44 protein-coding genes and 2 pseudogenes (2 of these 46 running past the window's edge) are annotated in these 57671 nt (G+C 70.7%); 14 read left to right on the top strand and 32 right to left on the bottom strand.

All coding sequences use genetic code 11. The annotated features are described in order from the left end of the window. Positions 1–521: the end of an ABC transporter ATP-binding protein gene (locus tag ACH492_RS02025; protein ID WP_398981790.1), read on the top strand. The gene continues 1192 nt to the left of window position 1, outside the view; 521 of the gene's 1713 nt are visible here — the last part of the coding sequence; the start codon falls outside the window, past its left edge; its stop codon occupies positions 519–521. Next, positions 518–2344: an ABC transporter ATP-binding protein gene (locus ACH492_RS02020; protein ID WP_398981788.1), complete on the top strand. Its 1827-nt coding sequence runs from the start codon at positions 518–520 to the stop codon at positions 2342–2344. The genes ACH492_RS02025 and ACH492_RS02020 overlap by 4 nt, the downstream gene beginning before the upstream one ends. A 283-nt stretch (positions 2345–2627) precedes the next feature. Here ACH492_RS02020 and ACH492_RS02015 read toward each other — a convergent pair. The 5 genes and pseudogenes from ACH492_RS02015 to ACH492_RS01995 form a co-directional block, all read right to left on the bottom strand. After that, positions 2628–2912, bottom strand: a pseudogene (locus ACH492_RS02015) (amino acid permease); the annotation flags it as partial. 94 nt (positions 2913–3006) lie between these two features. Beyond that, positions 3007–3216 (bottom strand): MbtH family protein, encoded by a 210-nt coding sequence (locus ACH492_RS02010; protein WP_398981786.1) that lies wholly within the window; start codon positions 3214–3216, stop codon positions 3007–3009. Further along, on the bottom strand, positions 3213–18776 hold the full coding sequence (locus ACH492_RS02005; RefSeq protein WP_398981784.1) for an amino acid adenylation domain-containing protein: 15564 nt from the start codon (positions 18774–18776) through the stop codon (positions 3213–3215). The genes ACH492_RS02010 and ACH492_RS02005 overlap by 4 nt, the downstream gene beginning before the upstream one ends. Positions 18777–19087: 311 nt before the next feature. Next, positions 19088–20125: an iron-siderophore ABC transporter substrate-binding protein gene (locus ACH492_RS02000; RefSeq protein ID WP_398981782.1), complete on the bottom strand. Its 1038-nt coding sequence runs from the start codon at positions 20123–20125 to the stop codon at positions 19088–19090. A gap of 136 nt (positions 20126–20261) precedes the next feature. Then, on the bottom strand, positions 20262–21614 hold the full coding sequence (locus ACH492_RS01995) for a lysine N(6)-hydroxylase/L-ornithine N(5)-oxygenase family protein (protein WP_398981780.1): 1353 nt from the start codon (positions 21612–21614) through the stop codon (positions 20262–20264). A gap of 261 nt (positions 21615–21875) precedes the next feature. On the opposite strand from ACH492_RS01995, the gene ACH492_RS01990 reads away from it, so the two are divergent. The 3 genes from ACH492_RS01990 to ACH492_RS01980 all read left to right on the top strand — a co-directional run bounded on the left by ACH492_RS01990 (position 21876) and on the right by ACH492_RS01980 (position 23448). Then, positions 21876–22823, top strand: coding sequence for a methionyl-tRNA formyltransferase (locus ACH492_RS01990; RefSeq protein WP_398981778.1), 948 nt, complete (start codon positions 21876–21878; stop codon positions 22821–22823). 212 nt (positions 22824–23035) lie between these two features. Continuing rightward, positions 23036–23221 carry a hypothetical protein gene (locus ACH492_RS01985; RefSeq protein ID WP_398981776.1) on the top strand — a complete coding sequence of 62 codons (186 nt, stop codon included), beginning with the start codon at positions 23036–23038 and terminating at the stop codon, positions 23219–23221. Then, the gene (locus ACH492_RS01980) at positions 23218–23448 is read left to right on the top strand and encodes a MarR family winged helix-turn-helix transcriptional regulator (RefSeq protein ID WP_398981774.1); all 231 of its coding nucleotides are present in this window, start codon (positions 23218–23220) and stop codon (positions 23446–23448) included. The genes ACH492_RS01985 and ACH492_RS01980 overlap by 4 nt, the downstream gene beginning before the upstream one ends. A 22-nt stretch (positions 23449–23470) precedes the next feature. Here the strand turns inward: ACH492_RS01980 and ACH492_RS01975 are convergent, their stop codons facing one another. From ACH492_RS01975 to ACH492_RS01945, 7 genes are all read right to left on the bottom strand, one after another. After that, positions 23471–24046 (bottom strand): hypothetical protein, encoded by a 576-nt coding sequence (locus ACH492_RS01975; RefSeq protein ID WP_398981772.1) that lies wholly within the window; start codon positions 24044–24046, stop codon positions 23471–23473. Positions 24047–24048: 2 nt separating this feature from the next. After that, positions 24049–25209: an ROK family glucokinase gene (locus ACH492_RS01970; RefSeq protein WP_398981770.1), complete on the bottom strand. Its 1161-nt coding sequence runs from the start codon at positions 25207–25209 to the stop codon at positions 24049–24051. Positions 25210–25450: 241 nt separating this feature from the next. Next, a complete protein-coding gene (locus ACH492_RS01965; RefSeq protein ID WP_398981768.1) occupies positions 25451–26278 on the bottom strand; it encodes an ATP-binding cassette domain-containing protein in 828 nt (275 codons plus the stop codon). Beyond that, entirely contained in the window at positions 26275–27336 is a 1062-nt protein-coding gene (locus ACH492_RS01960; RefSeq protein ID WP_398981766.1) for an ABC transporter permease, read from the bottom strand. The genes ACH492_RS01965 and ACH492_RS01960 overlap by 4 nt, the downstream gene beginning before the upstream one ends. After that, a complete protein-coding gene (locus ACH492_RS01955; RefSeq protein WP_398981764.1) occupies positions 27333–28307 on the bottom strand; it encodes a sugar ABC transporter substrate-binding protein in 975 nt (324 codons plus the stop codon). The genes ACH492_RS01960 and ACH492_RS01955 overlap by 4 nt, the downstream gene beginning before the upstream one ends. A gap of 167 nt (positions 28308–28474) precedes the next feature. After that, positions 28475–29470 (bottom strand): sugar ABC transporter substrate-binding protein, encoded by a 996-nt coding sequence (locus ACH492_RS01950; protein ID WP_398981762.1) that lies wholly within the window; start codon positions 29468–29470, stop codon positions 28475–28477. A 169-nt stretch (positions 29471–29639) separates the two neighbouring features. Then, the gene (locus tag ACH492_RS01945) at positions 29640–30359 is read right to left on the bottom strand and encodes a GntR family transcriptional regulator (protein WP_398983241.1); all 720 of its coding nucleotides are present in this window, start codon (positions 30357–30359) and stop codon (positions 29640–29642) included. Between the two features lie 154 nt (positions 30360–30513). On the opposite strand from ACH492_RS01945, the gene ACH492_RS01940 reads away from it, so the two are divergent. Further along, on the top strand, positions 30514–31518 hold the full coding sequence (locus tag ACH492_RS01940) for a Gfo/Idh/MocA family oxidoreductase (RefSeq protein ID WP_398981760.1): 1005 nt from the start codon (positions 30514–30516) through the stop codon (positions 31516–31518). A gap of 14 nt (positions 31519–31532) precedes the next feature. Here the strand turns inward: ACH492_RS01940 and ACH492_RS01935 are convergent, their stop codons facing one another. From ACH492_RS01935 to ACH492_RS01900, 8 genes and pseudogenes are all read right to left on the bottom strand, one after another. Beyond that, positions 31533–31949: a PaaI family thioesterase gene (locus tag ACH492_RS01935; protein WP_398983239.1), complete on the bottom strand. Its 417-nt coding sequence runs from the start codon at positions 31947–31949 to the stop codon at positions 31533–31535. Between the two features lie 74 nt (positions 31950–32023). Beyond that, positions 32024–33202: a cytochrome P450 gene (locus ACH492_RS01930; protein WP_398981758.1), complete on the bottom strand. Its 1179-nt coding sequence runs from the start codon at positions 33200–33202 to the stop codon at positions 32024–32026. Next, positions 33202–33882: a response regulator gene (locus tag ACH492_RS01925; RefSeq protein ID WP_398981756.1), complete on the bottom strand. Its 681-nt coding sequence runs from the start codon at positions 33880–33882 to the stop codon at positions 33202–33204. The genes ACH492_RS01930 and ACH492_RS01925 overlap by 1 nt, the downstream gene beginning before the upstream one ends. Then, positions 33879–34070, bottom strand: a pseudogene (locus ACH492_RS01920) (sensor histidine kinase); the annotation flags it as partial. The gene ACH492_RS01925 and the pseudogene ACH492_RS01920, both read right to left, overlap by 4 nt. A 63-nt stretch (positions 34071–34133) precedes the next feature. After that, positions 34134–34757: an NAD(P)-dependent oxidoreductase gene (locus ACH492_RS01915; RefSeq protein ID WP_398981754.1), complete on the bottom strand. Its 624-nt coding sequence runs from the start codon at positions 34755–34757 to the stop codon at positions 34134–34136. A 24-nt stretch (positions 34758–34781) separates the two neighbouring features. Beyond that, the gene (locus ACH492_RS01910) at positions 34782–35147 is read right to left on the bottom strand and encodes a hypothetical protein (protein WP_398981752.1); all 366 of its coding nucleotides are present in this window, start codon (positions 35145–35147) and stop codon (positions 34782–34784) included. Between the two features lie 137 nt (positions 35148–35284). Then, positions 35285–35671: a hypothetical protein gene (locus ACH492_RS01905; RefSeq protein ID WP_398981750.1), complete on the bottom strand. Its 387-nt coding sequence runs from the start codon at positions 35669–35671 to the stop codon at positions 35285–35287. 64 nt (positions 35672–35735) lie between these two features. Continuing rightward, on the bottom strand, positions 35736–36362 hold the full coding sequence (locus tag ACH492_RS01900; RefSeq protein WP_398981748.1) for a dihydrofolate reductase family protein: 627 nt from the start codon (positions 36360–36362) through the stop codon (positions 35736–35738). Between the two features lie 208 nt (positions 36363–36570). Here ACH492_RS01900 and ACH492_RS01895 point away from each other — a divergent pair, with 208 nt between their 5' ends. Then, positions 36571–37299, top strand: a complete 729-nt coding sequence (locus tag ACH492_RS01895) for a 3-oxoacyl-ACP reductase family protein (protein WP_398981746.1) — start codon at positions 36571–36573, stop codon at positions 37297–37299. 520 nt (positions 37300–37819) lie between these two features. Here ACH492_RS01895 and alc read toward each other — a convergent pair. Together alc and allB are read right to left on the bottom strand one after the other, a co-directional pair. Further along, on the bottom strand, positions 37820–38935 hold the full coding sequence (gene alc / locus ACH492_RS01890) for an allantoicase (protein WP_398983236.1): 1116 nt from the start codon (positions 38933–38935) through the stop codon (positions 37820–37822). Then, the gene (gene allB / locus ACH492_RS01885; RefSeq protein WP_398981744.1) at positions 38935–40278 is read right to left on the bottom strand and encodes an allantoinase AllB; all 1344 of its coding nucleotides are present in this window, start codon (positions 40276–40278) and stop codon (positions 38935–38937) included. The genes alc and allB overlap by 1 nt, the downstream gene beginning before the upstream one ends. A gap of 337 nt (positions 40279–40615) precedes the next feature. Here allB and ACH492_RS01880 point away from each other — a divergent pair, with 337 nt between their 5' ends. Next, on the top strand, positions 40616–41416 hold the full coding sequence (locus ACH492_RS01880; protein ID WP_398981742.1) for an IclR family transcriptional regulator: 801 nt from the start codon (positions 40616–40618) through the stop codon (positions 41414–41416). Between the two features lie 62 nt (positions 41417–41478). Here the strand turns inward: ACH492_RS01880 and ACH492_RS01875 are convergent, their stop codons facing one another. Further along, positions 41479–42069 (bottom strand): TetR/AcrR family transcriptional regulator, encoded by a 591-nt coding sequence (locus tag ACH492_RS01875; RefSeq protein ID WP_398981740.1) that lies wholly within the window; start codon positions 42067–42069, stop codon positions 41479–41481. Positions 42070–42160: 91 nt separating this feature from the next. Here ACH492_RS01875 and ACH492_RS01870 point away from each other — a divergent pair, with 91 nt between their 5' ends. Next, positions 42161–42580, top strand: a complete 420-nt coding sequence (locus tag ACH492_RS01870; RefSeq protein WP_398981738.1) for a DUF1348 family protein — start codon at positions 42161–42163, stop codon at positions 42578–42580. Between the two features lie 244 nt (positions 42581–42824). Here ACH492_RS01870 and ACH492_RS01865 read toward each other — a convergent pair whose 3' ends face one another. Both ACH492_RS01865 and ACH492_RS01860 read right to left on the bottom strand, forming a co-directional pair. Beyond that, positions 42825–43148: a DUF5955 family protein gene (locus ACH492_RS01865; protein WP_398981736.1), complete on the bottom strand. Its 324-nt coding sequence runs from the start codon at positions 43146–43148 to the stop codon at positions 42825–42827. A 121-nt stretch (positions 43149–43269) separates the two neighbouring features. Further along, positions 43270–45168: a protein kinase gene (locus ACH492_RS01860; RefSeq protein ID WP_398981734.1), complete on the bottom strand. Its 1899-nt coding sequence runs from the start codon at positions 45166–45168 to the stop codon at positions 43270–43272. A 165-nt stretch (positions 45169–45333) separates the two neighbouring features. Here ACH492_RS01860 and ACH492_RS01855 point away from each other — a divergent pair, with 165 nt between their 5' ends. Both ACH492_RS01855 and aceB read left to right on the top strand, forming a co-directional pair. Next, entirely contained in the window at positions 45334–45951 is a 618-nt protein-coding gene (locus ACH492_RS01855) for an NTP transferase domain-containing protein (RefSeq protein WP_398981732.1), read from the top strand. Positions 45952–46165: 214 nt separating this feature from the next. Continuing rightward, positions 46166–47788: a malate synthase A gene (aceB, locus tag ACH492_RS01850; protein ID WP_398981730.1), complete on the top strand. Its 1623-nt coding sequence runs from the start codon at positions 46166–46168 to the stop codon at positions 47786–47788. 392 nt (positions 47789–48180) lie between these two features. Here aceB and ACH492_RS01845 read toward each other — a convergent pair whose 3' ends face one another. The 4 genes from ACH492_RS01845 to ACH492_RS01830 all read right to left on the bottom strand — a co-directional run bounded on the left by ACH492_RS01845 (position 48181) and on the right by ACH492_RS01830 (position 52586). Further along, positions 48181–49368 (bottom strand): hypothetical protein, encoded by a 1188-nt coding sequence (locus ACH492_RS01845; protein ID WP_398981728.1) that lies wholly within the window; start codon positions 49366–49368, stop codon positions 48181–48183. A gap of 296 nt (positions 49369–49664) precedes the next feature. Continuing rightward, on the bottom strand, positions 49665–50909 hold the full coding sequence (locus ACH492_RS01840; RefSeq protein WP_398981726.1) for a hypothetical protein: 1245 nt from the start codon (positions 50907–50909) through the stop codon (positions 49665–49667). Between the two features lie 207 nt (positions 50910–51116). After that, complete coding sequence (locus tag ACH492_RS01835; RefSeq protein WP_398981725.1) at positions 51117–51854, bottom strand: hypothetical protein; 738 nt, start codon at positions 51852–51854, stop codon at positions 51117–51119. 156 nt (positions 51855–52010) lie between these two features. Then, entirely contained in the window at positions 52011–52586 is a 576-nt protein-coding gene (locus tag ACH492_RS01830; RefSeq protein ID WP_398983234.1) for a helix-turn-helix domain-containing protein, read from the bottom strand. A gap of 84 nt (positions 52587–52670) precedes the next feature. Between ACH492_RS01830 and ACH492_RS01825 the strand changes: the two genes are divergently transcribed. Further along, on the top strand, positions 52671–53528 hold the full coding sequence (locus ACH492_RS01825) for a class I SAM-dependent methyltransferase (RefSeq protein WP_398981723.1): 858 nt from the start codon (positions 52671–52673) through the stop codon (positions 53526–53528). Positions 53529–53700: 172 nt separating this feature from the next. On the opposite strand, the gene ACH492_RS01820 is transcribed toward ACH492_RS01825, so the two are convergent. Next, a complete protein-coding gene (locus ACH492_RS01820; RefSeq protein ID WP_398981721.1) occupies positions 53701–54297 on the bottom strand; it encodes an NADPH-dependent F420 reductase in 597 nt (198 codons plus the stop codon). A gap of 41 nt (positions 54298–54338) precedes the next feature. Then, positions 54339–55157 (bottom strand): 3'(2'),5'-bisphosphate nucleotidase CysQ, encoded by an 819-nt coding sequence (locus tag ACH492_RS01815; RefSeq protein WP_398981719.1) that lies wholly within the window; start codon positions 55155–55157, stop codon positions 54339–54341. Between the two features lie 137 nt (positions 55158–55294). On the opposite strand from ACH492_RS01815, the gene ACH492_RS01810 reads away from it, so the two are divergent. Next, complete coding sequence (locus ACH492_RS01810) at positions 55295–56200, top strand: LysR family transcriptional regulator (RefSeq protein ID WP_398981717.1); 906 nt, start codon at positions 55295–55297, stop codon at positions 56198–56200. Positions 56201–56395: 195 nt separating this feature from the next. On the opposite strand, the gene ACH492_RS01805 is transcribed toward ACH492_RS01810, so the two are convergent. After that, positions 56396–56722, bottom strand: coding sequence for a hypothetical protein (locus tag ACH492_RS01805; protein WP_398981715.1), 327 nt, complete (start codon positions 56720–56722; stop codon positions 56396–56398). A 338-nt stretch (positions 56723–57060) separates the two neighbouring features. On the opposite strand from ACH492_RS01805, the gene ACH492_RS01800 reads away from it, so the two are divergent. Then, positions 57061–57671, top strand: the 5' portion of a protein-coding gene (locus ACH492_RS01800) for an NADAR family protein (protein WP_398981713.1). The gene runs 502 nt beyond the window's last position; the window shows 611 of its 1113 coding nt (coding positions 1–611); it begins with the start codon at positions 57061–57063; the stop codon falls past the right edge of the window.

The raw sequence follows: 57671 nt of genomic DNA, 5'->3' as shown, positions 1-57671 counted from the left end.
GCGTACCGCTGACCGAGCTGGACCCGGAGAGCGCCCGCCGCGCGATCCTCGTCGCCCACCACTACGCCGACCTGTTCGAGAGCAGTCTCCTCGACAACGTACGGGCGGGGTCCAACGCCCGGGAAGCCGACCTCGCGCCCGCCCTGGCCGCGGCCGCCGCCGACGACGTCGCGCGGGCGCTCCCCCAGGGCGCGGCCACCGTCCTCGCCGAGCGCGGCCGGTCCCTGTCCGGCGGTCAGCGCCAGCGGGTGGCCCTGGCCCGGGCGCTCGCCGCCGACCCCCCGGTGCTCGTCGTCCACGACCCGACGACCGCGGTCGACACGGTCACCGAGTCACGTATCGCGGCCCGCCTGCGGGAGCTTCGGGACGGCCGTACGACGATCCTGGTCACCACCAGCCCCGCGCTGCTCGCCGCGACCGACCGCGTGGTGCTGCTCGACGACGGCGCCGTGGCCGCCGACGGCCTCCATCCGGAACTCGTCGCCTCCCATGCGGCGTACCGCGCGGCGGTGCTGGCATGACTGTGAACGACGAAGGACGCGAGATGACCGAACCCCGTACGGCAGACCGCGGCGAAAGCGGGGATCGCGAGCTGCTGCCCACCGCGACCGGCGCACAGACGTTCGCCGCCGTCCGGGAGCTGCTGCGGCACCATCGGCTCCTGGCCGTGCTCGCGGTCACCGTGCTCGTCGCCGGCACGGGCATCGGCCTGCTGACCGCCCCGCTGCTCGGACGCATCGTCGACCTCGTCGCCGCGCAGCGCGGCGCCGGCTCGCTGACCGTACCGATGGTGCTGCTCCTGGCGGTGGCCGTGGCCCGGGGCGTGGCGACCGCGATAGGCCACTCCCTCGTCGCCCGCCTCGGCGAGACCGTCCTCGCGGACCTGCGCGAGCGATTCGTCGGACGGGCGCTGCGCCTGCCCCTGGAACGTGTCGAGCAGGCCGGTTCTGGCGACCTGACCTCCCGGGTGACCGGCGACGTCACCATCATCGCGAAGGCGGTACGCCAGGCCCTGCCCGAGTTCGCCGCGGCCCTCCTCACCATCGCGCTGACGCTTGTCGGACTCGCCGTACTGGACTGGCGCTTCCTGCTCGCCGTCCTGCTGGCCGTACCGGTGCACGTCCTGACGGTCCGCTGGTACATCCCGCGCGCGGCGTCGGTGTACGCCAGGCACCGGGTGGCGAGCGGCGCGCTGCAGCACCAGCTCCTCGACAGCGTCGGCGGCGTCCGCACCGTACGCGCGTTCCGGCTCACCAGCAGCCACGCGCAGGCCCTGGAGCGGCGGTCCGGGGAGGCCGTCGACCTCGCGCTGCGCGGTATCCGGCTGGTCTCCGGCTTCTTCTCCCGTCTCAACGCCGGAGAGTTCATCGGACTGACCGGGGTACTGGTGACGGGCTTCTTCCTGGTCGACAACGGCTCGGTGAGCATCGGTACGGCGACTGCGGCCGCCCTCTACTTCCACAGCCTCTTCAATCCGATCAACGCCGCGCTCTTCCTCATCGACGACGCGCAGTCGGCCGGCGCGAGCCTCGCCCGCCTGGTGGGGGTGTCGAACCTGCCAGCCGAGCCCGAGCCCGAACCGGACACCGAGGAGAAGCCGGTGGACGGCTCGGTCAAGGTCTCCGCGCTCAGCCATGCGTACGTCGACGGCCACCCGGTCCTGAGCGACGTGGACCTGGAGGTCCGCAGCGGCGAACGGGTCGCCCTGGTGGGCGCGAGCGGCGCCGGGAAGACCACCCTGGCGAAGCTGGTCGCGGGCGTCCACGAGGCGTCCGGCGGTTCGATCGTCCTCGGCGGGGTCGAGGCCCGCGAGCTGGGCCCGGCCGGTGTCCGGCGCGCCGTGACGCTGATCAGCCAGGAGGTCCATGTGTTCGCCGGGCCACTGGCCGAGGATCTGCGGCTGGCGCGCCCGGAGGCCACGGACGAGGAACTGCGCGCGGCGCTGGCCCAGGTGGAAGCCCTGGACTGGGTCGAGGCGCTCCCCGAAGGTCTCGCGACGGTGGTCGGTGAGGGCGGGCACCGCCTCACGGTGACCCAGGCACAGCACCTGGCCCTGGCCCGCCTCGTCCTGGCGGACCCACCGATCGCCATCCTGGACGAGGCGACCGCCGACGCCGGAAGCGCCGGTGCCCGCGTCCTGGAGACGGCCGCCATCCGCGCCTTGGAAGGCCGTACGGGCCTGATGGTGGCGCACCGCCTTCCCCAGGCCGCCTCCGCCGACCGCGTCGTCGTACTCGACCAGGGCCACGTGGCCGAGACCGGCACGCACGACGAACTGGTCGCGGCGGACGGCCTCTACTCCGCTCTCTGGTCTGCCTGGTCCGACAGCCGCCGGGAGGCGTGAGCCGCGCCTGGGCGTGCCCCTCCGGGCCGAGAGTCGGACACCGGAAAAGGATGCGTCACCGCCCGGCGGCGGACGCGAAGGTGCGCCGGGTCCGGGAGTTCCAGCGGGGTGCGGTACGGCTGCACATCCCGGCGGGGTGTACCGGGCGACCGATGCCGGAAGCAAGCGCCGGCCGAAGACCGAGAGGCGCTGGAGGAGCCGGCCGGCGAGGTCCCCGGCGACGAGGCGCCGTAGAACATCGACCGGTCAGTGGAGCTCTACGGGCCCGGCAGCGGCGGCGCAACACGTACGAGCCGGCCAACACAGCCATGGCCGCACAAGAAGCGGTCATACCGACGATGAACCCCAGCCCGCGAGGTAGCCCCGGAAGTCGCCGAGGCGCGTCCGGCCGTGGAGGTAGCTGCCACCTGAGGCCGGGTAGCGAGCCGGGCGCGACCACGGCGGCGAGCGCCAGGCCGAGCAGCAGCCCGCAGCCGGCCGCGGCGAGGGCTGAGAAAATCCCCGCGCCGAGCGTCGACCCCAGGACGATCAACACCGCGTCGGACAGCCGCCGCAGCTCGTCCGGCACCCCGTGTGGGTGGGTGGCTCGCGGCCGTCGACGCACGCCGCCGCCCGCGGAGAGGGATTCTCGGCGGGCGGCGGCATGGTGCGCTGCGGCGGGGTCAGCCCTGTTGGGCGACCAGGCTCTTGGGGCGCAGGTCGGTCCAGTTCGACTCGACGTAGGCGAGGCACGCCTCCCGTGTGTCGTCGCCGAAGACGGCGCGCCAGCCGGCCGGCACCTCGGCGAAGGAAGGCCACAGCGAGTGCTGGTCCTCGTCGTTGACCAGGACCAGGAATCGGCCCTGCGGGTCCTCGAACGGGTTGGTGCTCATGCGTCGTCACTCCTCGTGGACTTTACGGTGAACAGCTCGGAGAGCGGCTGCTCGGGGTCGGCCGCTGCGGTGCGCAGCAGTGTCTGAAGTTCTTCGGCGAGCTGCCGGGCCTTGTCCGGGCCGAGCAGGTCGGCCGCGTGGATCAGCTCGCAGTGCACCGGGCCGTCGTCCTGCGGCTCGTAGAAGCTGAGGGTCAGCCCAGCCCGCGCCGAGCCGGTCGGCACGGCGTGGAAGGAGCCCATGCCGCCCTCCAGCTGCCCGAGATCCGCCTGTTCGTGGTGGATCACCATGACCTGCGGGCCCCGCGGGGGCAGTCCGGTCGCCCGGACGACCGCGTCGAACGGCACGTCCTGACGGTCGAGGGCGCCGAGTGTGGTCTCCCGTACCCGGGTCAGCAGCTCCCCGAAGGTCGGATCGCCCGCCGTGTCGGTGCGCAGCACCACCGTGTTGAGGAAGCAGCCGACGAGGTCGGCCAGCTGATCGTCGCCACGGCCGGCGACCATCGTACCGATCGGCAGGTCGGTGCCCGCGCCGTGGGCGGTGAGCAGTGCGGCGAGGGCCGAGTGCAGCACCATGAACATGCTGGTGCCGGTTGCCCGGGCCAGTTCGTCCACGGCCGCGTGCAGTTGCTCGTCCAGGACGAAGCCCAGGTAGTCGCCGCCCACCGCACCGGCGCGCGGGGCGTCCGTGGGGAGCGCCAGCTCCGCCGGTACGTCCCCCAGCGTCCGCCGCCAGTAGGCGAGCTGCTGCCCGCCCCGGCTCTCCGGGTCGGAGAGGTCACCGAGGACGTCGTGCGCCCAGCGGGTGTAGTCCGCGTACGTCACCGGCAGCGGCTCCCACTCGGGCGCCCGGCCCTCCGCGCGGGCCGCGTACGCCGTGGTGAGGTCACGGAACAGCGGCACCACCGACCACTCGTCCACCGCCAGGTAGTGCGAGGTCAGGAGGAGGGCCTGGTGACCGGCCGGGTCCGTCAGCAGGGTCGCCCGCAGCGGGGCCTCCCCCTCCAGGTCCGGGGCCTGCGCGGCGAGTTCCGCCAGGCGGGTGTCCAGATCGGCGCACCGGTCGAGTACGAGGGCCGGGGCCTCGGCCGGCCGCTGGAGCACCACACCGTCGCGTTCGGCGAACGCCGTACGCAGCGGCTCGTGGCGGGCCACCACATCGGCGAGGGCGTCGGCCAGCGCGACGGCGTCCAGACCGCCGTCCGGTGCGCGCAGGGCCAGCGCGTGGTCGAAGCCCGGGGTGCGGCGGTGCGACTCCCACTCCCAGCGCTGGACCGGGGCGACCGGCAGCGGGGCGCCGTCGGCGTTCTCGGTGGGTCGCAGTGCCGGGCGGGCGGCCGCCGCGCCCTCCAGCTTGCCGGCGAGACCGGCGACGGTCAGCGCGTCGAAGACGTCCCGGATGCTCAGCTCGACGCCGAACTCCGCGCGGATACGGCCCAGGAGCCGCATCGAGGCCATGGAATGGCCGCCGAGCGCGAAGAAGTTGTCGTGGATGCCGACCTTCTCCAGCTTGAGGATCTCGCAGAACAGATCCGCCAGGCGGGCCTGCGTCTGCGTCGCCGGGCTCGCGTCGCCGGTCATCGCGGACCAGTCCGGCGCGGGCAGCGCCTTACGGTCCAGCTTGCCGTTGGGGGTCAGGGGAAGGGGGCCGTCCAGCGGTATGACGAGTGCCGGGACCATGAACTCGGGCAGTGCGCCCGCTACATGGGCGCGCATCTCCTGCGGGTCCAGCTCCCCCACCTCCGGTACGGCGTATGCGACGAGGCGCACGATGTCGCCGTCGCGGTCGGGCAGTACGGCGGCCTGCGCGACCGACGGGTGCGAGGCGAGGGCCGCCTCGATCTCCCCGAGCTCGATACGGAAGCCGCGCACCTTCACCTGGGTGTCGACCCGGCCCAGGAAGTCGAGGTTGCCGTCCGTGCGCCAGCGGGCGCGGTCACCGGTGCGGTACATGCGGCTGCCGGGCGGGCCGTACGGGTCCGCGACGAACCGCTCCGAGGTCAGCCCGGCCTTGCCGAGGTAGCCGCGGGCGAGGCCGCGCCCGGAAACGTACAGTTCGCCGACGACACCGGGCGGGACGGGCCGCAGGTTGTCGTCGAGGACGTAGCAGCGGGTGTTGGGGTCGGGCACGCCGATCGGCACGCGGCCGGCCGGGCGGGTCTCGGTGTGCTGGGAGTCCCACAGCGTGGAGTTGACCGTCGCCTCGGTCAGACCGTAGGCGCAGATCAGGTTCGCGGTGGCGCCGAAGCGTTCGAACAGGTCCGGCGGCACCGTCTCCGTACCGACAAGAACGGTCGAGCCCTCGGGCAGCTGACAGCTGGGCGGCAGCGCCGACACCAGGGACGGGGGCAGGATCATGTGGCTGATCCGCTGGTCCCCGAGGAAGTCGGTCAGCGCGGGCCCTGCGACCCGGGCCTCGTCGGTGATGAGGACGAGCCGGCCGCCGTGGCACAGCGCCATCGACAGCTCGAAGACGAAGACGTCGAAGCCGATCGAGGCGAATTGGAGCACCCGGCTGTCGGGTTCCAGGCCCATCCGGTCGACAGCGGTGGCGACGAGGCTGGCGATGCCCTCGTGCGGGACGACGACGCCCTTGGGGCGGCCGGTCGAACCGGAGGTGTAGATCACGTACGCGGCCTGGTCCAGGCCGGCCGGTCCGCCCTCGACGGCGGTCTCCGGCAGGCTGTCCAGCTCGGTGGCCACGGACGGCTCGTCGAGGAGCGCCACCGGTACGCCCGCCACGTCCGGGAGCTTCCCGGCCACGGACTCTGTGCCGACCACGAGGGTCGCCTGCGAGTCCTCGATCATGTAGCCGAGCCGGTCGGCGGGGTGGGCCAGGTCGAGTGGCAGGAACGCGGCGCCGAGCTTGAGCACGGCGAGCACGGTGGCGATCATGTCGGCGGAGCGGGGCACGGCGACGCCGACCACGCTCTCGGCGCCCACACCACGCGAGGCGAGGAGCTGGGCGATCCGGTTGGACCGCGCGTCCAGCCGCTCGTACGTCACCGAGTGCGAGCGGTCCACGACGGCGATCGCATCGGGCCGCTCGGCGAGCCGCCGCGCGAACATCGCCGGCAGGGTCTCCTCGTCGACCGGCCGCGGGGTGCCGTTGAAGCCCTCCAGGACCAGGTGACGCTCGTCGGCGGCGAGGATCTCCGCCTGCGAGACGGGTCGCTCGGGCGCGGCGACGAGGGCCGCGACGAGCGCCCGGAGCCGGTCACCGATCCGCTCTGCGGTCTCGTGGTCGAACAGTTCGGTGGCGAACTCCAGGCGGCAGACCAGGGAACCCGCGGAGCCGTCCCCGGCGGTGTCCGTGTGCTCGGTGAAGCTGAACACCAGGTCGAACTTGGCGGAGCGGATGCGGAACGGCACGTACTCCACCTGGAGGCCGGCCAGTTCCAGCTCGTCGCCAGTGCGGGCGTGGTAGCCGACCATCACCTGGAAGAGCGGGTTCCGGGAGAGCGAGCGGGTCGGGTTGAGCTTCTCCACGACCGACTCGAACGGCACGTCCGCGTGGGAGAAGGCCGCCAGATCCGTCTCGCGGACCCGGGCGAGGAGTTCGGTGAAGCTCGGGTCTCCGCTCAGGTCCGTGCGGAGCACGAGGGTGTTGACGAAGAAGCCGACCAGGTCGTCCAGCGCCTCGTCGCTCCGGCCCGCGATGGGCGAGCCGAGGGGGATGTCCGTACCCGCGCCCATGCGGTGCAGCAGGGCGGCCACGGCCGCGTGCACGACCATGAACATGCTGGCGCCGGTCTCACGGGCGAGCCGTTTCAGACCCTCGTGGACGTCGGCGTCGAAGTCGATGTCCAACTCGGCTCCGGAGAACGCGGGGCGGGCGGGCCGGGGCCGGTCGGTGGGCAGTTCGAGCTCTTCCGGAGCCCCGGTGAGCGTCGAGTGCCAGTAGTCCAGCTGTCGGGCGGCCAGGCTGTCCGTTTCGGTGGGGTCTCCGAGCAGCCGCTGCTGCCACAAGGCGTAGTCGGCGTACTGGACGGGCAGCGGCTCCCGGTGCGGGGCCGTGCCGTTTGCGAGGCGGGCCTCGTACGCCGTGGCCAGGTCGCGCAGGAACGGGCGGTCGGACCACTCGTCGGTGGTGATGTGGTGCAGCAGCAGGATGACGACGTGGTCGTCGGGCGCGACCTCCACGATCGTGGCCCGCAGCGGCAGTTCTTCGGCGAGGTCGAAGGGCCGGTTGGTCTCCGCGTCGACGATTCCGGGCACCTCGCCCTCGGTGGCGCGGACGATCTCGACCACCGGCCGGGCCTGCTCGGCCGGCAGGACCCGCTGGAACGCCTGGCCGTCGCGCGCGGCGAAGACCGTGCGCAGGGCCTCGTGGCGGGCCGTGACATCGGCGAGCGCGGCGGTCCACGCGTCGATGTCCAGGGCGCCGTGCAGCCGCATCACCAGCGGGAAGTTGTAGGCGGCCGAGGTGCACTCGATCTGCTGGATGACCCACAGCCGCTGCTGGGCGTGGGACAGCGGCAGCTCCTCGGGCCGCTCGCCGGCGGTCAGTGCCGGGCGGGCGGCGCCGCTGGAGCGGGCCGCGCGCTCCACCAGCTCCGCGACGGTCGGCGCCTCGAACAGGTCACGGATGGCCAGCTCGGCGTCGAGCGCGGTGCGGGCGCGGCTGACCAGACGGGTGGCGAGCAGCGAGTGGCCGCCCAGCTCGAAGAAGTCACTGTCGATGCCGACGCTGCCCGCGGGCAGGCCGAGCACCTCGGCGAACAGGGCGCACAGGGTCTCCTCCTGCGGCGTGCGGGGGGCTCGGCTGGGGCCCGTACCACTGAAGTCCGGGGCGGGCAGCGCCCTGACGTCGAGCTTTCCGTTGACGGTCAGCGGCAGCGTGTCCACGGCGACGAGTGCGGAGGGGACCATGTAGTCCGGCAGGCCGGCCTTCACGTGGTCGCGCAGCCGCTGGAGCAGCTCCTCCCCCGCCTCGGCCCCGTCCTCCGGTACGAAGTAGCCGACCAGGCGCTTGGTTCCGGTGGCCTCGTTCACGACCACGGCCGCGTGCGCGACCTCAGGGTGCGTGGACAGAGCTGAGGCGATCTCGCCCAGCTCGATGCGGTAGCCGCGGATCTTGACCTGGTCGTCGGTGCGGCCGAGGAAATCGAGCAGGCCGTCGGGCCGCTGGCGTACGAGGTCGCCGGTGCGGTACATCCGCTCTCCCCCAGACTTCGTCCGGGGGGACCCCCATGCGCCGCCGAACGGATCGGCGACGAACCGCTCGGCGGTCAGGCCGGGCCGGTCGTGGTAGCCGCGGGCCAGACCGGTGCCCGCGATGTACAGCTCACCCGGGCAGCCCGGCGGAACGGGCCGCAGCATCCCGTCGAGGACGTAGGCGCGGGTGTTGCGGATGGGCACGCCGACCGTGGAGGTCGCGCTGTCGGTGGTCGATCCGCCGAGCGTGTTGATCGTGTACTCGGTCGGCCCGTAGAGGTTGTAGCCGTACGTGCCGTCGGTGCGGCGCAGCTTCGTCCACACCGTGTCGGACACCGCCTCGCCCCCGAGCAGGACCAGTGCGGGACGGTGCTTCCCCGCTGCCTCGTCCTGGTCGAGCAGGCCCTCCTCGATCAGAAGCTGGGCATAGGTGGGGGTCACGTTGACCACGTCGACCTGGTGCCGGTCGCAGTAGGCGACCAGGGCCTCCGCGTCGCGGCGCAGCTCCTCGTCACAGACGTGGACCTCGTGGCCCTCGACGAGCCAGAGCAGCTCCTCCCAGGACATGTCGAAGGCGAAGGACACGGTGTGCGCGATGCGCAGCCGCCGGCCGCCCGCCGAGGCGATCGCCGGGTCGAAGATCTCCTTCTGGTGGTTGAGCTGCATGTTCGTCAGGCCCCGGTACGGGGTGACGACGCCCTTGGGCTTGCCGGTCGAGCCGGAGGTGTAGATGACGTACGCCGGGTGCTCCAGGCGGTCCACCCGGTCGTGGGCGAACGCAGGCCGCTCGGCGTCGGTGATCTCGCCGCCGGGGAGCGCGGCCAGTTCGGCGGCCACGGCCTCGTCGTCCAGGAGGAGTTCGGGTGCGGCGGGGCCGGTCTCGTCGCGGAAGGTCGGGGCGACGGTGGTCGTGGACAGCAGGCAGAGCGGCCGGGTGTCCTCGACCATCAGACGCAGCCGGTCGGCCGGGTGGTCCAGGTCCAGCGGCAGGTAGGCGGCACCCGTGCGCAGGACGGCGAACAGGGCGGCCACCATGTCGATGGAGCGCGGCAGCGCGAGCGCGACGGCCTTCTCCGGTCCCGCGCCCCGGGCGAGCAGCAGCCGGGCGAGCCGGTTGATGTGCGCGTCGAGTTCGGCGTACGTGAGTGCGCGCTCGCCGAACACCAACGCCACCGCGTCGGGTGTGCGGGCCACCTGGGCGGCCAGCATGTCGGCGACGGTCTCGTTCGGTACGGGCTCCCGGCTGCCGGCCCAGTCGGCGGCGAGGGACTCCCGCTCGCCGGGCAGCAGCAGGTCCAGGGCGCCGACCTGGGGCGTCAGGTCTCCGATGAGCCGTTCCACGAGGGCGCCGAAGCGGTCGAGCGTGGCCGTGGCCTGCTCGTCCTCGATCAGGTCGGGGCGGTACTCCAGCTTGGCCTGGACGGTTTCGGCCGGGTTGACGATCAGGGTCATCGGGTAGTGGGTGGCGTCGACGCTGCCCACGCCCGTGATGCCGTGTCGCTCGGTGAGCTGCCGGAAGGCGCCCTCATCGGCAAAGTTCTGCAGGACGTACAGGGTGTCGAAGAGGGTGGGGTGTCCGCCGGCGCGCTGGAGTTCGGCGAGGCCCAGGTACTCGTGGTCCATCAGGGCGACGCGCTCGGTCTGAATGCGGCGCAGCAGGTCCCCGACGGACTCGGCGGGGTCGAGGGTGATCCGCTGGGGCACGGTGTTGAGGAACATGCCGATCGTCGTGTCGACTCCGGGCACGTCCGCCGGGCGTCCGGCGACCGTGGCTCCGAACACCACGTCGTCGCGGCCCACGGTGGAGGACAGGACGAGCGCCCACGCGGCGGAGAGCACCGCGTTGATGGTCAGTCCGTGCTCGCGGGCCGACGTGCGCAGCCGGTCGCTGAGGACTCGTCCGAGGCTGAGGGTGCGCCGGCGCGGGATCGTCGGCTCGTCACCGCGCTCGCGGGCGACGAGGGTCGGCTCGTCGAGTCCGGCGAGGGCGCCGCGCCAGGTCTCGCGGGCCGCGTCGAAGTCCTGGCCGGCGAGCCAGCTCAGGTAGTCCCGGTAGCTTCCGGCGGCGGGCAGGGCGCTGTCGTCGCCGGCGGCCGCGTACAGGCCGAGCAGTTCATCGAGGAAGAGGGACTGGGACCAGCCGTCCCACGCGACCAGGTGGTGGCTGAGCATCAGCCGGTCGGTGGTGTCGGTGAGCCGGATCAGGGTGAGCCGGAACAGCGGGGGCGCGGCGAGGTCGAACCGCTGCCGCCGGTCGGTGTCGGATATCTCGGTGAGCCGGGCCTGGCGCTCGGCGTCGGTCAGCCCGGTCAGGTCGACCTCGGTGAGCGGTACGGGCAGCTCGGCGGCCGGGCTGACGAACTGCACGGGCTCGGGCAGGCCGTCACTGACGATGCCCGCGCACAGGCTGGGGTGTCGGCGCAGGAGGGTCGCGATGGCGGCGCGCAGCCGGTCGGCGTCGAGCCGGTGGTCGAAGTCGAAGGTGTCCTGCGCGGTGTAGACGTCGAGTGCTGTCGTGTCATAGCTGGCGTGGAAGTAGATGCCTTCCTGGAGCGGCGACAGCGGCCAGATGTCGGCCACCGGCGCCGGGCTCACCCGCTCGACCAGCTCGATGTCGGCCTGGCTCAGCGCGACGAGCGGCACGTCCGAGGGGGTGAGGAAGGGCAGGGAGCCGGGGGCGGCAGTCCGGGCGACGAGGTCGCGTAGGGCGTCGGCCCAGGCGCGGCTCAGTACCCGCACGTCCTGCGCGGTGAGCGCGTCGCCCTCGGGCCAGGTCCAGGTGGCGCGCAGCTCGGGGCCGTTCGGGGTGTCCGCGCAGACGGCGTTGACCTGGAGCGGGTAGGGCATCGCGAGATCGGCGTCGGGCTCGACGGCGAGCGCGTCGGACTCGACGGCGGGCGCCCAGTCGTGGGTCTGCTCGGCGGGGAGGCGACCGAAGTAGTTGAACAGCACCTGGGCGGTGGACAGTTGGGCGAACACCGGGGCGAGCTGCGGATTGAGGTAGCGCAGCATGCCGTATCCGGCGCCGGAGTCCGGGGCGGACCGCACGGACTCCTTGACCTGCTTGAGCGTGTCGAGCGGGTCGTCGGCGGCGGGCAGACGCACCGGGTGGAGGCTGGTGAACCAGCCCACGGTGCGGGAGAGGTCGGCGTCCGTGCCGTCCCGTCCGTGGCGCTCCAGGTCGACCAGCAGGTCGCCGTCGCTGTCGGGGCGCCACTGGGTGACGGCACGCCGCAGCGCCGCGAGCAGGACCTCGGTGACGTCGGCGCCGGCCGCCGCGGGTACGGCGGTGAGCAGCGCGCGGGTGTCCTCGGCGGGCAGGGTGACGACGTGCTCCCGTGCCGCACCGGCCGTTCCGGTACGGGTGGCTCCGGCGACCAGGTCGGCTCCGGGTGCCAGGGTCTTGGCCCAGTAGGGCAGTTCGGCCTGCCGCTGCGGGGAGGTGGCCTGCTCGGCGACGTCGCGGGCGAACCTCCGCAGGGAGGTCGGCACGGGTTCGAGCTCCGGGGTCGCGCCTCGTACGACGGCGTCCCACGCGGTGGCGAGGTCGCCGAGAAGCACGCGCCAGGACACGCCGTCGATCACGAGGTGGTGGACGACGAGCAGCAGTCGGCCGGGCCGGTCCGTGCCGGCCTCGAACCAGACGGCCTGCACCGTCGCGCCGGCGTCGGGGTCGAGGCGGTTCGCCGCGGCGTCGGACTCCTCGCGGACGAGCGTACGGAACGCGGACTCGTCGAGGCCGCGTACGTCGACGTGGCGGAGCAGTCCGGCCGCGTCCACGAAGCCCGCGGGCATCGTCCGCGCGGACCAGAGGGCGGGGATCGCCGGGCCGAGGTCCATACGGGTGAGGGTGAGCCGCAGGCCGTCGTGGTGATCGAGGACCGCCTGGAGGACACGCGTCAGCTTCTCGGTGTCGGCGGTGGCGGGCGCCTGGAGCAGCATGGAGAGGTTGAAGCGGCCGATCTTGCCGCCGTCCTCGCGGAGCTGGTGGACGATCGGCAGGAGCGGTACGTCACCGACGCCGTCGGAGTCGGCGACGGGGGCCGGGATCGCCGAGGCCGCACCGGCGACGGTGGCGGCCAGGGCGGCCGGGGTGCGGTGCTCGAAGACGTCGCGCGGGGTCACCGACAGGCCCGCCTTGCGGGCGCGGCTGGAGACTGCCATGGACAGGATGCTGTCGCCCCCCAGGACGAAGAAGTCCTCGTCGGCGTCGACCCCGTCGATGCCGAGCACCTCGGCGAAGATGCCGCACAGCTGCTGCCCGTAGCCCTCGCGCGCGGTCGCGGTACGGCTCCGCCTGCGGGCCTCGGGCGCGGGCAGGGCCTTGAGGTCGGTCTTCCCGCCGGGGGTGAGCGGCAGCGCGTCGAGCCGTACGAAGTGGCTGGGCACCATCGGCGCGGGCAGCGAGCCGCTCAGCGCGGCGCGTACGGCCTCGGTGTCCAGGCCCGGCGCACCGGCGGCCGGGACCAGGTAGGCCACCAGCTGCTTGACTCCCCGCTCGTCGTCGCGTGCCACGACGACGGCGTCGGCGACGGCCGGCTCGTCGCGCAGCCGGGCTTCGATTTCCCCGAGCTCCACCCGGTTACCCCTGATCTTGACCTGGTGGTCGGTGCGCCCGAGGTAGGTGAGCACACCGTCTCCACTGAACTGAACCATGTCTCCGGTGCGGTACATCCGCCCACCTGGACCGCCGAACGGATCGGCGACGAAGCGCTCCGCGGTCAGCGCGGCGCGTGCGTGATAGCCGCGGGCCAGTTGTGCGCCCGCGATGTAGAGCTCGCCCGGCTCGCCCTCCGCGACGGGGCGGAGGTGGCGGTCGAGGACGTAGAGGCGGGTGTTCCACACCGGCCACCCGATGGGCACGGTGGCCCCGTCCGCCGGGGCGGAGCCCGCTTCCCAGCTCGTGACCTGGATGACGGACTCGGTGGGTCCGTACACGTTGAACAGCGGTACTCCGGTGCGTTCCTGCCAGCGCCGGGCGAGCGGAACCGGCAGGGCCTCGCCGCCGCTGAACGCGCGGCGGAGGCTCGCCCACCACTCCCCCGCTTCGTCCTCTTCCGCGAGCAGCGCGCCGTAGAGGGAGGGTACGAGGTCGACGCTGGTGACCCGCTCGGTGCGGATCAGGTCGATGAGGTACGCCGGGTCCCGGTGTCCGTCCGGCCGGGCGATCACCACAGTGCCGCCGGTGAGCAGCGGTGTGAAGATCTCCAGTACGGACGGGTCGAAGCTGGTCGAGTACTGGTGCAGCACCCGCTCGTCGGGTCCGTACCCGAACCGCTCGGCGGTCCAGGCGAGTTGGCCGACGACCGCGCGGTGCGGGACGACGACACCCTTGGGGCGGCCGGTGGAGCCGGAGGTGTAGATCACGTACGCGGCGCTGTCCGGGTGGACGGACGCGGTGACCGGGGTTCCGGCGGTGGCCTGCTCCTCGCCGACGACGACGTGGGTCACGCCGGCGAGTGCGGGCAGCCGGGTCCGGGACGCGGCGGTGACGACGACGGTCCGCGCCCCGGAGTCTTCGAGCAGGTACCGCACCCGGTCCGCCGGGTAGTCGACGTCGACCGGCAGGTACGCGGCGCCCGCTTTGAGCACGCCGAGCATCGCGATCAGCGTCTCGGCGGACCGGGGCACGGCGACGGCGACGACGGTCTCGGGTGTGACGCCCTGGGCGAGCAGCGTTCCGGCCAGTGCCTCGGCGCGCGCGTCCAGTTCGGCGTAGGTCGTCCGCCCGGCCTCGTGGATCAGCGCGGTCGCGTCCGGGGTCCGGCGCGCCTGCCGGGTGAACGCCGCGTGCAGCGTGTCGCCGGGCAGGGCGTGGACCGCGCCGGCCAGCCGGTCGAGGGCGGCACGGTCCTCGTCGGGGGTGCGCAGGGCGAGTTGCGCCACCGGGCGGAGCGGGTCCGTGACGAGCTGGTCGAGCAGAGCCGACAGCCGCTCGGCGAACCGGCGGGCGGCCGCGGAGTCGAGGCGGGCCGGGTCGTGGTCGAGGCGCAGCTGGAGCCGCTCGCCGGGCAGGACGGTGAGGGCCAGCGGGTAGTGGACGGCGTCGCGGATGTGCGAGCCGGTGATCCGGACCAGTCCGGCCGGATCGGAGGGCTCGCCGGCCTCGGGGAGGTTCTCGACGACGACCAGTGCTTCGAACAGCTCGCCGCGCCCCATGGCCCGCTGGATCTCGGCGAGGCCCACGTGCTGGTGGTCGAGCAGCTCGGCCTGCTCGTCCTGGAACCGGGAGAGCACGTCGACGAGCGACTGCTCGGGGCGCCACCGCAGCCGTGCGGGAAGGGTGTTGATGAGGAGGCCGACGAGGGTTTCCACTCCTTCGACGGCGGCCTGGCGGCCCGAGACGGTGCTGCCGAAGACCAGGTCGCGGGTGCCGGTGACATCCCCGAGCAGCAGCCCGAAGCCGCCCTGGACGACGCTGCCGAGCGTCAGACCCAGCGCGCGGGCCCGTGCGCTGAGGGCAGCGGTGTCCGCCGCGGTCAGCTCCACGCTGATCGTGCCGGTCCGGCGCTCGTCGATGTCCGCACCTCGTACGGGGAGCCGGGCCGGGCCGTCGTAGTCGGCGAGGGCGTCGCGCCAGGCGCCCAGCGCGCCTTCCCGGTCGCGTGCCGCGAGCCAGCCCGTGTAGGCCCGGTACGTCGGGTCCTCCCCCGGCCGGGGAGCCTCGGCACCGGGCCGGTAGCCGCTGAGGAGTTCGCGCATGAGGAGCGACACCGACCAGCCGTCCACCACGATGTGGTGCAGTGTCAGCACCAGCTGGGACCGGTCGGCGCCGTGGCGGATCAGGGCGGCCCGCAGCAGGGGCGGGACGGCCAGGTCGAATCCTTCCGCCCGCTCCCGCGCCCGGATGGCGTCGGCGGCCGCCGCGCGGCTGTCGGGGGCCTGGCCGGAGAGGTCGTCGAAGCGCCAGGGCAGGGTGGCGCGCTCGCCGATGAGCTGGACGATCCTGCCGTCCGGAAGCTGGTGGAAGGCGGCACGCAGCAGCGGGTGGCGGTCGAGGAGGCCCTGGACGGCGATCCGCAGCGCCTCCGGGTCCACGTCGCCGGCCAGTTCTACGGTGTCCTGTACGGCGTATCCGTCGGCGCCCGTCTCGTCGACGGAGGCGTGGAAGTAGAAGCCCTCCTGGAGCGGAGTGGCCGGCACGGCGTCCGCGAGGCCCGGGACGGCGGCGTCGCACTCGGTGCGCTCGGCGTCGGTCAGCGTGACGAGCGAGAACGGGGCGGGCATCTCACCGCTTGTGGCGCGGGGGGTGTCCGCCGTCTCGCCCGTGAGGCGGGCGAGTGCCGCGACCGTACGGTGCCGGAACACATCGCGCGGGGTGAGCGCCAGACCGGCCTCGAGCGCGCGGTTCACGAGCTGGATCGCGACGATGCTGTCGCCGCCCAGCTCGAAGAAGCTGTCGTGGACGCCCACCGACGGCAGGCCGAGCACGTCGGCGAACAGCCCGGCGAGCGCGGTCTCCGCGGGAGTGGTGGGCGCGTCCTCGCCGCCCATCGCCGTCCACTGGGGCGCGGGCAGGGCTCGGCGGTCGAGCTTGCCGTTGGGCGTCAGCGGCAGGGGGCCGTCGAGGCGGACGACGGCGGACGGGACCATGTAGTCCGGAAGGGTGTCGGCGATCCGGGTGCGGGCATCGGTCACGGCGGCCTCGGCGTCCCTACCGGCACCGTCGCCACCGGCCGCGCCGGCACCCGCCTCCGCGACCAGGTAGGCGACGAGCCGCTTCACGTTCCGGTGGTCCTCACGGACGAGGACGGCGGCCTGGGCGATGCCGGGGCAGGCCATGAAGGCGCTCTCGATCTCGCCGGGCTCGATGCGGTGTCCGCGGATCTTGATCTGGCCGTCCGCGCGGCCGAGGAACTCGAGGTTGCCGTCGGCACCCCAGCGCACCCGGTCGCCCGTCCGGTACATGCGCGCTCCCGGCCCGCCGAACGGGTCGGCCACGAAGCGCTCCGAGGTGAGCCCGGCCCGGCCCAGGTAGCCGCGGGCGAGGCCCCGCCCGGCCACGTACAGCTCGCCCTCGGTGCCGACCGGGACGGGGCGGAGGGCCGAGTCGAGCACGTAGGCGCGGGTGTTGGGGTCGGGGATGCCGATCGGGGCTGGGCCCGGCCGGTCTGCGTCGGCGACCCACAGCGTGGAGTTGACGCTCGCCTCGGTGAGGCCGTAGGCGACGACGACCTGAACATGCCCGGCCCAGCGGGCGATCAGTTCGCTGGGAACCGCCTCGGTGCCGACGATCAGTACGGAGCCGTCGGGGAGTTCGCAGTCCTGCGGGAGCGCCGAGACGAGCGACGGCGGCAGGATCATGTGGGTCGCGCGGTGGCGCGCGATGTAGTCGGTGAGGGCGGGCCCGGCGACGCGGCGCTCGGTGGGGACGACGACGATCCGGCCGCCGACGCACAGGGACATGATCAGGTCCCAGACGGTGACGTCGAAGCCGACGGACGCGAACTGCACGACACGGCTGTCGGCGGTGATACCGATGCGGTCGGTGGCGGTCGCGATGAGGCTGCCGACGCCGTCGTGCGGGACCACGACGCCCTTGGGGCGGCCGGTGGAGCCCGAGGTGTAGATGACGTACGCGGCCTGGTCCAGGGCGACGGCCACACCGGGGTCGGTGTCGTCCAGGGTGGCCAACTCGGCAGCCGTGGACGGCTCGTCGAGCAGAAGGCGCTCGACGCCGGGCGCGGCCGACAGGTCGGCGGACAGCGCGCGCGTGGTCACGATGGTCCGGGCGCCCGCATCGTCCAGCATGTACGCGATCCGGTCCTGCGGGTGGTCGGCGTCCAGCGGCAGGTACGCCGCTCCTGCCTTCATCACGGCCAGCAGGGAGATCACGAGTTCCGGGGAGCGCGGCAGCGCCACGGCGACGACGTCCTCGCCGCCGACGCCCCGGGCGGCGAGGAGCCGGGCGAGGCGGTTCGCTGCGGCATTGAGCTCCGCGTACGACAGTTCCCGGTCCTCGTACACCAGGGCGGCGGCGTCCGGTGTGCGCCGCACCTGCCGCTCGAAGGCGGCGGGCCAGGAGAGTTCGGGGACCTCGCGGGGCGCCACTCCGAACTCACCGAGCAGCTGGACGCGTTCGGCACCGGAGGTGAGTTCGAGATGCCCGACCCGACGGGTCAGGTCCTGGGCGAAGGTGTGGAGCAGCATGAGGAAGCGCTGCTCGTGCTCGATCAGCTTCGCCTCGTCGCACACGTCGGCGTCGGCGTCCAGCAGGACACGGAGGCCCTGGCCGGCCTGGAAGTCGCCGAACGTGATCGCAAGGTCGCTGACCGGGCCGAGCCACAGGGGGGCGAGGTCGGCGTCGAGGTCGCCGAACCGGATCCACTCGCCGCTGGGCAGGATGTTGACCGTGGGGCCGACGAGCTCCTGCACACCGTCGACGAGCCCGAGGTCCCGGGCCAGGTCCTCGGCGCGGTGGCGGCTGTGGGCGACGGTCTCGGATACCGCCGTGCAGACCGTTGTCGCGAGCTGGGCACCGGTCATGTCGGGGCGGACGGTGAGGCGCAGCGGCAGGATGTTGGAGACCATGCCGGGGATGTGCCGGGTCGCGGGGTCCTGCCGGGTGGTGACGGGCAGGCCGATGACCAGGTCCTGTTCGCCGGTGGCCCGGTGCAGGTAGGCGGCGACGGCGGACAGCAGGATGCGGGAGAGCTGGACGCCCGCGGCGGCCGCGGCGTCGCGGAGCCCTCCGACGGCGGGTGCCGCGAGCTCGGCCGTACGGCGGAGGCGCCGCTTGGTCAGCCCCGACGACCGCTCGACGAGCCGCACGGGTTCGGGCCGGTCGGCCATGCGCCGCAGCCAGTGGGCTCGGTCCTCCTCGTACTTCTCCGAGACGCGGTAGGCGGCGTCCGCGTCGACGAGACGGGAGAGCGACCAGTCGGGGGCGGTGGCCCGGTCGCCGTCGCCGTAGGTGTAGAGGTCACCGGCCCGGCGGGAGATCCGGGCGATGCCGATGCCGTCGATGACGATGTGGTGGTAGCGCTGGTACCACCAGACGTGGTCGTCCGCGAGGCGGAGCAGCGCGTGCGCGTAGAGCGGAGCGGCCGCGAGGTCGGCGGGGCGGTCCCGGTCGGCCTCGGCCCACCGGTGGGCCGAGGCCAGGGGGTCGGACTCGCCACGCAGGTCGACGGTCGGGACGTCGACCTGGACGGGCGATGCCACCTGAAGTGGTACGCCGTTGTCGCCGACGATCCGGACGTGCAGGCTCTCGGCCTCCTCGACGGCCTGCCGGACGGCGACGGCGAGGCGGTCCAGGTCGATGTCTCCGCGCAGGTCGAGGACGAACGAGACGTTGTAGGCCGAGCTCTCCGGCTCGATCTGCTGGGCGAGCCAGATGCCGGATTGCCCGCCGGTGACGGGGGTACCGACAGCGGGTGTCCGGTCCGACTCGGCGTCAAACATCGTTCGTGTGGCCTTTCCCTGGTGGTGCGTCAGTGGTGGGTCGTCACTTGGTGGCGGCCGTGAGCAGCGGCACGATCTCGTCGATGGCGTAGGGGATCGACAGGACGGTGTTGAAGGAGAACGCGGCGCCGATGTCCGGGTCCTGGTACGGCACGAACAGATCGCGTAGGGCGCGTACCAGTGGGCACGGGAGATTCCTTCATGTTCATGGGTGATCCAGGGCGCGTTCCACGCCCGCCCGGTGGGGAACGGCCACCGGGCGGGCGGAGCGCCCGGGAAGTGTGCCGACGGTAGGCGGCACCTCGCCGGACTTACTTGATGGCCTCGAGCATCGGGACGACCTGGTCGATGGCGTACGGGATCGACAGGACCGTGTTGAAGGAGAGCGCGGCGCCGATGTCGGGGCTGTCGTACGGGAGGAACAGGTCGCGCTTCTCCTGGTGGACCTTGGTCTTCTTGTACAGCGGGTCGGCCTTCATGGCCTTCTCGGTGTCCGGGGTGCCAAGCCACACCGTGCGGTCGGCCTCCATCACGTCGAGGCGCTCGACGCCGAGGTCCGCGATGTTCTCCTTGCCGAGCGCGGCGCGGTACTTCTCGGAGGTGGTGAAGCCCATCTCCGACAGGAAGATGACCTTCGGGTCCTTCGGGGAGAACGCGGAGAACTTGCCCGGCTCGTAGGGCTCGCCGACGGTGACGGTCTTGCCCTTCCACTCCGGGTGCTTGTCGCGGACGGCCTTGAAGCGGGCGTCGATGCCGGCGATCAGCTTCTCGGTCTCGGCGTCCTTGCCGAGCGCCTTGCCGATCTGCCGGGTCATGTCCTGCCAGGGCGCCTGGTAGTCCTCGTGGCCCTTGGGCTGCGCGACGACCTTGGCGATCTTCGACAGGGTGTCGTACTGCTCCTTCTTCATGCCCGAGTACTGCGCAATGATCAGATCCGGCTTCAGCGCCGCGATCTTCTCCACGTTGTACTCGTCCCGCTCACCGACGATCTGCGGCGGCGCCGAACCCCACAGCTCCTTCGTCCACGGCCACTTGCCGTACGGCTGCTCCTTGAACCAGTCCACCGAACCGACCGGCTTCACGCCCAATGCGAGCACCGCGTCCTGATCCGACAGACCCAGCGTGACGACCTTCTTCGGCTCCGCCTCGATCGTCGTACTGCCGTACTTGTGCTCCACCGTCACCGGGAAAGCAGCGGACTTCGCGCCCGCCTCACCCGACGGCTTCGACTCGACCTTCTCCGTACCGCCCCCACAGGCGGTCAGAGCGAACGCGGCCACAGCCGCCACGGCGGCACGGGGGATGTGTTTGACGAGCCGCGTCAGCGCGGGGCGTGTACCAATGGACACGGTTGTTCCTTTCACGGGGGTTTCACGGTGCGTGCCCTGACGGCCGTGTACGACGGCGCTACCGGCGGACCGGGCGGGCTGTGGGGGGCTGAACCTGGGGGGGGAGCCCTTGCGCGGGGCTCCCCTGCGCGGGGCTCTAGCGGGCGGTGCCGACACCATCGGCGACCGGCCGGACCTCGTCGAGAGCGGGCTTCGGCTCCCGGTCGAGGACCGAGTCGAGGATCTCGCCGACCCGGATCGCGGTGTTGGACAGCAGAGAGGAGGTGATGCCGTGGGTGTGCTCGGTGCCGCCCTGCAGGTAGATACCGCAGAGCAGTTCGGGGTCGGTCGCCAGGCGGTAGTCGCGCTCGACGCGGACGCGGCCCTGGTCGTCACGGTGGCAGCGGTCCGCGACCGGGCCGAGGAGGCCGAGGGCGTCGGCGCTCGCGTAACCCGTGGCGCACACGACGACGTCGGCGTCCAGCCGGCTCTCCTCCCCGGTGACCAGGGACGTGATGGTGGCGCTGACCGAGTCGGCCGTCTCCGCGACATCCGTGAGGCGGGACACGTTCAGGAAGCGGAGGCGCTCGGTGCCGAGGACCTTCTCCTGGTACGCCTGCCGGTAGAGGTCGTCGATCAGGTCGATGTCCACCACGGAGTAGTTGGTGTTGCCGTGGTAGTCCATCAGCTTGCGCTTGATGTCGTCGGGCGCCGTGTAGTACTCGTCGACCGCCGCGGGGTCGAAGATGCGGTTGGCGAAGCTGCTGTCGTCGGCGGGGCTGTACCCGTAGCGCGAGAAGACGGCGCAGACCTCAGCCTTGGGGAAGCGGCGGTGCAGGTAGGCGACGTTCTCGGCGGCACTCTGGCCGGCGCCGACGACGATGAAGCGGGAGGGGTCGGTGCCCTCCAGGCCGTCCACCTTGGCGAGCAGGTCGGAGTTGTGCCAGACGCGGTCGGTCCGCTCGACACCCTCCGGCATGAGGGGGCGCAGGCCCGTGCCGATGACGAGGTTGCGGGCCCGGTGGACGACGGTCTCCGCGCCGGACCGGGCCGTCACGTCGAGATACTCGATCACGCCGTCGCGGACGACGGGCTCGACGGAGACGACCTCGTGGCCGTACGAGACCATGTCGTCGACCTTGGCCGCCGCCCACTCGAAGTAGTCGTGGAACTCCACGCGCAGCGGGAAGAGATTCTTGTGGTTGACGAAGTCGATCAGCCGGCCGTTGCTCTGCAGGTAGCGGAGGAAGGTGTACTCGCTGCTCGGGTTCCGGAGCGTCACCAGGTCCTTGAGGAAGGACACCTGCATGGTCGCGTCGTCGATGAGCATGCCGCGGTGCCAGCCGAACTGGGGCTGCCGCTCGAAGAAGTGAGCGGTGACCGCCTCCTGCCTTCCGACGCTTGCGTTGTGCTCGCTGAGCGCGATCGCCATGGCCACGTTGGACGGCCCGAAGCCGATACCTATGAGGTCGTGGATCAGTGGTGCGTCGTCAGGAAGAGCCTGTGACATGTCACTCCCATCGTGCGGGACAGCCGCCTGTCAGGCGTGCTGTCAGGCGTGGGGAACGGCGGAGCCCGGGCACACCGGTAACCCGGCTGCCGAGCGGAACTTAGGTAAAGCTAACCTGATCTGACCAAGCTGTCGACGGGGCAAAACGGACACCGGCATCGTCCCCGCGTCAACTGGCCCCCAGATCAGGGCTCGTTGCATCCTTAGGTAAGGCTTGCTTTACTAACCCCGGTCAATCGCTTTCCTGAGGAGGAACCCCCCATGCGGGTCGTCATGTTCGGTTATCAGACCTGGGGCCATCGCACCCTGCAGGCGCTCCTGGACTCCGAGCACGACGTAGTGGCGGTCGTGACACATCCGAAGAGCGAGCACGCCTACGAGAAGATCTGGAGCGACTCCGTCGCCGACCTGGCCGAGGAGCACGGCGTCCCCGTGATCATCCGCAACCGGCCCGACGACGAGGAGCTGTTCCAGCAACTCAAGGAGGCCGACCCGGACATCATCGTGGCCAACAACTGGCGCACCTGGATCCCGCCGCGCATCTACACCCTGCCCCGGCACGGCACGCTGAACGTCCACGATTCGCTGCTGCCCAAGTACGCCGGCTTCTCGCCACTGATCTGGGCCCTCATCAACGGCGAGCCCGAAGTCGGCGTCACGGCTCACATGATGGACGAGGAGCTCGACGCCGGCGACATCGTCATGCAGCGCGCGGTCACCGTCGAGCCCGCGGACACGGCCACCGACCTCTTCCACAAGACCGTCGACCTCATCGCCCCGGTCGCCATCGGCGCCCTCGACCTGATCGCCTCCGGGCAGACCGAGTTCACCAAACAGGACCGCTCGCAGGCCAGCTTCTTCCACAAGCGGGCCGAAGAGGACATCCGGATCAACTGGGACTGGCCCGCCGAGGTCCTGGAGCGCCTGGTCCGCGCCCAGTCCGCCCCGTACCCGAGCGCCTTCACCTTCCACAAGGGGAAGCGGCTCGAGATCCTCTCCGCCGTCGTGTCCGAAGGCCGCTACGGCGGCACCCCGGGCCGCATCTTCTACCGGGAGGGCGAGGGCGTGGCGATCGTCGCCGGCGCCGATGCCCGTACGGGTCGCAACCACGGCCTGGCGATCACCCGCGTGCGGACCGAGGACGGCCGGGAGATGCCCGCGACCGAGTACTTCACCTCCATGGGCGGCTACCTGACCAGCCGTCCCTGACGGCTGGGGGTCTCCCCAAGAACACCGGCCCACCCCGGACGGTCCCGGGGTGGGCACAGTCGCCATCGTCGGAATATCGAACATGCCGACCGACTGGACGCAGGTCATCAATGCCCTCGCGGGCACCGACCTGACGCTCACCACGCCCCGCCCGCCGTCGCGGAGGCCACGGCCACAGATCGTACGGTGGTCTCCGGCCCTCCCCCATGAGCATGACGCCGCCCAGCGTGCTCAGCCGCAACGCCTACCTCACGTATGCGCTCGGCAAGGCCGCGCGACGCAGGCTCCAGGACAGGCTGACCGCCCGCGGACTACGTCTCCGGCACCTCACCGTGCTGGCGCTGCTCGCCGATCTGGGTCCCCAGGCAAAGACGGCCTCGCCGCGCGGCTGGACATGAACGCCAGCGACCTGGTGAAGATCGTCAACGATCTCGTCAAGACGGGCCACGTCAACTGCGACCGGGACCCGGAGGACCGCCGCCGTGTCGTGGTGCGGCTGACCCCCGACGGCAGGTCCGCCCTGGCCGAACTGAGCGCGGACATCGCCTCGGCCGACGACGACATCCTGGCCCCCCCGGACTGCAGGGTTTTCGTGGGCGTGTCTCACTCACCTGCCCCACGGTAATGAGTGGAGGCCCAGCCTCCGGTCAGGGGGTCGCCGTCGATACGACATACACCTTGGGACGGGAGGTGTAAGTCATGTCCACGGTGATGTCCTGCGAGGGCCTCGGGTCCTTCTGCGCATGGGTGGTGCCCGCCCAGTCACTCCCCGCGCTGAAGTCCCAGCCGACCGTCTCGGCATCCCGCGCGCTGATGGTGACCACGCCGTCGTCGAGCTGGGAACGGCTGGTGCCCACGCCTTTCAGGAACCGGTCGAGCCCGGCGGATGTGGTGCGGAACTGCACGTACAACCGGCTGGTCTTCCAGTTGCTCGTCTCGTAGTAGGCGACGTCGGTGGACTTCTCGGGGATCGGCACCTCGAATACGCGGCGCTTCATTTGCGACGGCCGGCTTTCGCGCAGGCCGGTCGCCGAGGACTCCGACTCCTTGTCGCGGCCGCTGTCGCGGCTCTGCTCGGCGGAGATGACCAGATAGCCGGCCGGGATGCCGACGAGCAGCACGATGATGATGGCCGTCAGCCAACGGCGACGGAGCATATGGCGCCGGTCCTCGGGGGGACGGGCGCTCGCGTCCGGGGACGTGGACTGGCGGGGCACGGTCATGGCTACGGTTCCTGGGTGGGGCGGGCAGTGCTGGAGTTACGGATGGCCTGCGCATAGCGCTCGTACCGCTCGTGGCGCTCCACCCGGCGCCGGTTGGCGCGGCGGAAGCGGCGGGCCACAAGCCGCGCGAGGTCTGCGGCGCCGACCATACCTGCTTCCGGGCCGAGCTGGGCCTTGACGATGCGAGCCTCGGGGCGGTAGCCGCGGCCGGTCAGGTGCCGCCGGAAGGCATCCCGGGCGGGGCGGATGAGCAGGTCGTCGGCGGCGCTGACGCCGCCGCCGATGACGAAGCAGGAGGGGTCGAGGGCGGCGGCGAGATTGGCGATGCCGACGCCGAGCCACTGGCCGATGTCCTGGAAGAGCTCGATGCACATGGCGTCGCCCTCGCGGGCGAGCTCGGTGATGATCGGTCCGGTGATGTCGCCGACGTTGCCGCCGACCCGGTCGATGAGGCTGTACGCGACGGGGGAGTCGGCCGCGGCGAGCTCGCGGGCCTCCCGCACGAGGGCGTTGCCCGAGCTGTACTGCTCCCAGCAGCCGCGGTTGCCGCAGGGGCAGCGGTGGCCGCCGGGCACGACCTGCATATGGCCGAATTCGCCGGCGACTCCGTACTTGCCGCGCTTGACCTGGCCGTCCTCGAGGATCGCGCCGCCGATGCCGGTGCCGAGGGTGATCATGACGAGGTGGTCCTCGCCGCGGCCCGCGCCGAAGCGCCATTCCGCCCAGGCGGCGGTGTTGGCGTCGTTGTCGACCAGCACGGGGACGGCGAGCCGGGCCGACAGGGCGTCGCGCAGGGGCTCGTTGCGCCAGGCGAGGTGGGGGGCGAAGAGGACCTTGGAGCGGTCGGCGTCGACCCAGCCGGCCGCGCCGATGCCCACGGCGTGCACATCGTGCCGGTCGGACAGGTCCAGGACGAGCTCGCAGATGGTGTCCTCGACGACCTTCGGGCTCTTGGACTTGTCCGGCGTCTCGGTGCGGATCTTCTCCAGAATGACCCCGTCGGCGTCGACGACGCCCGCCATCACCTTCGTACCGCCGATGTCGATGCCGACGGTGGGGACGCGGGGCGCGGTCAGGTGCGAGCGCCGCTCGCGGGTACCGATGGTCTTCAGGACGGTGGCCCGCGCGGAGCCGCGGTGCGCGAAGTCGCGGTAGGTGCTCATGTCCCTGCGGGGTCTCGGAGGCGGGTGGGTGGTTCACCGGCGATTCTGCCAGGCACCGCGCCCGCCGGTGCGCGTGCGGGTTGCCGCCCGCCCCGGGGCTCCCGCCCCGGACCCCGGACATGCGGCCTTCGGCCGCATGTCCTCAATCGCCGGACCGGCTGGAAATGTCGGCCAGGGCCGCACGATCAAGCCCGTCCGGCGTTTGAGGACCGGGGATCCGGGGGCGGAGCCCCGGCAGGCACTAAGCCGCGGGCGGCTCGTCCTTCACCGGATGACCGCCCAGATGCGTCGGCGTCGGCGCACGCTCCAGCTCGTGGCGCAGGTCCTCCAGCTCGCTGCCGCCCGCCATCTGGCGGGTGAGCTCGTCCAGGGTGACCGAGTCCTTGGTGTGGCTGCCCGACATGGTGCCGCGCTTGAGCAGTACGAAGCGGTCGCCGACCAGATATGCGTGGTGGGGGTTGTGGGTGATCAGCACCACGCCCAGTCCCGCGTCGCGTGCCGCTGCCACATACTTCAGCACCACGCCCGACTGCTTCACGCCGAGCGCGGCCGTCGGTTCGTCCAGCACCAGGACCTTCGCGCCGAAGTAGACGGCCCGGGCGATCGCCACGCACTGGCGCTCACCGCCCGACAGCGTCCCGATCGGCTGGTCGACATCGCGCAGGTCGATGCCCATGCGCAGCAGTTCGGACCGGGTGGTCTGGCGCATCAGCTCGACATCGAGACGCTTGAAGGGACCGACACCCTTCGTCGGCTCGGAGCCGAGGAAGAAGTTCCGCCAGACCGGCATCAGCGGTACGACGGCGAGGTCCTGGTAGACCGTGGCGATACCCCGGTCCAGCGCCTCGCGCGGGTTGGCGAGGCTTGTCTGCTCGCCCTCGATGAGGAAGGTGCCCGCGTCGTGCCGGTGCAGACCCGCGATGATCTTGATCAGGGTGGACTTGCCCGCACCGTTGTCGCCGAGGACGCAGGAGATCTGCCCGGCGTGGACCTCGAGCGAGACGCCTTCCAGGGCACGGATGTTGCCGTAGTACTTACTGACGTTGTCCAGCTCGACGAGGGCCGTCATTTGCTTGCCTCCGCACGCTTGCGGACCCATGCGTTGAGCAGGGTAGCCAGAAGGAGCATCGCTCCGAGGAAGAACTTGAACCAGTCCGGGTTCCACTCCGCGTACACGATGCCCTTGCTGGTCATGCCGAAGATGAACGCACCGACTGCCGAGCCGATCGCGGAACCGTAGCCGCCGGTGATCAGACAGCCGCCGATGACGGCCGCGATGATGTACGTCAGCTCATTGCCGACGCCCTCGCCGGACTGCACCACGTCGAACGAGAACAGCAGATGCTGGCCGGAGACCCAGGCGGCGAAGGCGACGCCCATATACAGGCCGATCTTGGTCTTGTTGACCGGGACGCCGACCGCGCGAGCCGCGTCGGCCCCGCCGCCGACCGCGAAGATCCAGTTACCGAAGCGGGTACGCAGCAGGATCCAGGTGGCCAGCGCGACCAGTGCGAACCACCACAGGATGGTCACCTTCAGCGTGACGTCGCCGAGGGTGAGCTGGGAGGCGAAGAGCTTCTTCGCCGAGGCGAAGCCCTCCATGTCGCCGATGGACTTGGTCGAGACCGTGCCGCTGATCAGCTTGGTGAAGCCGAGGTTGAGGCCGGTCAGCATCAGAAACGTACCGAGCGTGATGATGAAGCTGGGAAGTTTCGTACGGGTCAGCATGAAGCCGTTGAAGACCCCGACCGCGAGCGTCACCAGCAGCGAGACGAAGATGCCGGCCCAGACGTTCGCCGTCATCTGGTAGCTGAACATCGCGGAGATCAGCGCGGAGCTGGTCACCAGGACGCCGGCCGAGAGGTCGAACTCGCCGCCGATCATCAGCAGCGCGACCGGGACGGCCATGATGCCGAGGGTCGACGCCGCGTACAGGACGGTGGAGAGGCTGGACGCCCGCAGGAACGAGTCCGCCACGATCGAGAAGAAGATGAAGACCGCGGCGGCGCCGACGACCGATCCCAGCTCGGGCCGGCCCATCAGCTTGCGCAAGGGCGAGGTGCGTAGCAGCCGCTCGTCGCTCTTGTCGGGCTGCCGGGTGCCGGCAGGTGGTGCGGTCGCACTCATCGGGTCCCCCGCTCTGTGTATTCCTCCAGCTCCGCGGCGTCCGTCTTGGTGATGATCTGCGGTCCGGTGAGGACGGGCCGCCCGCCGCCGAGCACATCGGCGTTGTACTTGTAGAGCCACAGCAGGTCCACGGCCTGATACCCCTGGAGGTACGGCTGTTGGTCCACGGCGAAGCCGAGCGTCCCGGCTTTCAGACCGGCGGCGACCTTGGCGTTCAGATCGAAGGTGTCCACCTCGGCCTTGCTCTCCGCGGTCTTCCTGGCCTGCACAGCGGCGTCCGCGAACGGCGCGCCGAGCGTGACGACGGAGTCGATGGAACGGTCCGACTGGAGCTTCGCCTCGATGGACGCCTGAACGTCGGGCATGTTGGTGCCGTCGACGTACAGGTTCTGCAGCTCCCCGCCGAACGCCTTCTTCGCGCCGGCGCAGCGCTGCTCATGGCCGACGTTGCCCTGTTCGTGCAGCACGCACAGGGCCTTCTTCCTCCCCCGCTTGTCGAGTTCGTCGCCGACAGCCTCGCCGGCGATCGTCTCGTCCTGGCCGATATGGGTGAGCGCGCCGTACGCCTTGGACTGCTCGGAGCCCGAGTTGACGGTGATCACCGGGATGCCGGCCTTCTCCGCCTCGGCGATGACGCCCTTCATGGCGTCGGGCTTGGCGAGCGTGACGATCAGTCCGTTGACCTTCTTGTCGATGGCCGCCTGGACGAGCTGGGCCTGCTGCTGGCCCTCGTCGCTGTGCGAGTACAGAAAGTTGATGTTGTCCTTGACCGCGGCCTGCTCGGCGCCGCTCTGGACGATGTCCCAGAAGGTGTCGCCGTCGCCCGAGTGGGTGACCATGGCGAAGGTCCAGCGGGGGGTGGTGACGGCGGACTTGCCGGCCGCGGCCTGGGCCTTACGGGCGTCCTCCGCGCGCTTGCCGCCCGTGCTGCTGCATCCCGCGAGGGAGGCTCCGACTACCGCTGCCAGCACCGCGCCGAGCGCGCGTACCCCTGTCCTTGCCCCAGCCACGACGCCGTGCCCTTCTTGCCGTACTCGCTGTACTTCTCGGTGCGGCCGGGAGTCGTCACGACTCTCCCCGGCCGCCCAAGTATGTGTCACAGCAGGTCGGCGGGTGGGCATCGGGTACGCCGGGTACGTCATCGGGTGCCGTCGGCGGTCAGCTTCTCCAGCGCCGGCACGTCCTTCTCGGTGACGAGGGCCGGGCCGGTGAGGATCGGCTTGCCGCCACCGATCACATTGCCGTTGGTCTTGTTGAGCCAGAGCTCGTCGATGGCGAGGTAGCCCTGGAGGTAGGGCTGCTGGTCCACGGCGAAGCCGATCTCGCCGGCCTTGAGCTGCTTGACCACCTCGGCGTTGAGGTCGAAGGTGTTGACCTCGGCGCTGGAGCCCGCGCCCTCCTTGGCCTTGACGGAGGCTGCGGCGAAGGGTGCGCCGAGCGTGACGACGGCGTCGATGTCCTTGGCGCTCTGCAGCTTCGCCTCGATGGATGAGGTGGAGGCGGGCATGTTGGTGCCCTCCACGTTGAGGTTCTCGACGGTGCCCTTGAAGGTCTTCTTCACACCGGCGCAGCGGGCTTCGAGCGAGACATTGCCCTGCTCGTGGATGACGCAGATGGCCTTCTTCTTGCCGCGCTTGTTGAGCTCCTCGCCGACCGCCTCGCCGGCCACCGTCTCGTCCTGACCGATGTGGCTGAGTGCGCCGACCTCTTTGGAGAACTCGGCGCCGGAGTTGATCGTGACGACGGGTATGCCGGCCGCGACGGCCTTCTTGACGACGTCCTTGACGGCTTCAGGCTTGGCGAGGGTGACGATGATGCCGTTGACCTTCTGGTCGATGTAGGTCTGGATGAGCTGGGCCTGTTCCTTGCCTTCCTTGTTGGCGGCGTAGAGGAACTCGACGTTGTCCTTGCGGGCCGCGACCTTGGCGCCGCTCTGGACGATGTCCCAGAAGGTGTCGCCCTCGCCGGAGTGCGTCACCATCGCGATCTTCAGCCGTTGGGTGGTGGCGGGCTCGCCGCCGCCGCCTTTGGAGGGGCTGTCCTTCGCCTCCTTGCCGCCGGAACTGCTGCATCCGGCGACGACGACCAGGGCACATGCGGCGAGCAGCGCTGCTGCCCTGCGGGTGGTACGCATGGTGGATCCGCCTTCTCTCCCGGCCGCCCGGTTGCGGCTGGGTGAGTTTTTACGGCGGTCGCGGGACCCAGTCAAGACTTTGTCCGAACATTCTTACGCGAACGACATTCTTACGTGACCCTACGGCGCGGCGGACGGGGTCACGGCCGGGCTACGGCCGGGGCTACGGCTACGGCCGGACGAGCAGCTGGAACTCGAAGGCGTAGCGCGAGGCGCGATAGATGTGCGAGCCGAACTCGACCGCGCGGCCGGTGTCGTCGAAAGTGGTGCGCTCCATCGTCAGCACCGGAGCGCCGGTCGCCTCGGTGAGCAGTTCGGCCTCCATGGCGGTGGCGGCCCGCGCCCCTACAGACTGGCGGGCGCTGTGCAGAGTGATCCCCGCGGCCCGCATCATCCGGTACAGGCCGGTGGCCTCAAGACGTTCGGTGTCGCAGTCGAAGAGGCCCGCGGGCAGATGGTTGCGCAGCCTGGCCATCGGCTCGCCATGGGCGTACCGCAGCCGTTCGACGAGCTGGACGTCGCTGCCCTCCGCCACACCAAGGGCGGCCGCGACCTCCGCGCTCGCAGGCTCGATGGCGTTGCGCAGCACGATGGTGGCCGGGCGCTGGCCGGCCGCCTCGAGATCGTCGTACAGGCTGCTGAGCTCCAGCGGGCGCTTGACCTGGCTGTGCACGACCTGGGTGCCGACGCCGCGGCGGCGGACCAGCAGGCCCTTGTCGACGAGGGACTGGATGGCCTGGCGGACGGTCGGTCGGGACAGGCCGAGCCTTCCCGCCAGCTCGATCTCGTTGCCGAGCAGGCTGCCGGGGGTGAGGGTCCCTCTCTCGATGGCCGCTTCCAGCTGTTGCGACAGCTGGAAGTAGAGCGGGACCGGGCTGGTGCGGTCCACGCTCAGCTGGAGAGACAGAGACGGGTCCGTCACGTGTCTGGGCTGCTTGGGCACGGAGCGAGAGTAGTCGCAGGGAATGTTGACGGGAAGTCGTGAAGTTCGGTTGTCAGGACAAAGTCTTGACAGAGAGGCGGCCCCCCGCCACCTTTGGGCCATGCGCATCGGACTCATCGGAACGGGACGTATCGGCACCTTTCACGCGGGCGTGCTCAGCCGCCACCGGGAGGTGGGTTCGCTGGTCGTGGCGGACGCCGACCCGGCACGGGCGACCCAGGTCGCCGAGCGCACGGGGTCCACGGCCGCACCCAGCGCGGACGAGATCTTCGCCTGGGGCGTGGACGCCGTGGTGATCGCCTCCGCCACCGCCGCCCACGCAGAACTCATCGCCCGAGCCGCCCGCGCCGGGCTCCCCGCCTTCTGCGAGAAGCCGATCGCCCTGGATCTGCCGGGCACGCTCGCCGCGCTGCGCGAGGTCGAGTCGGCGGGCACCTTGCTCCAGCTGGGCTTCATGCGCCGTTTCGACGCCGGGTACACCGCGGCCCGTGAGCTGGTGCGCTCGGGGCGGCTCGGCCGGCTGCACACCGTACGAGCGATCACCTCCGACCCGGCCCCGCCGCCTGCCGCGTATCTGCCGCTCTCCGGCGGCCTGTACCGGGACTGCATGGTCCATGACTTCGACATCCTGCGCTGGGTGACCGGGCGCGAGGTGGTCGAGGTGTACGCGACCGGCTCGGACGCGGGCCCGGCGATGTTCCGCGACGCGGGCGACGTCGACACGGCGGCGGCGCTGCTCACGCTGGACGACGGCACGCTGGCCACGGCGACGGCCACCCGGTGCAACGGCGCGGGTTACGACGTTCGGATGGAACTCGCGGGCGAACTCGACCAGGTCGCGGTCGGCCTGGACGACCGTACGCCGATCACCTCGACCGAGCCGCAGGGCCCGCCGCCGGCCACCAAGCCATGGCCCGGGTTCCTGGAGCGGTTCGCCCCCGCGTACGAGGCGGAGCTGGACACCTTCGTCCGGGTGGTGCAGGGCGAGGCCGAGAACCCCTGCGACGGGCGCGAGGCGCTGACGGCGCTGCGGATCGCGGAGGCGTGCGAGCTGTCCCGGCGGGAGCACCGGCCGGTGCGGCTGGCTGAGATCCCGGCGGACTGACTCCCGGAGCGTTCTCAGGACTGTTGCGCGGACGGCGCTGACGGCGCTGACAGTACGGTGCCCTGCGCGACAGCGCAGAGCGTCTCGTCGCCGTCGGCGTTCACGGTGAAGAGATCGCACCGTACGACGGCCTGACGGCGGCCGCTGTGCACGACGGACGCCCGGGCCACCAGTGACACGCCGGTGGCCGGGCGGATGTACTGGACGGAGAACCCGCCGGTCAGCACGGCGGGACCAAGTGTCGTACCGGCGGCGAAGGTGATCGAGTTGTCGGCGGCGTACGCGATCACTCCCCCGTGCAAATAGCCGTTCTGCTGGCTCAGTTCTTCCCGGACGTCGACTTCGAGCACGGCCTGTCCATTACCGAACGCGGTGATCCGCGCCCCCAGCAGACGGCTGAACGGCTGGCTGTCGAGGACCTTCTGGGCCATCGCGAGGTCAAGTCCCGGCACGGTGCGGCTCCTTGGACGATCGGTGAAAGGGGTCAGCGGGGTCGCGGTCGGGGCTACCAGCTCACCGGGAGCCTGCGCACGCCGCGCATCAGCAGCCCCGGCAGCCAGTCGAGCGGGCCCTCGGAAGGGTCGAGTGCGAGATCCGGGCAGCGTTCCAGGAGGGTGCGGACCGCGATCCGGGCCTCCATGCGGGCCAGGGGCGCGCCCAGGCAGAAGTGGATGCCGTGCCCGAAGGCGAGATGGCCACGGGTGTCCCGGTGGATGTCGAAGCTGTCCGGGGCCGGGTAGCGGGACGGGTCGCGATTGCCCGCGGCCAGACCGACCAGCACCGTCGCTCCGGCCGGGATCACCCGGTCGCCCACGGGGACCGGCTCGGCGGCGAAGCGGGTGGTGGCATTCTCCACCGGGCCGTCGTAGCGGAGCATCTCCTCAACCGCTCCGTCCAGCAGCCCGAAGTCCGCGCGCAGATCTGCCAGTTGGGCTGGGTGGGTGAGCAGGGCCCGTACCCCGTTGGAGATCAGATTGACGGTCGTCTCATGGCCGGCGATCAGCAGCAGATAGGCGAGTGCGCGCAGTTCGGCGGCCGAGAGCCGGTCGTCGTCCTCCGCGCGGGTGCGGATGAGGGCGGAGAGCAGATCGTCGGTGGGACCGGCGCAGCGCTTGTCCTCGATCAGCTCGTCCAGGTACGCGGCCAGTCCACGGATGGCGTCCTCCTCGGCCCCCGCTCCGGTCGGGGCCACGACCTCGTTGGACCACTTGCGGAACGCGTCGCGGTCGGCGGCCGGGACTCCGAGCAGCTCGCAGATGACGGTGATCGGCAGCGGGAAGGCCAGAGCGTCCACCAGATCGCCGTGCCCGGCCGGCAGCATCTCGTCGAGCAGCTCGTCGGTGATCTGCTGGATGCGCGGACGCAGGCCCTCCACCCGCCGCCCGGTGAATTCGCGGGCCACGAGCTTGCGCAGCCTGGTATGGTCGGGCGGGTCCAGGACCAGAAGATTCGGGCCGACGACCTGTTCGTCGAGCATCATCGTGCCGACCGTGGCAGGCGATTTGGACAGCCGCGGGTCGGCGAGCGCGGTCCGCGCCTCCTCATGACCGACGATCAGCCAGAACTGCTCGCCGCCCGCCATGCGCACCTCGTGGACGGGCCCCGACTCGCGCAGTCGCGCATAGTACGGATACGGGTTCGCGGTGAAGTCCGCTCCGTACTCCCCCAGATCGACAGTCGTCATCACCCCAGCCTACGTGGGCCCTCCTCGTCGAGCAGGCCCGCGTCATGCGCCAACAGAGCGATCTGGACACGGTTGTTGAGGTCCAGTTTGGCCAGGATGCGGGAGACATGGGCCTTCACGGTCGGCACGCTCATATAGAGGGTCGCGGCGATCTCTGCGTTGGACTGGCCATGGCCTACCGCGACGGCCACCTCCCGTTCGCGTTCGGCGAGGGAGGCGAGACGGCGCGCCGCCTCACTCCGGCGCGTCTCGGGGGCGCGGTCTGCGACGTGCGTCATCAACTGGCGGGTGACGGCCGGGGACAGCACCGGGTCGCCCGCCGCGACGCGCCGTACCGCGGCGACGATGTCGGCGGGCGGGGTGTCCTTCAGTACGAACCCGGCGGCGCCCGCGCGCAGCGCCCGCAGCACCTGTTCGTCGGCGTGGAAGGTGGTGAGGACGACGATCTCGGGGGCGTCGGGGCGGCGGCGCAACGTCTCGGTGGCGGTGAGGCCGTCCATCGTCGGCATCCGGATGTCCATCAGGACCACGTCGGGCGCGAGTTCGTCGACGAGCGCCGCGACCTCGGAGCCGTCGGTTCCCTCTCCCACGGTCTCGAGACCGTCGGCGCCGCCGAGCATGAGGGCGAGTCCCGCGCGTACGAGAGGGTCGTCATCGACGACGAGCAGCCGGATAGTCATGCGGTCCACGGTAGCCAGGCCCGGACGCGGAACCCGCCGTCGCCCGTCGCTCCGTGCTCCAGCCGCCCGCCCGCGAGCGTGGCTCGTTCGGTCAGGCCGATCAGCCCTTGGCCGGAGCCGGGGGCCTTCTCGACCTCGCCGATCGGGGCGGGGTTGTCGACGTCGACGGTCAGGCCGCTTCCCCAGGCGCAAACATCGTGCCCGGCGGCTCTGTTCCGGTCTCAACTGGTTCCAACGTGTTTCAACTGGATTCAACGCGTGAGGATGGCGATGCGGCGGGACCAGGTCGAGTCGTTGAGCTGCGAGAGCATGAAGTGGGCGACGTCCGCCCGGCTGATGCGGGGCATGCCCTTGAAGTCGAAACGCTCACCGACGCGGTAGGCGCCGGTGAAGGGCTGGTTGGTCAGCGTCACCGGGTAGACGAGGGTCACGTCGAGGGCGCTGGCGAGGAGCTTGCGGTCCGCCTGCTCCTTGTCGGCGAAGAGCTTCCTGAGCATCGTGCGGTAGAAGATCCGCTGCGGCAGCGAGGCTTGCGCGTAGGTCCGGCCGACGCCGAAGGCGGAGAGGAAGATCAGGCGGCCGACTCCCGCTTCATGCAGGGCGGGGATGATCGCGTCCACGGTCCGGCCGACGATGTCGGACGTCAGGCTCTTCCCCGACCCCATAGTGCTCAGTACCGCGTCCTGGCCCACGGCGGCCTTGGCGACCCCCTGTTCGTCGGTGACATCACCGACGCGCACGGTCAGCCGGTCGTCGAGCCGGGAAAGCTTTTCCGGACTGCGTACGAGCGCGGTGACGTGATGGCCCTCGTCGACGGCCTGGGCGGCCACCTGCAGGCCGGTGGGCCCGGTCGCGCCGAGAAGCAGGAGTTTCATGCCGGACTCCCGAACGGGTACAGGTCAACCCATCTGCGCTTTGACGTGATCGACCACGTCGTTGAACTCCTTGGTCGGTGAGAAGTCGATGTACTCACAGTCCTCGAGCGCTTCCGGGACATGACCCGGCGGCCAGTAGAAGGCCTGTCCTGCTTCGTAGATCTCGTCGCCGTGCTGCGTCCGCATCTTCAGCCGCCCCTTGAACAGGTAACCCCAGTGGGGGCAGGGACAAAGATCCTCGGGCATGCCCTTCATCGCCGGCCCCATGTCCGCGCCCTGGGGAAACCGCACAAAGGCGACGGTCATGTCTCCCCCCACGTCCTGCATCCGCAGCTCCACACCGCCTCCTTCAATCGCGATGGGAGTGTCGTTCCGCGTCGTCGCCGTCATGGCTGCGCTCCTCCCTCTCCGGCTTCTTCTCCTTCTCCGGCCTCTCCGGCATCTCCGGCATCACCGGTTTGCTGGACCCCGGGAATGCTCCCTCTCCTCCAGCCTGTGCCCGACGGCTGCGGTGCGCGACATCTGGGTCACTTCCGGTCGGCGACCTCGTTGAGCCGGGCGACCTCCGCAGCGTGCTCGCTCATGCGGTTGCTGACGCTGCCCCCCGTATAGAGCGCGGCCCCGACGACGGAGACGGGCACGGACAGCCCGATCACCCCGAGGAGTTCGGGCCAGTCCCGCTCCGCCGTGCACTCCGAGCCGTTCCCGGCCCCCCTGTTGGCGGTGGCCTGGTCCGTGAAGAGCCGCGCCTCGCACTCCGAGTCGCCGTACTTGCCCTCGATCTCGTACGGCATGAGCAGCAGTACGGCGAACCACACCCACAGCAGCGCGGCGACCGAGAGCAGACCGAAGCCCCAGCTCTGGGCCCGCTTGGCACGCTCGCGGAACTCTATGTCGTACGTCAGTGATCGCATGGCGCACGAACCTAGCAAGCGGTCCGGGCGGCCGCGCGGCCGCCCAGCAGCACCGGCTTGAGTGCTACAAGCCTTCGTTGAGCTCGTACGTGCCGTACTGGGGACGGCCCTCCAGCTCGTACGTGTGGATGGCCACGCCGCTGCCCGTGGTGCGCGATGCGGCATGCCGGAACGCGGTGGGAACCGCGCCGTCCGCAAAGAATCGACGGCCCTTTCCCAGCACGACGGGGAAGACGAGCAGATTGAGCGTGTCGATCAGGTCGTGCTTCATAAGGGATTGGGCAAGGCCGCCGCTGCCGTGGATCTGCAGCTCCCCATCCGTGCGCTCCTTGATCGCGGCGACCTCCTTGACGAGGTCGCCGCCGATGACGGTGGTGCCCTCCCAGTCGGCCTGGCCGAGCGTGGTCGACGCGACGTACTTCGGCAGGGTGTTGAGCCGCGACGCGACCGGGTCGGCGGGGTCGGTCACCTTGGGCCAGTAGCCGGCGAAGATCTCGTACGTACGGCGGCCGAGCAGGAAGGCGCCGGCCCGGTCGAAGACCTCGGTGATGAACCGGCCGAAGTCCTCGTCTCCGTACGGTACGGACCAGCCGCCCAGGTCGAAGCCGTCGCTGGGGTCCTCGTTCGGACCGCCGGGGGCCTGCATCACGCCGTCGAGCGTGACAAAAGTGGTGATCGAGAGCTGTGCCATGGCAGTTGCCTGCTTTCGGGAGTGCGGTGTTCCGGTCCATCAGCTCAGACCCTGCCCGGGCCGGGAATTCATCGTCGGCGCCAGCGTTCCGTCGGCCGGGCAGTGGGCGGAGTGTGACACGCGGATTCAACGTCCGTTTGCCGCCAGACCGGAGGAGGCGGGGCCGCTTTCCTTGAAGTCGTAACCACTACTGACATAAGGGGAACGGATGTCCAGGACTGCTTTGGTGACCGGTGGCAGCCGCGGCATAGGGGCGGCGATCGCGCTGCAGCTGGCACAGGAGGGCGTCGATGTGGCGATCACCTATGTGCGGGACGAGGAGGCCGCCCAGGATGTGGTCCGCAAGATCGAGGCGGCGGGGCGGCGGGGCCTCGCGCTGCGCTCCGACGCTGCGGACGCGGAGGCGGCCCGCTCGGTCGTCGGCCAGGTCGTGGACCGGTTCGGAGGCATCGACATCCTGGTCAACAACGCGGGCGTCGGGCGGCTCGGTCCGATCGAAAGCCTCGCGCCGGCCGATGTGGACGAGGTGCTCGACGTGAATGTGCGGGCGGTGTTCCTCGTCTCGCAGGCGGCGGCAGCGCGGATGGGGCGCGGCGGGCGGATCGTCTCGATCGGCAGCTGCATGACGAAGTACGTACCGGGCCCGGGCGGCACGCTGTACGCGATGAGCAAGGCCGCGCTGACGGGCCTGACCAAGGCGCTGGCCCGGGAGCTGGGCAGCCGCGGAATCACGGCGAACCTGGTCCACCCGGGCCCGATCGACACGGCCATGAACCCGGCGGACGGCCCGTACGCCGAGCCACAGAAGGCGGGGACGGCGCTGGGCCGCTTCGGCAGCGCCTCCGAAGTCGCATCCATGGTGGCGTACTTGGCGAGCGACGGGGCGGCGTATGTGACGGGCGCGGAACTGTCGGTGGACGGCGGCCACGCGGCGTAACGCCTGCGGCGGGCCTGTTCCCCGACCCTCCCCCTACGCCCTGGCGGGCGTGGGGGCTTGCCCCCACTTCCGGTAACTGGGGGCAAGCCCCCAGACCCCCCGTAGGCCCTTCGGGCGTTGTCCTCAATCTCCCCCAGACTTCGTCCGGGGGGACCCCCAACGGGCTTGATTTCCGCCGGTCGGCCTGAAGTCTCAGGCCGACCGGCGGAACTTCGAGTCCGCCCGGGCGAAAATCAAGGCCCGCCCGGCGATTGAGGCGCGGGGCCCGGGGCGGAGCCCCCGTCATTCAGCCCCGCCCGGCGATTGAGGCGCCGGGCCCGGAACAGAGCCCCAAATCGAGCCCCGCCGACGATTGAGACGCCAGGCCCGGAACAAAGCCCCAATCCAGCCCCGCCGACGATTGAGACGCGGGGTCTGGGGCGGAGCCCCAAATCCAGCCCCGTCGGCGTTTGAGGCGCGGAGTCTGGGGCGGAGCCCCAGTTCAGGGGAACGGGCGGGGTGGGGGAAAGCACCCCCCGGGTCAGCCGCCCAGCTCCTGGTGACGCGCCGCCAGGCGACCCGCCCCCTCCTCCGTCAGAGAACCAAGGACCCGCAGCCGCGAAATGCCACCATCCGGATAGATGTCCACCCTGACATGCGTCCCCACCGCCGCCGCGCCCAGCACAAAGCGATGATTCGTGTCCGGCTGCAGACGCGTCCGCGGCAGAATCTCCGCCCACTCCCCCTCCTCACCATCGCGGAGCGAAACCGCCGCCCACCCCGCGCTGTTGCCCTTCAGATACGCCGTATCGATCTCCACCGCGCGGATCTCGGACTGCTCCACCAGCTGGTAGCGGATCCAGTCGTTGCCCTTGTCCCGGCGACGGCGGGTCTCCCAGCCGTCGTCCATCTTGCGGGAGCGGCCCGGCTGGATGGTGTTGGTGGCCGGAGAGTAGAAGCGGTCGGAGGCGTCCTCGACCTGGCCGCCGTTCTCCAGCGCGACGAGGTCGAACGTACCGAGGGCGGCGAGCCACGCCGGGTCGGGCGCGACCTCGCCGTAGACCCGCAGGCGGGCGATGCCGCCGTCGGGGTGCTGGTTGACGCGCAGATGCGTGAAGCGCTGCTCGACGTCGACCGCGAAGCCGTTCGCCGCGTGGCCGCCGATGGCCGTACGGGGAACGAGCGTCGTCCACTTCGCGTCGCCGCCGAGCAGGTCCTCGGGCGACGGGGACCCCGGCACCGACGCCGCCTCGACCGACACCGCCTGCGGGTAGTTGCCGCGGAAGTGCGCGGTGTCGACGACGATGCCGCGTACGACACCGGGCGCGCCCAGCCGTACGAGCGCCCAGTCGTGGTCGTCCTCGGTCGGGTGCGGCTGCGCGGCGCTCACACCGCGGCGGCGGCGGGTCTCCCAGCCGTCCATGATCTTGCCCTTGTGGCCGAAGTGCTCCGGGTCGAACTCCGCGGCCTCGGGCTTCAGCATGTTCTCGCGCTCGGCGAAGAACTCGTCGTTGGCGGCGATGACGCCCGCGCCGAGCCGCCGGTCGGCGAGGTCGGCGTAGTGGACGAACGGAAAGTCGGCCGTGCGGTAGTCGGCGTACGGGTCGCCGCCGCCGAACGGGCTGGCGTCACCGGTGAAGGAAGGGATGGACACGATCAGTTGTTCCTTTCGAGCAGCCGGCCGGTCGGCTCGGCCAGGGTGCCGTTCTCCACGATGCGTTCGCCGCGCAGCCACGTCGACCTGACGACTCCGTGCAGGGTCTTGCCCGCATACGCCGTCACCTGGTTGCGGTGGTGGAGTTCGGCCGGGTCGACGGTGAAGGTCTCGTCGGGCGCGAGGACCGCGAAGTCGGCGTCGCGGCCGGCTTCGATGGCGCCCTTCTGGTCCAGTCCGGCGAGCTGCGCGGGGGCCGCGGACATCCAGCGGACGACGTCTTCGAGGGTGTGGCCGCGCTTGCGGGCCTCGGTCCAGATCGCGGGCAGGCCCAGCTGGAGGGAGGAGATGCCGCCCCAGGCGGAGGCGAAGTCGGGGGTTTTCAGGTCGGTGGTGCAGGGCGAATGGTCGGAGACGATGCAGTCGATGGTGCCGTCGGCGAGGCCCTCCCAGAGGGCGTCCTGGTTCTCGGCCTCGCGGATCGGCGGGCAGCACTTGAACTCCGTTGCCCCGTCCGGGACTTCCTCTGCCGTGAGGGTGAGGAAGTGCGGACATGACTCAACAGTGATCTCGACGCCCTCGCGCTTGGCGGCCGCGATCAGCGGCAGCGCGTCGGAGGAGGACAGATGCAGTACGTGCACACGGGCGCCCCGGCGCCTGGCGTGCGCGATCAGGCCTTCGATCGCGGTGTTCTCGGCGTCGCGCGGCCGGGACGCGAGGAAGTCGGCGTACTTCGGTCCTGGCTCCTGGGGCGCCGCGGCCAGGTGGTGCGGGTCCTCGGCGTGCACGATCAGCAGTCCGCCGAAGCCGGCGATCTCGGCCATCGACCGGGCGAGCTGGTCCTGGTCGAGCTCGGGGAACTCCTCGACGCCGGACGGCGAGAGGAAACACTTGAAGCCGAAGACTCCGGCGTCGTACAACGGCCGAAGGTCCTTCACATTGGACGGGATCGCGCCGCCCCAGAAGCCGGTGTCGACGTGCGCCTTGGGCCGCGCCACGTCCTGTTTGGTACGGAGGTTGCCGACCGTGGTGGTCGGCGGGAGGGAGTTGAGGGGCATGTCGAGCAGAGTGGTGATGCCCCCGGCCGCGGCCGCGCGGGTGGCGGTCCAAAAGCCCTCCCACTCGGTGCGACCGGGGTCGTTCACATGGACATGAGTGTCGACGAGTCCGGGGAGCACGACATCGTCCCCGAAGTCCTCGAGCCGGGCACCGGCCGGCACCTCGGCGTCGTACGGCAGCACCGCCGTGATCTTCCCGGCGGCGACGGCGACGGATGCGGCGCGCGTCCCCTCCGGGGTGATCACGCGCGTCGAGCGCAGTACCAGGTTCACGTCCACATCGGACACCCGTGCCCCTCACTTCCGTTCCGTACCCGGATTCACACAGCAAAATTCAACGAACTGTTGAAGAAGTCTTCACTCCGGAGTCCAGCCCGTCAAGACCCCTCCCGGGCGGCCACCCCTGACGATCCCGTTTGGACATTTCCACAACGTGAAACTGGAATTTCGTGAGGCAGAAGGTAGCTTTGGACAAGGAGGCCGTCGAGAGATCGTCGAAGGTGACCGCCGACACACGGACAAACGCCTCCTGACCGGCAAAGACGCCTTTGACGGGAGCGATGTGCCGCCCGCAGCCGCCCGGTAGGCTGCTGACCTGCCTGCCTGCCCGAAAGGACCCGCCCACGTGCCGACGTCCAGCGCCAGCGCCACCGACGCCGCCAAGACCGCTCCCAGCGGTGGCGTGCAGTCCCTGGAGCGCGCCTTCGACCTGCTCGAAAGAATGGCCGACGCCGGTGGCGAGGTCGGGCTGAGCGAGCTCTCTGCCAGCAGCGGCCTGCCGCTGCCCACGATCCACCGGCTGATGCGCACGCTCGTGGTCTGCGGTTACGTACGCCAGCAGCCCAATCGCCGCTATGCGCTCGGCCCCCGGCTGATCCGCCTGGGCGAGTCCGCGTCCCGGCTGCTCGGCACCTGGGCCCGGCCCTACCTCGCCCGACTGGTCGAGGAGACCGGCGAGACGGCGAACATGGCGCTGCTCGACGGCGACGAGATCGTGTACGTCGCGCAGGTGCCGTCCAAGCACTCCATGCGGATGTTCACCGAGGTCGGCCGGCGGGTGCTGCCGCACTCCACGGGCGTGGGCAAGGCGCTGCTCGCACACACCCCGCCGGACGAGGTGCGGGCACTGCTCGCCAGGACCGGCATGCCCGCCGCCACCGAGAAGACGATCACGACGCCCGAGGGCTTCCTCGATGCGCTCGAACAGGTGCGGCGCACCGGCTACGCGGTGGACGACAACGAGCAGGAGATCGGGGTTCGCTGCCTCGCCGTCTCGGTGCCCAACTCCCCCACGGCAGCGGCGGTTTCGATCTCGGGCCCGGCGGGCCGGGTCACCGAGGCGGCCACCGAGAAGATCGTCCCGATCCTCCAGGAGGTCGCCCAGGACCTCTCGGCGGCACTGGCGAGCACGTCCGCTCAGGGCTGAACAGCTGACGCCCGAGAACAGCAGACCGCGCCGGCGACTCATGGTCGCCGGCGCAGGTGCGTTCAGACCGTAGCGTCCTGAGCGCCCTGAACGTCCTGCGAGCGATCCGCTTCCAGCAGCGTGCGCGCCGCCTCCCGGGCCCGCCCCGCCGTCGCACTGTTCCCGGAGATCGCGGCCGTCACCGTCGCACCTTCCACGAGCAGCAGGAGCGGCTCCGCCAGCCCGGCGGAGTGGCCCGCCGAAGCCACCAGGCCCGCCAGATACCGCCGCAGCGCATCGACGTGATCGCGGGCCGCGGTCGCGACCCCTTCCGATGTGGCTCCCAGCTCCCCGAAGGAATTGACGAACGCACAGCCACGGAAATCGGGCTCCTCGAACCACGACTCCAGCCAGTCGAAGACCGCAAGGATCTTGTTCTCCTCGGCGGGCCGGGCGTCGACAGAGCTCGCCAGCGATGCCCGCCAGCGCGCGTCGCGTCGGCGCAGATAGGCCTCCACCAGGCGCTCCTTGGAGGGGAAGAGCTGATAGAGGCGCTTGAGTGACACCCCCGACTCGTTCCGGATCTCGTCCATGCCGACGGTCTGCAGTCCCCGCCCGTAGAGGAGCGACTCGGCTGCGTCGAGGACGCGGACCTCCAGTGCTGCGGCTTCCATTCCAACCCTCGCCTTGCGTGAGAATCACCGTTCTCCTACGCTACTGGACACCGGGGAGAACGCACGTTCTCCCGTTGCCGATGGGAGAGTCATGACCGCCACGAGGCCGCCGTTCCCGCCCTTCACCGCCGAGACCGCGCTGCAGAAAGTCAGGGCGGCAGAGGACGCCTGGAACAGCCGGGACCCCGAGCGGGTCGCCCTCGGCTACACCGAGGAGTCCGAGTGGCGCAACCGCGACGTGTTCCTCTGTGGGCGCGCGGAAATCGTGGAGTTCCTGCGTGAGAAGTGGCGGTACGAGCTGGACTACCGTCTGCGCAAGGAGCTGTGGGCCTTCACCGACAACCGCATCGCCGTCCGCTTCGAATACGAGTGGCACAACGACGAGGACAGGTGGTTCCGCAGTTACGGCAACGAGAACTGGGAGTTCGACGAGAACGGACTGATGCGACGCCGGTACGCGAGCATCAACGACTTCCCGATCGGGGCGGACGAACGCCGCATTGCCCTCTGAGCCGGCCCCGGACATGGGCGACCAGCACCGTCGCCGTACCGCCGCGGCTGAGACGGTCCGCTGGGGCGTTGCCCCGGCCCCTGCGCCTCAATCGCCGGCGGAAGTTCAAGCCCGTTGGGGGTCCCCCCGGACGAAGTCTGGGGGAGATTGAGGACACTCCCCCTACGCCCTACGGGCGTGGGGGCCCCAGAAGGGCGTACGGCGTCGAACAGGCCCGCCGAAGACAGCCCGCACCGCCGCCCACTCAAACTCTTCGCCGCGGCGGCACCTCACCGAACAGGTCGACCGCGTCCCGTACCCCCATCAGCGCCGGAGCCAGCGCGCTCACCGAGCCGATCGCGCCCGCGATCAGCAGCAACGAGCGGCGCATCCGCAGGATTTCAGGGTCGCCGCCCGCCACCATCGCCGCCAGCACGGCCAGTTCGTCCTCCGCGATGCCCCGGTCGGGGAACTCCGCCGGGTGACCGGCGAGTTCGCGGCGGAGCCGGGAGACGGCAGCGCGCAGCTCCGTCGCCCTAGGGTCCTCGCCGCTCCCTGTCACCCGCGTCTGCCCCACGCTACGCAACAAAGCTCTCCCCCTCGCACACCTTTGTGCAGGCTCGAAAACCCGTCGGTCGTCGGTCAGCCGCCCGGGGTCGCGGGCAAGTTAACGCCATCCGATGCGGCAGGCGCCACTCCGTGGACGTAATTCAGGACGACGGCTGTACGGAGTCGATCGCACCGCGCCAGACCGTGACATCAACGGTGATGTAGTGGCTGGGATCCCCTTCGGGCGACCTCCCCTGGTAGGTCACCAGGCCCACGTTCCCCGTCTCACTCAGCACACAGAACTTCGCGCCCTTCGACAGGTTCTCGACCTTGAGCCCAGTGGCGAACCGGGTCTCGCTCCGGCAGGTCGCCAGGTCGGCGCTCTGGCCGGTGCGCAGCAGGACCAGCTTCGCGTTCTTGGCATCGATCGAGCCGAGGTAGTACTCGTGCTCGAAGTCGATGGTGTTGGCGCTGTCACCCTCAATCGGCTTGACCGGCTCGTCGCCGAGGCTGATGCCGTAGTCGTCCGTCACGTGGAGGCCGTTGTACGTCTTGGGCGTCGGGTCCGCGACCGGTTCGGCGGGCTTGGAGGACTGGTCGCCGCCCGGGGTGCCGGGGTCCTGGGTGCCGTCCCCGCTCGTGTCCGGCGAGCTGCCGGCCTTGTCGCCCTGCGACTGGTTGCCCTTGTCGTCCTTGTCCGACAGGGCGAGGTACGCGCCGCCGCCGGCCAGCGCACCGATCACCAGGGTGGCGACGACGGCGATGGCGAGGGTGCTGCCCTTCTTCTTAGGCGCGGCGGGTGCGAGGGGCCCGGAGACCGTTTGGTACGGCTGCGGTTGGTACGGCTGCGGGGGCCGGACGTACTGGGGTGCCGTCTGCGCGTGCGGGGTGGCATGCGCATGCGGGTAACCGTAGGTCGGCGACTGGGCCGACGGGCCGAAACCGGGCGGCGGGGTCGCCGGGGCGGACGCCGTCGTGGGCGGCGGAACCGGAGCGGGCGACTGCATCTGGGCCTGGCCGGCGGTCTGGGTGGGCGCGTAGTGGGGCGACTGCTGGACGGGAGCCTGAGCAGCGGCCTGCGTCGGCGGGCGGGCCGGAGGCTGCACCGGAGCAGGGGCCTGCCCGGCGGGCGGCGTCACCGGCGGCGCGGGCGCCGCCGTGCGCGTGGTGATCTCGGCGGCGACGGCGCCCGGCAGCCACTCCTCCGGCCGGCGCAGCACCGTTTCCGCATTGGCGGACTGGCAGATGGCGAGGAGGTCGGCGACCGAAGGCCGGGCCTCGGGGTCCTTCGCCAGGCAGCGGGTCACCAACTCGCTCAGCTGCTCCGGCAGTTCGGTGAGGTCGGGCTCCTCATGCACGATCCGGTAGAGCACGCCGTGCGAGGTGCCTTCACCGAAGGCCGCCCTGCCGGTCGCCGCGTACGCCGCGATCTGGCCGAGCGCGAAGATGTCGGTGGCCGGGGTGACCTGACTGCCGGCCGCCTGCTCCGGCGCCATGAAGGAGGGGGTGCCGATGGTGACGCCGCTGCTGGTGAGCGAAGTCGCGTCGGCGGCCCGGGCGATACCGAAGTCGATGACGCGCGGCCCGTCCGAGGCGAGCAGGACGTTGGCCGGTTTGAGGTCACGGTGGACGATGCCCGCGCCGTGGATGACGTGCAGCGCCTCGGCGATCCCGGCGACCAGCAGCAGCACGGTCTCCACCGGCAGCTTGCCGTGCTGGATGACGGCGTCGGCGAGGGAGGGCCCGGGGACGTAAGCCGTGGCGAGCCAGGGCTGCTTTGCCTCCGGATCGGCGTCGATGACCGGCGCGGTGTACAGGCCCTGCACGCGCTGTGCGGCCTGCACCTCCTGGGCGAACCGGCGGCGGAATTCGGCGTCTTGGGCGAAGTCGGGCCTGATCACCTTGATGGCGATGGGACGGCCGCCGGGCGTGTACGACAGGTACACCTTGCCCATGCCGCCCGCGCCGAGCTTGGCGGCGAGCTTGTATCCGGCGACGTGCTTCGGATCATCTTCGGCCAGAGGCTGGAAGACCGTTCCCTCGTGTGCGCGCCCACTCATCGAACTCTCGTCCCCCATGCCGAACTTCAGTATCGGAGGCACCTTATCCAAGGCTCGCCCCGCTCTCCACGTCGGACGACCAATGGCGCCCGCGCGGTTGCGGAACACGGCCGGCGGGCCGTGAATCGCTCAGCACTTCGACCGGTTATGAGGTAAGGAGTCCTTATGGCACACCCACTCCCCCACCCATCGAAGGAACCGGTCGTCGCCGGACTGCTGCTCGCGGCGGGCGGCGGGCGACGGCTCGGCGGGCGCCCGAAGGCGCTGCTCCGGCACCGGGGCCGGCCGCTGGTCGAACACGCGGTGCGCGTGCTGCGCGCGGGCGGCTGCGGACCCGTGCATGTGGTGCTGGGCGCCGCGGCCGATCGCGTACGGAAGGAGGCCGACCTCTCCGGTTGCGTACTGGTCGACAACCCGGAGTGGGAGGAGGGCATGGGCTCCTCGCTTCGAGCGGGTCTGGAGTCGCTCGACACCACGGAGGCGGACGCGGCGCTCGTCTCTCTCGTGGACCAGCCGGGGATCGGCCCGGCGGCGGTGGCCCGCATCCGCGCCGCGTACCGCTCCCGGGATTCGCTCGCGGCCGCGGCGTACGAAGGAGAGCGCGGCCATCCGGTCCTGTTCGGCGCGCACTGCTGGAAGGACATCGCGGCGAGCGCGGTCGGCGACCGCGGCGCACGCGCGTATCTGAAGGCGCACGAGTCCTCGCTCGCGCTGATCGAGTGCGGCGACATCGCAGAGGCGTACGACATCGACACGGCAGAAGATCTGACGCACCTTGAGTAAACGGCGTGGCACTCAGCGCCATGGTCTGTCGACTCAGAGAATCTCGATATCAACAAGACATTGAACTTCCACCATGAGAAAACTACTATCCACTGGTCAGAAGCGCCCGACCCCAGACGGCGCCCGCGACCGCACCTCGGTCATGCGGCACCGAGTGCCGCATCTGTACGCCCGGCGGCCGCCAGGCACCGCCCGCTGAAGGAAGTGACAGCTCATGTCCGCACCAGCGCCGTCCCCGCTGGCCATCGTCGAAGCCGAGCCCCTGCCCCGGCAGGAAGAGGTCCTCACAGACGCGGCCCTCGCCTTCGTGGCTGAGCTGCACCAGCGGTTCACGCCGCGGCGCGACGCGCTTCTCGCCCGTCGCTCCGAGCGCCGCGCCGAGATCGCCCGTACCTCCTCCCTGGACTTCCTCCCGGAGACCGCGGCAATCCGTACGGACGACTCCTGGAAGGTCGCACCGGCCCCCGCGGCACTCAACGACCGCCGGGTGGAGATCACCGGTCCGACCGACCGCAAGATGACCATCAACGCGCTGAACTCCGGCGCGAAGATCTGGCTCGCAGACTTTGAGGACGCGTCCGCTCCCACGTGGGAGAACGTCGTCCTCGGCCAGCTCAATCTGATCGACGCCTACGAGCGGAAGATCGACTTCACCGATCCGAAGTCCGGGAAGTCGTACGCCCTGGGGCCGAACGAGGAACTCGCGACCGTCGTGATGCGCCCGCGCGGCTGGCACCTCGAGGAGCGCCACCTCCAGTTCGACGGCCGCCCGGTCCCGGGCGCGCTGGTCGACTTCGGCCTGTACTTCTTCCACAACGCCAAGCGCCTGATCGACCTCGGCAAGGGCCCGTACTTCTACCTCCCGAAGACGGAGTCGCACCTGGAGGCCCGCCTCTGGAACGACGTCTTCGTCTTTGCCCAGGACTACGTCGGCATCCCACAGGGCACCGTCCGCGCGACCGTCCTCATCGAGACGATCACCGCCGCGTACGAGATGGAGGAGATCCTCTACGAGCTCCGCGACCACGCGGCCGGCCTCAACGCGGGCCGCTGGGACTACCTCTTCTCGATCGTCAAGAACTTCCGTGACGGCGGCGAGAAGTTCGTGCTCCCGGACCGCAACGCGGTGACGATGACAGCCCCCTTCATGCGCGCGTACACCGAACTCCTGGTCCGTACGTGCCACAAGCGCGGCGCCCACGCGATCGGCGGCATGGCCGCCTTCATCCCGTCCCGGCGCGACGCCGAGGTCAACAAGGTCGCCTTCGAAAAGGTCAAGGCCGACAAGGACCGCGAGGCGGGCGACGGCTTCGACGGCTCCTGGGTCGCCCACCCGGACCTGGTGCCGATCGCGATGGCCTCCTTCGACGCGGTGCTGGGCTCCAAGCCGAACCAGAAGGACCGCCTGCGCGAGGACGTCTCGGTGGCGGCCGGCGACCTCATCGCCATCGACTCACTCCACGCCAGGCCGACGTACGAGGGCCTGCGCAACGCCGTCCAGGTCGGCATCCGCTACATCGAGGCGTGGCTGCGCGGGCTGGGCGCGGTCGCGATCTTCAACCTCATGGAGGACGCCGCCACCGCGGAGATCTCCCGCTCCCAGATCTGGCAGTGGATCAACGCCGGCGTCGTCTTCGAGAACGGCGAGCCGGCCACCGCGGACCTGGCTCGCAAGGTCGCGGCGGAGGAACTGGCCGCGATCCGCGAGGAGATCGGCGATGAGGCATTCGCGGCGGGCAACTGGCAGCAGGCGCACGACCTGCTGCTGAAGGTGGCGCTGGACGAGAACTACGAGGACTTCCTGACGCTGTCGGCATACGAGCAACTGCGCGGCTGACCAAGCTGGTTCACTCGCACCGCCCCCGGTACCGCACAGCGCCGGGGGCGTCGTGCTGCCGCGAACTGCGCACGCAGCGCCTCTCCGGGACTCCGCCGCTTCGACCAGGCAGGCGCGGCAAGACTTCGCTGAGACGCGATCAAGGTTCGGTCAGACGGGGCGCCTGTTGTTCTGTCTCGGTGCGTGTTTTCTATCCTCAACGCCGCAGGTCCAAGGCGTTTCGGCAACAGAGATTCCGGACGGCGTTACACACACAGACGGGCGGTCGTGCCGGAAAGGCCGGTGATCGCGGGTATCCCCGTCTCGGCTCGGGTGCCATCAACTACCAGTCCAGCACACTGGCCTTGCAACAAGAGGCCTGTGATCACTGCCTGAGGTTGAGAAACAGCCTGTCACACCGGCATCGCGTACACATGGCGGTTCCCCACGTACTCGCCGAGCCCCCACACCCACCCGCCCCTTCCGGGACGGTCCTCATAGCTCAGGTCTTCCGGCCCACGTGGTACGCGCCACTTCGTCACGGCTGTCCCGACGCCCTCGCGATTGAGCGCCACGGCACTGAAGTACCCCTCGTTGGCCCCGTCGCTGACGGAAAGGTACAGCGTGTTGCCGATGGCGACCGCTCCCTGAATTCCCGTGCCGCCGGGCAGGCCGCTCCCCCGCTCGACCCGGTAGACCGACGATGACTGAGCTCTCGTGCGGTCGGACAGCAGCAGCGACCCGCTGCCGTAGGCGAAGCTCCACCGGCCCACAAGCTGGGGTTTTTTGTCCGGCACCCACTCGTTCACGATGAGCGTGGCTCGCCGGAACGGCCCCTGGAGCGAGGTGCGGTCCACCGAGACCTGCGAGAACTTGAGCCTGGCCTTCGAGTCGTCGTCCGCTTGGTAGGTGCGGCTCAAGGGCATCGCGTAGGGGGTGGCGCCGCCGAACTTGAACAGCTCATCGGTGTTGAACACCAGGAGCGCGCCGTTCTTGCTGTCCGTGACGTACAGCCGGTTCCGGTACCACGCCAGGCCTCCGGCATGCAGGCCGCTGATCGGCTCGGCGGCGTACCCAGAGCCCGACTTAACGGCCTTCACCAGCGCCACGTAGTGGTACCGCGGATCGCTGCCGCTGCGGTCGATGACGGCTATGCGAGCGCCGTTGTCCGCCGATGACTGGTCGTACCAGGAGACCATCATGCGCTTGCGATTGCGGCCCATCGCGTCGTAATAGGTCGTCACGCCTTGGGGATGCCACTTGCCCTTCGTGTTGGCGTCCGGGTCGTTCGGAGACCAGCCGAAGGCGAAGGCGGGTTCGGGTGAGCGGGCCGGCCACGACGGAACCTCGGCCGGACTCAGCTTCGTGACCCCCCACGCCCGCGCCAGCGAAATCTCCGCAGCGTCGTACTTGCCGAACCTTCGTGTGAGCCACCGGATTCCCTGCACATGGGCGCCGGTCTCAGCCGGGTCGTACTCCAGGATGAGCGGGGACTCCGCCTGAGCGGCCATCGCCGACTCCGGCACCAGTAGCCCGCCCGCCGCCGCCACGACCGGCGCCGCCGCCATTCCCCGCAGGATCGCTCTCCGTGTTGTGTCCATGGCGAAGTACCGTAAGTCCGGAATCCCCCCTTCCCCCCGGTCCGACGTTGTCCCGGACAGTCCCGGACACGTTCCGGACACGTTCCGGGCACCCACACCGGCCCCCGTACGAGGATCCATGGTGGACCCGCACCGTTCGATCCCGGTGCGTGCTCCCAGGGGCGCGAGGGCACGGTCCAGGCGCCCCACCCCTTGCACGTGAGGGCTGTCTCGGTCAACTCTGGCCGTTTGGCCAGCCATTGCTGCGCAGATTCGCTGTCCCTCCAGAAGCAGCACGGGACGGCGGCAGCGGCGTCCTACGAAGCTGAGCGTGGCTGGACCGGGTCGGTCATCCGGTGCATGAGGTCGACGGGCAGCGCCGGGTTCTGGGCTGCGTCGCCCGCGGTGTCCGTGTCCCGCAGCAGCCGGACCAGTACCCGCGCGGGCAGCCGGGGGTGCCTGGCCGCCGCATCGCGCACCCGCTCCTGCGGGTCGTCGAGCAGCCGCACCGCGGAGGCGGCCGACAGGCGAGGGTCGGTGGCGGCCCGCAACCGCACCTCCACATCCGTGTCCCGACTGAAACGCTCCACCAGGTCGGCTGTGGATTCCGAGTCGTCGAGGGCCAGTTGCCGCATCCGTGGGTGCGGGTCATCGGCGTACCGCAGGAGGTCGCGGCGCGGGAAGTTCGGGTGCGTGCGCGGTCGTCCGGGGTAGCTGAGGCTGCCGTTCCACCATCGCCACACCTCCAGGAGCATGTCGCCAGGGGCGTCGCCGCAGGATTCGGCAAGGAAGAGGCGTACGACCAGCCCGGTCCACTGCTCGGCCGTCATGTCCGGCTGGGCCTCCGCGAACCGTCCGCGTACGTTCCACTCCGGGTGGACGACAGCGGCATCGACCACCGCAGACGGCAGCTTGCGCCAGAGAAAGTGCGACGACCGGCCCAGCAGCCGCCGCAGTACGTCCTCGGGCGCCGCCGGGTTGAACCCCAGGCCGTCCGCCCACACTTGGCGCAGCCGCTCTGTCGGCCCGGGCCCCAGGGACAGCGAACTCCAAGCGGCCTCCCGCTCTTCCGCGGTCTCTCGCGCCGTCGCCTTCGCGGCCTCTTCCATCCGCTCCTTGACCCGGTCCACGGCGATGAGCCAGACCTCGTACTCCTCAGTCGTCGCCCCCAGCAGCGTGTCCCCGTCCGTCGAGACCGCGACGAACTCCGGCTGCCCGGATCGCTCGCCCAGCACGCCCGCGAGGTCCCACTCCTTGGCGAGCCGTACCCGCGTCCATTGCTTGGGCGCGCTGCCAGTCCGGGTGCCTGCGACATCGATCAGGAACACACCGTCCTCGCCGGTGATCCCGTACTCGACCGCGAGCCGGTGCCATTGCGCGTTGAGCTCGGCGACCAGGCCCGGCCGGTCTCTCCGTACGGCCACGGTCGGCTCGGCTCCGTACGTCACGACCGGCCTCCAGGCGGCCCGGGGCGGCAGTACGTCCTCGGTTCGCCAGTCCCCCATGATTTCCAGCCCGGCACGCTGCAGCAGCTCCGTGGGCTCGACTCTCCCACCCGTCATGGGAGCCCATCCTGCCCGAGCCCGGTATCGCTACTTCGGGCGCCTGTGCTCCGCACGGTCTCGGCGCCTCGGGTTCGTCACGGCAGGTACGAGAGTGGTCGGTGAGAATTACGCGGTATTCAATGCGAGTTCCGCCCATACGTTCTTGCCGGGGGTGCCGACACGGGGTGTGACACCCCAGCGGTCGGCGAACTGGGCGACGAGGTACTAACCCTGCGGAGCGTGCCCTTGCGGCGGCCAGGTCTGGGCGGCCGGTTCCTGTCCTGGCAACGGGGGTGCGACGGGAGCCTGTCCGGGCAGGAGCGGTCCCGCCGTGACATGTCCGGCGTGGGCTCCCTGCCCGGTCGGGACCCGGCCCCCGCCACTGCTGACGATCCGCCGCAGACCCGCCCCGTACCGCAGCCACACCACCCCGATGACGATCGGGAACGCCAGACCGCACACCACCTGAGCAATGGCGAGCGCGATGCCGGCCGCCCCGTACTCGTCGAGGTCGAGCTCGAAGCCGACGACGGGCACCCAGAAGAGGCCGACGACAGGCGTCACGGCATGCCACACCCACGCTTTGGGCGCGATGTGCCGGGCGGCACGGGCCTGCTGGAAGTGGCCGTAACTGTAAGTCAGCCAGGTGATGGCCAGCCCGCCTACGGTGAGCCGCATCGTCTCGTCCGACCAGGTCTCCCACCGGCCGAGCGCAAGCGTCCCGGTCGCGGCCGCGGTGAACTGCAGCAGCCCGCCCGACATAAAGCCCCGCGCCGCCTTCGGCCCCTCGACAAGCGCGAGCGCCCGCCCCATGGCCAGCGAGAACAGCGCGTTGACCAGGGCGGCCCCACCGAGCACGACGACGGTACCGATGAACAGGGTCAACTCCTGCTCGGCGGTCACCGTCGAGATCCCGTCTCCGATGATGGCCGCGATGGCAGGCAGCAGGAGCAGCCACAACACGCCATTGACAGTCACCAACCCCGGCAGCGAGCCAAGCCCACGGCCCGGCGGCGCGGGCGGTGCCGCCGGTACGGGTGGCTGCGTTACGGGTCCGCCCCCGTTGAACACCATGTGCGTCCGCCTTCCCAGCGGCGGCTCGCCCGCCCGTCGCCCGCGTCATCGTAGGCCAAGGTGCGGCATGAACATGCCCGAGCGGCCGCCGCGGAGGTGGTTGCGTTCGCCGTTGTGGTCGAGGATGCACAGGACCTCGGCGGGCCCGCGGTCGGCGCGCAGGGTGTGGGGGGTCATGGTGGAGAAGGAGGCGGCCTGTCCGGCCTCGACGCGAATGACGCGTTCGCCGAGGTAGAGGACGACCGTGCCGGACAGCACGGTGAACCAGTCCCGGCCCGGGTGGACTCCGAGGTCGTCCGGCGCGACGGCGCCCGCCGGGTCGGTGATGCGCATCTTGGCGACGGTCAGGCCCTGGGGGCCGTTGTCGCCGCTGAGGAGCCAGGTGGTCAGGCCCCGGTCCTCGTCGCGGTCGGGACGGATGACGATGTCGGAGTCGTCGGGGGATTCGACGAGCTGGTCGAGGGACTTGCCCAGGGCGCTCGCGATGGCGGTGAGCTGGTCAAGGCTGATGCGGCGGTGCCCGGTCTCGATCCGGCTGAGCTGGGACGGGCTGATGTCGGCGCGTTCGGCGAGGTTGTCCAGTGACCAGCCGCGTGCTTTGCGCAGGGACCGGATCCGCATCCTGACGATGGCGTCGAGAGTCGATTCTTGCTTCACCGGCAAGAATGTATGACCTGCTGGCAGTGATCGTCATACCGTCGGCGCATGAGTACGCACCACACCACTCACGGTCATGTCGGGCACGAGCGTGCGAGCGGCTTCGACGTCGCGATGGCGGAGCTGCTGGAGCTGGACGCCGAGGTCCTCAAGCCGTACCTCACGGAGCTGACCGACTGGATCGCGAATCTCGCCGACTCCGTCCCGGCGCGGATCATGGACGTGGGCAGTGGTCCCGGCACCGGCAGTCTCGCGCTCGCCGACCGGTTCCCCGCCGCGTCGGTGACGGCGGCGGACATCTCGCCCCAGATGCTGCACCGGCTGCAGAAGCAGGCAGCCACGCACGGCGTCGCAGGACGTATCCGCACGCTGGAGGCGAACCTGGACGAGCCATGGCTCCTGTCCGGCAAAGAGGAGCCGTACGACCTGATGTGGGCCGCTGCCTTCCTGCACCACCTGAGCGATCCGGCCCGGACGCTGGCTCAGGCGTACGGGCAGCTGCGGCCGGGCGGTCTGCTCGCGGTCAGCGAGATGGACTTCTTCCCGCGCTTCCTGCCCGAGGACGCCGGCGTCGGCCGCCCTGGGCTGGAGGCACGGCTGCACGCCGTGACGAACACCGAGCCGCCGCACGAATGGGACCGGACGCTCATGGACGCCGGCTTCACCGTGGACGCGCGCCGCCCCTTCGAGATCCGCCTCACCGCCTCCCAGGCCGGTCCGGCGTTGGGCCGCTACGCGCAGGTCTGTCTGACCAAGCTGCGCTCCCACGCCGACGACGCGCTGGAGGCGGATGACCTGGCTGCCCTCGACGCCCTCTTGGACGAGACCCACCCGCTCGGCATCGCGCGCCGCGGTGACCTGAGCGTCCGCACGACACGCACCACCTGGATCGCCCGCCGCCCCTAGGCCGGCCGGCCTCCGCCGTGCGCCGCGAGATGGGCCGATTCCTCGGTGCGAGGCCGACGGCCCCGGGAAGGGTGGCCACGGGTCGCCGTCCGGGCTGAATCGTCGGCCCTGGCTGCGCTGTCGTATCCGTTCTGGATGTGGGGCCCGCCCGGGGCGGTGCACTGTGTGCGGATCAGCGGGCGATCGAGATCGCGAAGGGCGCGAATCCGCTGGACCGAATCACGTGCGGTACGAACAGTATCGCGGCCTCTGCGGCGCGGGCGGTCCGGATCCCGCCGAGATCAGTGATCCACTCCTTGCGCCAGCCGAGGTCGATGAGCAGTTCACGGACGGTCTGCTTGGCCTGCGGGTCCTCGCCGGAGAGGAAGGCGTCGGGCGCCTGGGTGAGCGTGGCTGGCGCGGTCATCACCGGGAAGAGCATGGTGTTGAGTGTCTTGACGACGCGCGTTTCGGGGAGCGCTTCCTGGAGTTGCTCGGCGAGGCTTGAGCCGGGGTAGATCAGGTCGGCGGGCAGTCCGTCCGGTCCGTCGACGGTGGCGTTGGAGACGTCGACGAGGATCTTGTCGCGCAGTTCCTCGCGCAGGGCGACGAGCCGGTCCAGCGAGCCGGCGCCCGGGGTGGCGTTGATGACGATCTGGGCTGTCCGGGCAGCGTCGGCGGCGGCGCCCGGCGCGCGGTCCGCCACGGTCACCTCATGCCCTGCCCGGATGAGGGCTGTGGCCAGGTTGCCGCCGACGCGGCCGTTTCCGAGAACTGCGATCGTGGTCATGATGATCTGGTCCTTCCGTGCGTGCAGGTTGTGGTGCGCGGTCAGCGTGAGAGCGTGGCGACGGCGTCGGCGTGGACGCCGGGCGCGGCGGCCAGGAAGCTCTCGCTCTGCGGGGTCCAGGGGCGGCCCTCGGCGTCGGAGATCTGTCCGCCGGCCTCGGTGACGAGCAGCGCCCCGGGCAGCAGGTCCGCGCGGGCGCCGGCGAACTGCCAGAAGGCGTCGATCCGGCCGGCGGCCACGTTCAGCAGGTGCAGGGTCGCGGGCACGGCGGTGCGGACGACGAGCGCGTCGAAAAGCATCGCGGTGATCGAGGAGCCGACGCGGCTCACGACCTTCTCGTCCTCGTCCGGCCGGGCCTGGCTGGTGGCCACGATGCTCAGGCCGAGGTCCGCGGTCTGGGAGACGTGCAGCGGCCGGCCGTCGAGGTGGGCGCCCGCGCCGGTGAGCGCGGTGTAGGTCTCGCCGGTCAACGGCAGGTGGACCGCGGTGAGCACCGGCTGGTTCTCACGCACGAGGGTGGCGGTCACCGCCCACTCCGGCAGGGCGTGCAGGTGGTTGACGTTGCCTTCGGCCGGATCCACGACCCACCATTCGCCGGGCGGCAGCGCCCCGCCGTCCAGTTCGTCCTCCACCCAGCCGGCGTCCGGGCGCAGGCGCGTGAGGCGGGGGCGCAGGATGTCGAGGGCCGTGTCGTCGTTGGCGGCGAGCGCGCGCATCAGCTCTTCGCGGGTCTGGTAGCGGACCACCTCGCCGAAGCGCTCGCGCAGCGCCGAACCAGCCGCGCGCACGGCGATCGCGGTCTGGTCGAGCAGGTCGGCGTCGGAGACGGCGACGTCAGTGGTCTGAAGCGTTTCGGACATGGTGGTACTCCCGTGTGAGGAGGGGTGATGAGGCCGGTCGGGCCGAGCTGTGCGTTCCGTCTTGCGCTCTCGTCTCGAAGGTATACAGCCCCTTCATTAACTTCAAATGCATGTCAAGCACGGCTAGGATTACTCACATGCAATTGGATTTGAACCTGCTCGCCGCGCTCGACGCGCTGCTGGAGGAGGGAAGTGTGGCCGGGGCTGCCGCGCGCCTGCACGTCACCGCCCCCGCGATGAGCCGGAGTCTGGGCCGAATCCGGCGCACGACCGGGGATCAGATCCTGGTGCGCACCGGCCGCACGATGACCCCGACGCCGTATGCGATCGCCGTCCGGGAACAGGTGCACGAGCTGCTGCACCAGGTCCAGGGGGTGCTGGCACCGAGCCGTGAACTCGATCTGGCAACGTTGGAGCGCACTTTCACACTCCGATGGCACGATTCCCTGGTCGCCTTGAGCGGCCCCGCACTGCTCGCGGCCGTGCGCGGACAGGCGCCGGGCGTGCGATTGCGCTTCGTCGCGGAATCGAGCATCGACACCCCCGAGTTGCGGCGCGGCGAGGTCGACCTGGAGGCGAACGCCAACCGCCCGAGCGCACCGGACATCCGTGCCGAGAACGTGGGCGAGACCCGCCTCGTCATCGTCGTGAGGCAGGGGCACCCCCTCACCCGCGTCAGGACCGTCACCGCAAAGCGGTACGCCGCCGCTGAGCACGTCACCGTCTCGCGACGTGGAAACCTCAGCAATGCCCTCGACGACGCCCTCGCGCGGCTCGGCCTCACCCGCCGCGTGGTGGCGACCGCGCCCACGGAAGCGGCCGCGCTGGGGTTCGCGCGCGGCTCCGATCTCCTGATCAGCGTCCCCGAAGCCACCACGCGGTCAGCGGTCGCCGACCTCGGCCTGGTCGTGCTCCCCCTCCCGCTCGAACTGCCGTCGGCACCGATATACCTGTCGTGGCATCAGCGCTACGACACCGACCACGCCCACGCCTGGCTGCGCGGGCTGGCGCGAACCGCGCTAGCCATGTGCGGAGCGTCGTAGTCGGCGACCGTCCGGCCGCTTCACCCATACGTCCACGCGACCACCACGGCGATCTGCTTGAACGTCAGCAGCGGCTTGTCCGTGCGGGTGCTGGCCGTGGGGGCGGCCGACCGACGCCTGCGGCTCACGATCGCGGATCTGTGGGAGGGCGTCGGCGTGGCCCTCGGAGATCTGGGCGAGCAGCCGGCCCTGGTCCTAGTCCATCACGTATCTCAGTGCCAACGGCTCGCCCGCTGCCAGCCTCTCGACGGCGGCCAAGGCACCCCAGCCGTCCCCGCCCAGCGCAAGGCCCGCCGCGCCCTTGCCGCTGCGGCCCGACCCGTCCCTGCACTTGTCGTCCCCGCCGCCCGGGCCGCTCGACACGCTCACGCGTTCGCCCATGCTCTGAGCCGCGACCCCGACCGGACTGACGAGCCCGGCCGCCAGGACCAGCGCGAGTGAGGCGATCGCGCCGCCCGCGGTCCAGTTGGCTCGACGAGACAGCGGTCCCAGCCGGGACCTTGTCCTGTTGGCAGGACTCATGCGAGCGCTCCTCGTTTCGACCGGTTGGGGACTCCACGTCCGATCCCAAGGGCGAGCTTGACCCGCGCGCAGCCGATCGATCGTCACACCCGGTCGGCACGCGCTGATTATCAATAACTCGGAGTAATCGGCAGATCCAGGTGGGGTGCCTATCCTCCGCTGACACGCACTCGGGGCGCGCGGCCGAGCGGGCACCGTCCCGAGCAGGTCCGGATCGACGCTCACGCTCCGGCTCATCCCGGCAGCGCTGACAGCGGAACGGGCATGGTCACCGCGCATGAGACAGGCGGAGCAAAATGCAGCGCCGGCGCGCCTGGCGGGTCCGGCACAATGGCGCGATGATCGGCAATCGGACCACCTACCGCATGGCGGACGGCATACGCGTACCCGGGACCTGGCGGCACGCCTTCATCCGCAACGGCGACTACTTTCTCACCGACCTGTTCATCTACGCGGACGGGCTCATCGACTGCTGGGGCCTGGTCACCCTCGACGAGTTCGAGGAGAAGCTGCGTTGCGGCTGGGTCGCCACCGAACTCCCGGACGGCGGCAGGGCGTCCGGCCACGATCTCGCCGCCTGGACGTTCAGCGAGCCGCGTACCTGGCTCACCCCCGAACTGGTGCTCGCCGAGGTGCGGGACACCATCGACCAGCTGAACGGCCGCCCTGACTCGACGGAGCGGTGCCTGACCGCCGTTGACGCGTTCCTCGCCGACCGGACCGAGGAGAAACGAGCCGGCGCCCGCGCCGCCTACCTCGCCATCCCCAGGACCCAGCGCCTCTACGCGCTCGGCGACATGGACCGGAAGGACTGGCCGCTCCAGGTCCTGGTGGCGGGGCCGGGCGGGCAGGTGGAGGCCTGGCCGGACGAGCCCGTCACGCAAGAGGATTACGACGAGGCCGTCGCCTACTTCGAGGACCGGGCCAAGTGGATCGCCGAACGGCCCTC

The sequence above is a fragment of the Streptomyces sp. NPDC019443 genome (assembly GCF_044389785.1).
Classification (GTDB): Bacteria; Actinomycetota; Actinomycetes; order Streptomycetales; family Streptomycetaceae; genus Streptomyces.
The sequence above is the reverse complement of the archived record's forward strand: the minus strand, read 5'-3'. Positions and strand labels throughout refer to the sequence as shown.

Excerpts from the sequence above, each read along its gene's own strand:
- ACH492_RS02020 (WP_398981788.1), top strand. The coding sequence starts at position 518 with ATGACTGTGAACGACGAAGGACGCGAGATGACCGAACCCCGTACGGCA.
- ACH492_RS02010 (WP_398981786.1), bottom strand. The coding sequence starts at position 3,216 with ATGAGCACCAACCCGTTCGAGGACCCGCAGGGCCGATTCCTGGTCCTG.
- ACH492_RS02005 (WP_398981784.1), bottom strand. The coding sequence starts at position 18,776 with ATGTTTGACGCCGAGTCGGACCGGACACCCGCTGTCGGTACCCCCGTC.
- ACH492_RS01995 (WP_398981780.1), bottom strand. The coding sequence starts at position 21,614 with ATGTCACAGGCTCTTCCTGACGACGCACCACTGATCCACGACCTCATA.
- ACH492_RS01990 (WP_398981778.1), top strand. The coding sequence starts at position 21,876 with ATGCGGGTCGTCATGTTCGGTTATCAGACCTGGGGCCATCGCACCCTG.
- ACH492_RS01985 (WP_398981776.1), top strand. The coding sequence starts at position 23,036 with ATGACGCCGCCCAGCGTGCTCAGCCGCAACGCCTACCTCACGTATGCG.
- ACH492_RS01980 (WP_398981774.1), top strand. The coding sequence starts at position 23,218 with ATGAACGCCAGCGACCTGGTGAAGATCGTCAACGATCTCGTCAAGACG.
- ACH492_RS01975 (WP_398981772.1), bottom strand. The coding sequence starts at position 24,046 with ATGACCGTGCCCCGCCAGTCCACGTCCCCGGACGCGAGCGCCCGTCCC.
- ACH492_RS01970 (WP_398981770.1), bottom strand. The coding sequence starts at position 25,209 with ATGAGCACCTACCGCGACTTCGCGCACCGCGGCTCCGCGCGGGCCACC.
- ACH492_RS01965 (WP_398981768.1), bottom strand. The coding sequence starts at position 26,278 with ATGACGGCCCTCGTCGAGCTGGACAACGTCAGTAAGTACTACGGCAAC.
- ACH492_RS01960 (WP_398981766.1), bottom strand. The coding sequence starts at position 27,336 with ATGAGTGCGACCGCACCACCTGCCGGCACCCGGCAGCCCGACAAGAGC.
- ACH492_RS01950 (WP_398981762.1), bottom strand. The coding sequence starts at position 29,470 with ATGCGTACCACCCGCAGGGCAGCAGCGCTGCTCGCCGCATGTGCCCTG.
- ACH492_RS01940 (WP_398981760.1), top strand. The coding sequence starts at position 30,514 with ATGCGCATCGGACTCATCGGAACGGGACGTATCGGCACCTTTCACGCG.
- ACH492_RS01935 (WP_398983239.1), bottom strand. The coding sequence starts at position 31,949 with ATGGCCCAGAAGGTCCTCGACAGCCAGCCGTTCAGCCGTCTGCTGGGG.
- ACH492_RS01930 (WP_398981758.1), bottom strand. The coding sequence starts at position 33,202 with ATGACGACTGTCGATCTGGGGGAGTACGGAGCGGACTTCACCGCGAAC.
- ACH492_RS01925 (WP_398981756.1), bottom strand. The coding sequence starts at position 33,882 with ATGACTATCCGGCTGCTCGTCGTCGATGACGACCCTCTCGTACGCGCG.
- ACH492_RS01915 (WP_398981754.1), bottom strand. The coding sequence starts at position 34,757 with ATGAAACTCCTGCTTCTCGGCGCGACCGGGCCCACCGGCCTGCAGGTG.
- ACH492_RS01910 (WP_398981752.1), bottom strand. The coding sequence starts at position 35,147 with ATGACGGCGACGACGCGGAACGACACTCCCATCGCGATTGAAGGAGGC.
- ACH492_RS01905 (WP_398981750.1), bottom strand. The coding sequence starts at position 35,671 with ATGCGATCACTGACGTACGACATAGAGTTCCGCGAGCGTGCCAAGCGG.
- ACH492_RS01900 (WP_398981748.1), bottom strand. The coding sequence starts at position 36,362 with ATGGCACAGCTCTCGATCACCACTTTTGTCACGCTCGACGGCGTGATG.
- ACH492_RS01895 (WP_398981746.1), top strand. The coding sequence starts at position 36,571 with ATGTCCAGGACTGCTTTGGTGACCGGTGGCAGCCGCGGCATAGGGGCG.
- ACH492_RS01875 (WP_398981740.1), bottom strand. The coding sequence starts at position 42,069 with ATGGAAGCCGCAGCACTGGAGGTCCGCGTCCTCGACGCAGCCGAGTCG.
- ACH492_RS01870 (WP_398981738.1), top strand. The coding sequence starts at position 42,161 with ATGACCGCCACGAGGCCGCCGTTCCCGCCCTTCACCGCCGAGACCGCG.
- ACH492_RS01860 (WP_398981734.1), bottom strand. The coding sequence starts at position 45,168 with ATGAGTGGGCGCGCACACGAGGGAACGGTCTTCCAGCCTCTGGCCGAA.
- ACH492_RS01855 (WP_398981732.1), top strand. The coding sequence starts at position 45,334 with ATGGCACACCCACTCCCCCACCCATCGAAGGAACCGGTCGTCGCCGGA.
- aceB (WP_398981730.1), top strand. The coding sequence starts at position 46,166 with ATGTCCGCACCAGCGCCGTCCCCGCTGGCCATCGTCGAAGCCGAGCCC.
- ACH492_RS01845 (WP_398981728.1), bottom strand. The coding sequence starts at position 49,368 with ATGGACACAACACGGAGAGCGATCCTGCGGGGAATGGCGGCGGCGCCG.
- ACH492_RS01840 (WP_398981726.1), bottom strand. The coding sequence starts at position 50,909 with ATGACGGGTGGGAGAGTCGAGCCCACGGAGCTGCTGCAGCGTGCCGGG.
- ACH492_RS01830 (WP_398983234.1), bottom strand. The coding sequence starts at position 52,586 with ATGCGGATCCGGTCCCTGCGCAAAGCACGCGGCTGGTCACTGGACAAC.
- ACH492_RS01825 (WP_398981723.1), top strand. The coding sequence starts at position 52,671 with ATGAGTACGCACCACACCACTCACGGTCATGTCGGGCACGAGCGTGCG.
- ACH492_RS01820 (WP_398981721.1), bottom strand. The coding sequence starts at position 54,297 with ATGACCACGATCGCAGTTCTCGGAAACGGCCGCGTCGGCGGCAACCTG.
- ACH492_RS01815 (WP_398981719.1), bottom strand. The coding sequence starts at position 55,157 with ATGTCCGAAACGCTTCAGACCACTGACGTCGCCGTCTCCGACGCCGAC.
- ACH492_RS01810 (WP_398981717.1), top strand. The coding sequence starts at position 55,295 with ATGCAATTGGATTTGAACCTGCTCGCCGCGCTCGACGCGCTGCTGGAG.
- ACH492_RS01805 (WP_398981715.1), bottom strand. The coding sequence starts at position 56,722 with ATGAGTCCTGCCAACAGGACAAGGTCCCGGCTGGGACCGCTGTCTCGT.